This window comes from Pseudoflavonifractor sp. BSD2780061688st1 E11 (assembly GCF_005844125.1).
Classification (GTDB): Bacteria; Bacillota; Clostridia; order Lachnospirales; family Lachnospiraceae; genus Sellimonas; species Sellimonas catena.
The window spans coordinates 1-50,344 of the sequence record NZ_SPHM01000027.1 but is presented as its reverse complement, the minus strand read 5'-3'; the positions used below and the strand labels follow the sequence as shown (position 1 = coordinate 50,344).

The window sequence follows — 50,344 nt, the reverse complement described above, 5'->3', positions numbered from 1 at the left end:
TTGAATCAATCTTCCAAAAACATTGATAAATACGATGTTTTTGGAAGATTTACTTTTTATAAAGTGGCAAAGTCGGGAGAGATGGATCAGATGGTAAATGCAAGCGGGAATACGTTTGTGGGATATACACAATAGCACAAACCATGCTATAATGATACAAAGTCGAAAAGAGACTGGAGGATAATAAAGATGGAATTAGTAACAGTAAAAGAATTATACAGGAAAACAGATTCGTACCTGGACAAGGAGGTATCCATCGGAGGATGGGTAAGAAGCATCCGGGATTCCAAGGCGTTTGGTTTTATTGTAGTAAATGACGGCTCTTTCTTTGAGCCGATTCAGGTGGTATACCACGATACGATGGAGAACTTCAAAGAGATCTCCAGATTAAACGTAGGGGCAGCCATTGTAGTAAAGGGAACTCTCGTTGCGACGCCGCAGGCAAAGCAGCCGTTTGAGATTCAGGCAGAAGAGATTACGGTAGAAGGAGCTTCCGCTCCGGACTACCCGCTTCAGAAGAAGCGCCACACACTGGAATTTTTAAGAACAATGACACATCTGCGCCCAAGAACAAATACGTTCCAGGCAGTGTTCCGCGTACGTTCTCTTGCAGCCTACGCGATTCACCAGTTCTTCCAGGAGAGAGGATTCGTGTATGTGCACACTCCGCTGATCACCGGAAGCGACTGTGAGGGTGCAGGAGAGATGTTCCAGGTAACGACAATGGATCTTCAGAATCCGCCGAAACTGGAAGATGGAAGCATCGATTACAGCAAGGATTTCTTCAACAAACACACAAGCCTGACGGTAAGCGGACAGCTCAACGCAGAGACATTTGCACAGTCCTTCCGTGATGTCTATACATTCGGACCGACATTCCGTGCGGAGAATTCCAACACGACCCGCCATGCGGCAGAGTTCTGGATGATCGAGCCGGAGATCGCATTTGCGAATCTGGAAGACGATATGGATCTTGCAGAAGCAATGTTAAAATATGTGATCCGCTACGTGATGGAAAACGCACCGGAAGAGATGAAGTTTTTCAACTCCTTTATTGACAAAGGACTTCTGGACCGTCTGACAAATGTGGTCGAATCCGAATTCGCAAGAGTGACATATACAGAAGCGATTGAGATTCTGGAGAAAAACAACGACAACTTCGAGTATAAGGTATCATGGGGATGTGATCTTCAGACCGAGCATGAGAGATACCTGACCGAAGAAATTTATAAGAAACCGGTATTTGTAACCGACTATCCGAAGGAAATCAAAGCATTCTATATGAAGCAGAACGACGATGGAAAGACCGTTGCCGCCATGGACTGCCTTGTGCCGGGAATCGGTGAAATCATCGGAGGAAGCCAGAGGGAGGACGACTACGGGAAACTCCGCAGCAGAATGGAGGAACTCGGCATGGATCTGGATGAATACGGATTCTATCTGGATCTGAGAAAATACGGATCCACCCGTCACGCAGGCTACGGACTCGGATTTGAACGGTGCATCATGTACCTGACCGGAATGTCCAATATCCGTGACGTACTGCCGTTCCCAAGAACGGTCAACAACTGTGAACTGTAGATAAAATTCAGAAAAGGGGAGAAATCATGAATCATATTCTGGTTGTGGATGATGAGAGGGAGATAGCGGATGTTATTGAGCTGTATTTGAAAAATGACCAGTATGAGGTGTTGAAATTCTATACGGGCGAGGAGGCCCTTGCCTGTATAGAAACCACGAAGATTGATCTGGCGCTTCTGGACGTCATGCTGCCGGATATCGATGGATTTACGATTCTGAAAAAGATCAGGGAGAAGTACAATTTCCCGGTGATCATGCTGACGGCAAAGACCGAGTATATCGACAAGATTACCGGACTGACACTCGGAGCGGACGATTACATCGCAAAGCCGTTTAACCCGCTGGAGCTGGTTGCCAGAGTAAAGGCACAGATCCGCCGCTACACGAAGTACAATGACGGCGGCAGGGCGGAGAGCGATGTCATTGATTTTGGCGGTCTGTTTCTGGACCGCAATTCCCACGAGTGTGTCTTCAATGAAAAAAATCTGACACTGACTCCGATCGAGTTTGACATTCTGTGGCTGCTCTGTGAGAACAGAGGAAAGGTCATCAGTTCGGAAGAGCTCTTTGAAAACGTGTGGCACGAGAAGTACTATAAGAACAGCAACAATACCGTCATGGTACATATCAGACATCTTCGGGAGAAGATGAGCGGTCCTATGGGAAAATCAGATTTCATCAAGACGGTCTGGGGAGTGGGATACAAGGTTGAAGAGTAGATTGAAAAAATTTAAGAAAAGTAAATACAGGAAACTGAAGATCAGCCTGCTTCTGCAGACAGTATTGATCACCGCGCTTACAGTTCTGGTCGGTGGATTTCTGCTGGAATACATCATCGATGGGGTCTACAACGATGACGTATCCGAGATTTTCATTGGCTTCCTGAAATTCTTTCATGTAGAAGAGCAGCATGCCATCGCATTGTACTGGCAGATTCTTGGAAACAATAAGACGTTCTTCATGATGATCGGGTTTTTGGCACTGTTTGCGCTTTTTTTCTATATTGCGCTGTCAAAAATGATTACGTATCTGGAAGACGTTGAAAAAGAGATCGGGAAACTCGTCTCCCGTTCCCAGGAGCCGATCCATCTGATTCCGGAACTGGAGCCGATCGAGACAAAGCTGAACAATATCAAGTATACGCTGGAGCGGCAGGAGCGTGAGGTGCAGGAAAGTGAACAGAGAAAGAATGATCTGGTCGTCTTTCTGGCGCATGACCTCAAAACGCCGCTGACATCCATTGTGGCGTATTTGAGTATGCTGGAATCCCATCCGGATCTTCCGGAGGAGGAGAGGATCAAGTACACGGGGATTTCCCTTGAGAAGGCAATCCGACTCGGGAAACTGATCGAAGAGTTTTTTGAGATCACGAAATTTAATGCACAGGACATTGTTCTGGAAAAGACAGAACTGAATTTAAGCAGAATGCTGGAGCAGATTGCAGATGAGATGTACGCGGTCCTTCAGGGCAAGAACTTAAAATGTGAGGTGGAGGCGGATGACGATATCGTTGTCCGGGCCGACCCGGACAAGCTTGCCAGAGTATTTGACAATCTCATGCGGAATGCCATTGCCTACTGCAGGAAGGATTCGACGATCCGGATCCATGTTTCACAGGATGAGAGTAACGCGCTGATTGTCTTTGTCAACGAAGGACCGAAAATTTCCAATGACAAGCTGCAGCATATTTTTGAGAAATTCTTCCGGGCGGACGATTCCAGGTCCAGTGAAACCGGAGGAGCGGGGCTCGGTCTTGCCATCGCAAAAGAGATCGTGGAACTTCACGGCGGCAGAATCTCTGCCCAGAGCGATGATCATGAGACCCGGTTTATCGTAGTCCTTCCAAAGAAAGAGAAAGGGGAACTTCAGGATGAAATTCATACATACATCGGACCTGCATCTCGGAGTGAGGCCTGATGCGGGACCGGAATATACGAAGAGACGCCCGGAAGAGATCTGGGAGACCTTCAAAAGCATTCTTGACCGGTGTGAGGACGAGCAGATTGACCTGCTTCTGATTTCGGGGGATGTGTTCCACAGACAGCCGCTTTTACGGGAACTGAAAGAGCTCAACGCCATGTTTGCGGGACTGTCTCATACAAAAGTCGTATTTACGGCCGGAAATCATGATTACTTAAAACCTAATTCCATGTACCGGAATTTCAAGTGGGCGGGCAATGTCGTCCCGCTTCTGGAAGGACGCCTTCTGAAAGTCGAGTTCCCGGAATTTCGGACCGCAGTATCCGGATTCAGTTACCTGGACAGAGAATTGCAGGGCGGAATCAGGGTAGAGTGGAAGTGTGTCCGGAGCATGGAAAACGAGATTCTTCTCCTTCACGGAGGAGACGAGAAACATCTTTCGTTTAAGAGGGCAGAGGTGGATCTGCTCGGTTATGATTATACGGCTCTTGGCCACATTCACAAACCGGATCCGGAAATAACGGGAAAATGCCGGTACAGCGGTTCTCCGGAGCCGACAGACCCGAATGACACCGGAAAACACGGGTATGTGATAGGAACCGCAGAGAATGGCGTAGTCGAGACGGAGTTTGTTCCTGCGGCAAAGCGGGAGTACATCCATCTGGATATTCCGGTGGACGAGGACATGACAGGCCGTCTCCTTCTGGATACCCTCCGGGAGAAGATCGAGGAAAACGGCGTGGAAAATATGTACCGCTTTACACTGAAAGGACTCCGGGACCCGGATATCCGTTTTGATACCGTAAATATGGATGCGGGCGGAGGTGTCGTTGACATCCGGGATATGACAACCCCGGCTTATGACTATGAAAAGCTGTGCGCTTCCAACGGCCAGAACCTCCTTGGAAGATTTATCCAGAGTTTTCTTGAACAGGAAGAGGAAAGCCGCGGCGAAGTAGAGCAGATGGCGCTGTACGAGGGTGTACAGGCGATTCTGGAGACGAGAAAAGAGTAACCGATACACAAAAGAGAGAAAAAGGGGATACAAGAAGAGATGAAGTTAGAGCGACTGGAACTTTGGAGTTTCGGAAAATTCCATAACAGAACGATTGAACTTTCCGACGGGATCAATCTGTTCAGCGCAGAAAATGAGGCGGGGAAATCGACGGTCTATGCGTTTATTAAAAGTATGCTCTTTGATGTGGAAAGAGGACGCGGAAGAGGCGCGGCAAAGGATGAGTTCCACCAGTATGAGCCGTGGAGGAATCCGACTCAGTACTGCGGAATGGTCCGGTTTGAGAGCGGAGGACGGCATTTCCAGCTGGAAAGGGATTTTGCCAGAAAGGGAAAGAAGACAAGGCTTTTCTGTCTGGATGATGGAGAGGAACTTTCCGAAGAGAGCGGGGATCTTCAGGCGCTGCTGCTGGATCTGGATGTTGCCGGGTTTGAAAATACAGTGGCAGTCGGACAGCTGAAGGTCAGGCCTGGAGAAGAGCTTTCCTCTGCTCTGAAAAATTATGCGGCCAACTATTATGCATCGGGTGCGGGAAATATGGACCTGGAGGCGGCCCTTGCAGGACTTCAGAAGCGAAAAAAGGAGATAAGCATTCTTCTGCGCGAGGAAGCCCGGAAACGGCTTCAGAAACGGGAAGAGGCGGAACGTGCGGCCGAATATATCGCAAAAGATCTGGACCGTATTCAACGGGAAGCGGCAGCAGGCGAAGAAGAGATCCGGAGAGGGAAGCGGCTCCTGGATACGTATGAGCAGGCGCGGGGTGAACAGAAAAAGAAGAAGTTCCCGCTGAAAGGAGCGGCGGTCTGGTTTGCAGTGCTGATTCTCCTGATGATACTTCTTCCATCCTCCATCCGTTATTTTACAGCTGTGATCTGGGCAGCGGCAGGGCTTCTGGCCGAACTTTGGGTAATGCGGCCGGAGCCGGAGAGAGAGCAGACAGAGGAAGAACAGGCTGTCAGAAGAAGAATTGACAAGCTGAAATGGAACAGGGAGAAGCTGAGATCGGACCGAAGAGACAGACAGGTGGAATATGAGAACCTGCAGGAAATGATTTCCGAGGCATGTACTGTTTCCGAAGAGGAGAAGAACCTGGAACAGAAAAAAGCGGCACTGGAACTCGCGGCCGAAAGAATGCAGGAGGTATCCGGAGATGTAAGAAAAGAAACAGGAAACCGCCTTGCAAAGCGGGCAGCTGAAATTCTGGGAGAGCTTACGGACGGACGCTATACCAGGATCTTTATCGAAGAAGGGCTGGAAATCAGCATTTTTGACGGCATCCGTAAGATTCCGATTCACATGATGAGCCGGGGAACGATTGAGCAGATCTACTTTGCGGTAAGGATGGCGGCATCTGAAATTCTTTACGAAGAACCACTCCCGATCATTCTCGACGACACCTTTGCGTATTACGATGATAAACGAATGGAAGCGGCACTCCGGTGGCTGGCCGGACAGAAAAAACAAGTGCTCCTCTTCACCTGTCAGAACAGGGAAAAAGAAGCACTTGATCATATGCATCTTGCATACCGTGACGGATGGGATTAAATCTCCTCTCCGTTGCGGTATTTGTTTACTACATGCTGGATACGCTCGCTCGGACTTAAGATACTGCTGATAGAATCGTCATGATTCAGTGTATCGATCAGAAGAGCGATGTACTTGCTCATGTCGCAGTTGATATAGTACGGACGGCTTAAAAGCTCCGGCGTCTGATAAATCAGGTTAGTTGTGAGGATATTGTTGATGATGCCTTCCTCGTATGCCTTGTCGAATTTCTCAAGACCATTTGTGAACAGACCGAATGTTGCAGCGGCAAAGATCCGGTTTGCCTTTCTTTCTTTCAGCTGTTTTGCGACATCGATCATACTGTCTCCGGAGGAGATCATATCGTCAAGAATGATCACATCCTTGCCCTCTACGGAATCACCGAGGAACTCGTGGGCAACGATCGGATTGCGGCCGTCAACGATTCTTGTGTAATCACGGCGTTTATAGAACATACCCATATTCAGGCCAAGGACATTGGCAAGATAGATTGCACGTCCGGTCGCACCTTCGTCCGGGCTGATTGCCATCATGTGATCACTGTCGATCTTCAAATCTTTTACAGTTCTTAAAAGTCCCTTTACAAACTGATAAGTCGGACGGACAGTTTCAAATCCGCTCAGCGGAATCGCGTTCTGTACTCGTGGATCGTGGGCGTCAAAGGTAATGATATTGTCCACACCCATTTTTACAAGCTCCTGAAGAGCCAGGGCACAGTCCAGAGACTCACGGCTGCTGCGCTTGTGCTGGCGGCTCTCGTAGAGGAACGGCATGATGACATTGACACGGCGCGCCTTCCCTCCGATCGCGGCGATGATACGCTTCAGATTCTGAAAGTGGTCGTCCGGGGACATGTGGTTGATCTGACCGTTCAGGGAATAGGTCAGGCTGTAGTTGCAGACATCCACCATCAGATAGATATCCTTTCCACGGATGGATTCGCTGAGTACGCCTTTTGCTTCTCCTGAGCCGAAACGCGGTGTAGCGGCGTGGATCAGATAATTGTCTTTTTCATATCCGGTAAAAACAACGTCGTCTTTGAAGACATGTCCATCTTCTTTTCGCCATTTGACAATATAGTCATTGACTTTCTGGCCCATCTCCTCACAGCCCGTCAGGGCGATAATGCCAAGGGCTCCTACAGGGATATTTTCCAGATTTCGTTCTGTACGGTGCAGCATTGCTTTGCCTCCTATTTCATTAGTTTCTTTTTGATTCTGATATCGTCACCCGCAAGTTTGAGCAGGCGGTAGTTACTGCTGATGCGGGAAAACGTTCTTTCGCTATATATTGATTTTATCTCATTTAATGACAAATTGGTAGAGATAATAGTAGATTTCTTCTGCAAAATCCGGTCATTCAGGCAGATAAACAGCTGGGAGACCGTAAAGGAATTGGTAAGCTCCGTCCCAAGGTCATCGATAATCAGAAGCTCGCACTCGTCCAGCAGGGCGCCGGCCTGGCGCTTCTCCGGGTCTGTGTCAAACTCTCTGCTTCCCAGAATATCAAAGAGCTGCGAGGACGTCACGTAAATCACCGAGTGAATATGATCCATCAGCTCTCTGGCAATACAGTGGGTCAGAAAGGTCTTTCCGACTCCGGTATTTCCATAGATCAGAAGATTCTGGAACTTGCTTCCAAAGCTGTCCACAAAGGATCGGCACACATGAAGCGCCTCTTTTGCCATATCCAGCGAACTTTTGCCGCTCACCGGATCAATAAAATCCGAAGAATAGTAATCCATCCGGAAAGAAGAAAAATTTTCACTCTCTAAAATATCCTGCAGGTTGGACTGGGTGTAGAGCAGGTCAATCTCCGCCTTCTGGAAACAACGGCATTTCCGGCCGTCAAGATATCCTGTGTCCTGACAGTCCGGACATTCATAGGAAGGTTCCAGATAGTCCGAAGGGTAACCGGAACCGGCAAGCAGTGCCTGCTTTTCATCCCTCAGGGCATGAAGCCTTTCCCGGAATCGGGCAGGCGCATCGGCATTGCCATCGATCAGCGCTTTGGCTCCTGCAACACCAAGGTGTGAGATCTCCTCATCAATCTCACGGATCCGGGGAATCTTTTCATATATTTCACTGTAATGGCGGGTCAGCCTGTCGTGCGTCCGAAGATGCTTCTGCTCGTAGATCCGCATGATGGCGTCATACTGTGAATTCGTCAGTGCCATGAAACTTCTCCTTTACTCAGCTCTGTAAAAGCTGTCTCTCCAGGTCGTCCATATTGTAGTCGCGCTCCTCGAAATTGCTGAACTTTGTCTTTTTCCCGGAAGCCGGAGCCGGCTGGGAAGCAGACTTCTCGGAACGCTTCTTGATGTAGGCGGCATCGATAGCCGCAATATCCGCAAGGTGATGCACACCTTTCTGGTGCCAGTTCGTCAGGATCTTGTCCGCGTATTCAAAACTTGGCTGATGGATGGCGGAAATGGTCCGGCTGCATGCCTCCACAATAATATCAATGGTAAAGCCGTACTGCCCGGTCCACTTCTTCACAAGCTCTGTCTCAACCGGAGCGGCCATGCGCCCGGTGATGCCGAATGCTTTCAGAACCGCTGTGCAGTCCTTATTGTAAAAGGAAGCGGATCTTCTTGCCTCTGATACGGTCCGGATACCGGCATCCGCCCAGGCAAGAGCTACGGACTTGATGTAGTGCATGCTCCGGTGTCCGTTCTCTACGCAGTACTCGATCAGATACTCGGTCAGCTCCACGGAGAACTGTAAGGTGTCATAGAAATAAGTAAGTGTCTCCACATCGGAAGGAGACAGGGTACGTCCGATGTACTGTTCGGCGATGAACAGAAGCTGCTTGAACTCCCGGCGGCTCTTGTATTCGCTGATATCACCGATCGGAGGATTCGCAGGGGCGGAATCCACAGGACTGTCCACGGCAGGAACAGGCGTATCCTCCGGAACAGAGGCCGGAGCGGCAACCTGGCTGTCCGGCACAGGTATGTCCACAGATGCAGAAGGAGCGTCCGCCTTTTTCGCGGCATCCGATTTCTGCGGTGCGTCCATCTGAAGTCCGCACATCTCGCCGTCCGGGCCGTACTCGATCGTAAGAAGCCCTTTCTTCGCCCAGTATTTCAAAGCGCGGATAATATCTCCCTCTGTGTTATCCAGAATCTCCGCAAATTCGGAAACCGAAAAAGGAGAACTGCTCTCCATACGGCGCAGCAAAAGGAGGTATACTTTGACGTATTCCCCGTTCGCCTTTGCCATGTAGGAGTCGATAAATGCATTATCAACACACGTAAAATGTTGTCCCGTACAATCTGTGATTTTTAACATACCCATTCCTCGAAACCTCTGTCTTTCTTTCTAAAGTAAAGGTATTATAGCACTTTAAGACCGGGAGAAAAAGCATTATTTTTCCCACACTTTGTGGATAAAACAGTGTGGATTCTGTGGAAAACTACCGTTTGAGAAGACTCTCCCCAATATTTACAACATCTCCGGCCCCCATAGTTATCAACAGGTCGTCTTTTTTACAATTTTCTAAAATAAATGTTTCGATCTCGTCAAAGCCTGGAAAATAGTGCACATCGCACCCTTTTGCCCTCAATTCGTCCGCCAGAAGTCCGGAAGACATACCGAGGGTATCGGTCTCGCGGGCCGCGTAGATATCTGCAAGAATGATATGATCCGCAAGGGAAAGTGCATCCGCGAACTCATGGAAAAAGGCTTTTGTCCGGCTGTAGGTGTGAGGCTGGAAGACGCACCATGTCTCCTTGTGCGGGTAAGACTTTGCCGCCTCCAGAGTAGCCCGGATCTCGGTCGGATGGTGCGCGTAATCGTCCACAATGTGGAAACCGTTCACGTCTCCTTTATACTGGAAACGACGGTCTGTCCCTTCAAAAGAGAGAAGTCCCTCCTGAATCTTCTCCATCGGGACATCCAGAAGAGATGCAGCAGCAATGGCCGCGAGGGCATTGGATACGTTGTGAAGTCCGTTTACGGAAAGATGAATCCGACCGGCCTCCTGTCCTTTTACAAGGAGAAGGAAAGAAACATTGCCTTTCTCATTGTGGGTAATCTCTTTTGCGCTGAAATCCGCATTTTCCCTGTGCACATCGTAGATGATGACATTACAGTCAAGTCCCTCCAGGATCTCTTCCAGATGGCTGATCTCTCCATTGATAATCAGAGTGCCGTCATCAGGAAGAAGCTTCGCAAAGGTATGGAAAGAATTGCGAATGTCGTCAATATCTTTAAAGAAGTCCATATGGTCTTCCTCGATATTCAGGATGATACTGATCTTCGGGAAGAAGTGATGGTAGCTGTTTGTATATTCACAGGCTTCTGTGACAAAGACCTCGGAGCCGCCGACACGGATATTGCCGTGGATGGCCTTTAAAATACCGCCTACGGAGATCGTAGGATCTTTCTCTCCGGCGAGAAGAATATGGGAAAGCATGGAAGTCGTCGTCGTCTTCCCGTGGGTTCCGGCTACTGCGACCGGAATTTTGTAGTTAGTCATCAGCTGGCCAAGCAGCTCGGCCCGGCTGAGCATCGGAAGGCCGCGTCTTACCGCCTCCTGATATTCCTCATTATCTTCGTGGATGGCCGCCGTGTACACGACGACCTGTACAGTATCTTCTATATTGGAAGCCTTCTGACCGATGAAAACTTTCGCGCCCATCGAAACCAGATGATCTGTGAGAGAAGACTCCTTATTATCAGAACCGCTGACGGTAAAATGTTCGTCCAGTAAGATTTCGGCAAGCCCGCTCATGCTGATACCGCCTATGCCGATAAAATGAATATGAACAGGTTCGTTAAAGTTAATTTTGTACATATTTTACACTTCCGTTTCTGGCTTATTTTACATACCGGCGGGGAAAAAATCCCTGCCGGTCTGCTGTTCCCGTTCATTGTAGCATAACAAAATGAAAGATACAACGCTTCAAGGCCAGAACATTTTACCCTGAAAAATGTGAAAAAGCAGTTCTGAAAGAAAGCCTGTCCGCATAGTAATATATAGAGCAGGAGAGAAAAAAATACACAAAATTGCCTTAAAAACAACACAGTGTCTATAAAAAGCGGTTAAGATTATGTAAAATGCATAAAAAATAGAAGAAAAACGGCAAAAATATATAAAATTTACTCGATATTTATAAAAAGTGTGTTATAATAATGACATTAAATTACTGACAAGGGGTGAGGACATGATAAAAAAAGAGATGATAGCAATGCTGCTGGCCGGTGGACAGGGAAGCAGGCTTGGTGTTTTGACTGCCAAAGTGGCGAAGCCTGCAGTAGCGTTCGGCGGCAAGTACAGGATTATCGATTTTCCGCTCAGTAACTGCATTAATTCGGGGATCGATACAGTCGGAGTCCTGACACAGTATCAGCCGCTTCGTCTGAATTCTCATATTGGAATCGGAATCCCATGGGATCTGGACCGCAATGTGGGCGGTGTCACGATTCTGCCGCCATATGAGAAAAGCACGAACAGCGAGTGGTATACTGGAACGGCAAATGCGATCTATCAGAACCTGGATTATATGGAGTCGTTTAATCCGGACTATGTGCTTATTTTATCCGGTGATCATATTTACAAAATGGATTATGAAGTAATGCTGGATTATCATAAAGAGCACAATGCGGATGTCACCATCGCTGCCATGCCGGTGCCGCTTGAGGAGGCAAGCCGGTTTGGAATTGTAGTTGCGGATGAGGAAGGACGCATCAATGATTTCCAGGAAAAACCAAAGGAGCCGAGGAGCAATCTGGCGTCCATGGGAATTTATATTTTCAGCTGGCCGGTGCTCAAAGATGCACTTGTAAAAATGTCAGACGAGCCGTCCTGTGACTTTGGAAAGCACGTGATTCCGTACTGCCATGAAAATGGCAAGCGTCTTTTCGCGTATGAGTACAATGGTTACTGGAAAGATGTAGGAACACTTGGATCCTACTGGGAAGCCAACATGGAACTGATAGATCTGATCCCGGAATTCAACCTTTACGAAGAATTCTGGAAGATTTACACAAACAGTTCGATCCTGCCGCCGCAGTATATTTCCGATCAGGCGGTTGTGGAACGCAGCATTATCAGCAATGGTTCCGAGATTTACGGAGAAGTCCGTAATTCCGTGATCGGTGCCGGGGTTGTGATCGGAAAAGGAACGGTTGTCAGAGATTCTATTATTATGAAAGACACCGTGATCGGTGAAAACGGCGTGATTGACAAGTCGATCATTGCGGAGAATGTCCGGATTGGAGATCATGTGACGCTGGGCATCGGAAGTGATGTGCCGAATAAGGAAAAGCCGGCGATCTACTCCTTCGGGCTTGTGACGATCGGAGAGAATTCCGTGATCCCGTCCAATGTTCAGATTGGCAAGAATACTGCCATCAGCGGCGTGACAGAGGCAGAGGACTATCCGAACGGAGTGCTGGAAAGCGGAGAGACATTGATAAAGGCAGGTGAACGCGTATGAGAGCAGTAGGGATCATTCTGGCAGGCGGCAATAATCATAAAATGCGTGAACTGACATATAAACGGGCTGTGGCAGCCATGCCGGTGGCAGGAAGCTACCGGTGCATTGACTTCGCACTCAGCAATATGACCAATTCCCATATTCAGAAAGTTGCAGTATTGACACAGTACAATGCGAGATCTTTAAATGAGCACCTGAGTTCATCCAAATGGTGGGATTTCGGTAGAAAACAGGGAGGACTTTTTGTTTTTACTCCGACGATTACACTGGAAAACGGCAGCTGGTACCGGGGAACCGCAGACGCGATTTATCAGAATCTCGACTTCCTGAAAAAATGCCATGAGCCGTACGTTATCATTACATCCGGTGATGCTGTGTACAAACTGGATTACAACGAAGTTCTGGAATATCATATTAAGAAAAAAGCAGATATTACAGTAGTATGCAAGGATCTCGCACCGGGCGAAGATGCGACGAGATTCGGAACAATCAAGATGGACGATTCCATGAGAATTCAGGAGTTCGAGGAAAAACCGATGGTGGCAAATTCCAATACCATTTCCACCGGAATCTATGTGATCCGCCGCAGACAGCTGATCGATCTGATTGAACATGCAGCACAGGAGGACCGTTACGATTTCGTCAACGATATCCTGATCCGTTATAAGAATCTTAAAAAGATTTACGGATATAAGATCTCCAGCTACTGGAGCAATATTTCCACAGCAGAAGCATACTATCAGACAAATATGGATTTCCTGAGGCCGGAAGTGCGGAATTACTTTTTCAAAGAGTATCCGCCGGTATACTCCAAAGTCAGTGATCTTCCGCCGGCAAAATACAATCCGGGATCCTACGTAAAGAACAGTCTTGTCTCCAGTGGATGTATTGTGAACGGAACCGTGGAAAATTCGATCCTGTTCAAGAAAGCATTCATCGGAAACAACTGTGTTGTAAGAAATTCAATTATCATGAATGATGTTTATCTTGGAGATAATACATACATTGAAAACTGTATCGTGGAAAGCCGCGATACAATCCGTGCCAACACAAGGCACGTCGGGGAAAACGGCATCAAAATTGTTGTCGAAAAGAATGAGAGATATGCGCTTTAGCGAGCATATATAGTACTTAAGAAAGGGGCAGGTAATATGCAGATTACAGATGTGCGCGTAAGAAAAGTAGCAAAAGAGGGGAAATTAAAGGCAGTTGTGTCAATAACGATGGATGAAGAGTTTGTCGTACACGACATCAAAGTTATCGAAGGGGAAAAAGGACTGTTCATCGCGATGCCTAGCAAAAAGGCTTTGGACGGAGAGTACAGAGATATCGCTCACCCAATCAATTCTGATACAAGAAACCGTATCCAGAGCATCATCCTCGAGAAATATGAGCAGGCTTTGACAGAAGAAGACGGAGAAGACCAGGAATAAAATGTTTTAGGGTTATGTAAAGGACAATTTAAAGGATAAGAAAGCCGGAAAAAGCAGATACCGAAAAGGGATGCTTTTTCCGGCTTTTTGTTGCGGGAAATCCTGTCTGAATTCCCAAGGCCGCCCCCGGAAAAGACTTAGAAAGACTAGTTCAAATCTTCCCCGGAAAAGAAAGGACGGATTTCAAAGTGAAGCGGCTTTTTGGTGGACGGATGCAGAAAATCAAGGCGGCAGGCGCAGAGATGGAGTCTGCGGGAAGGAATGCCGTCCGGATTGTATTTGCGGTCCCCCAGAATCGGACAGCCTGCATGGGCAAGCTGGACACGGATCTGGTGATGCCGTCCCGTGTGCAGATGAATGGACAGACGGGAAATGAGCCGCCCGTCCCGGGTATGCTGATCCAGCATCTGGTAGTCCAGGACGGCCTTTTTGGCATCGGGCGTATCCGGTGAACAGACGGAAGAAAGATTCGTGCGTCCATCCCGGACAAGCCAGTCGGTCAAAGTTCCGGAAGACTCAGTCGGAGCACCTTCCGTGACAGCCTCATAATATTTCCCGAAACCATCCCCGGTAAGCTGGGTGTTTAATGCGGCGGCCGCCTTTTTCGTCTTCCCAAATACGAGAATTCCTTCTACAGGCTGGTCAAGCCGATGGATGACAGCAAGATACGGTGCCCCCTTCAACGGAGTCCCGCTTTTCCTTGCCTCCCGCATGAGATGATTTTTCAGAAGGCTGACCATGTCCTGGGACGAAAAAGATGCAGTCTGGACAGCCGTCCCGGCAGGTTTATGACAGACGAGGATCTCGGAATCCTCGAATAAGATTTCTGGTTTCATAATGTGCTCCTTTCATTTCACACATCATATCATATCCCGGAATGGTTGGCAAAGGAAAATCCATGTGGCCGGACGGCACAAAAAAATGGGGGAAACAATGTTTCGGCCGGGCAAAGGGAATGGTATAATAGAAACGGAAGCAGGGAGACGATTCAATAAGGAGTGGAAGATGAGAAACAGAAAATGTATTCTTGCGGCTGTTCTGGCGCTCGGACTGACTTTCCAGGCTGTTCCGGTTTCAGCGGAAGAGACGGTAGAGACAATCGATGAAACGGTACAGGCGGCCGAAGAAACAACACAGTCGACCGAAGAGACGGCACAGCAGGAGGAAGACACTGCGCAGACAGAGGAAGAGACGACAGAGATTACGATTTATCATACGAATGATACCCATGGATATCTCCAGGGTGACGGGGAATCTGTAATCGGGCTGCCGCTTGTGGCCGGACTGAAAAATGCGGATGAGAATGCGATTCTGGTAGATGCCGGAGACGCTACGTAGGGACTGCCGCTTGCCTCGCTGACGCAGGGAAACGATGTGATCCAACTGATGAATCTGGCGGGCTATGATGTCATGGCGGCAGGAAACCATGAGTTTGATTTTGGAACAGACGCATTTCTTAAAAATGTGTCACTGGCAGAATTCCCGGTGCTGGCGGCGAATATTTACAAAGATAATCAGCTGCTGCTTGCAGGACAGCAGGACGATACAGACGGCTGTCATGTGATCATTGAAAGACAGGGAAAGAAGATCGGATTTTTCGGGCTGACGACAACAGAGACCGCTTCAGCGACAAATCCGGAAGGAATCCAGGGAGTGACTTTTGCTGACGAGATTGAAACAGCAAAAACAGAGATTGCGCATCTGGAAGAAGCAGGAGCGGATGTTGTGATTGCAGTCGCCCACATGGGAGATGAGACCGGTGGAGCGGACTGTACGTCGGAAGATCTGGCAAACGGGATGACAGGCGAGTATCAGGGGAAGATGGATGCGATCATTGACGGACACAGTCATACCGTGGAAAACGAGGAGGTCAACGACGTCCAGATTGTACAGACCGGAACCGGCCTTGGTGCAGTCGGAAAACTGACTGTATCGGTAAGTGAGAACAGTGATCCGGTCGTGACGGAGGAACTGCTTGGAATAGAAGACTTTGCGGAAGTAACGTCGGATGCAGAGGTAGCCGCAGAGCTTGAGAAAATTACCAGTGAGCAGAATGATTCGCTTCAGGAAGTGATCGGATCCACACCGACCACGCTCTGGGCAGGATGGATCGGAAATGTACCGCCGACAAGATTTGTAGAGACCAACTATGGAGATCTGGCGGCAGATGCCATCGCAGGTGCGGCAAAAGCTATGGTACAGCAGAATGGAACTGAAGAGGAAAAACAGATGCCGGTAGTCGGCGTGGAAAACGGCGGAGGAATCCGGGAGATGATTTCCAATGGAGATATCACAAAGGGAGACCTTGTGTCCACATTCCCGTTTTCCAACACGATCTATATGAAGAAAATCACTCCGAAGATTTTGTATGAGGTGATGGAACAGTCCGGCTCCAGTCTGGACGGGCAGGATCCGGAGACAGGTATGTTGCTTCAGCAGTCAGTGTCCGGAGGTTTTTTACAGATTTCCGGATTCCAGGTCGTATTTAATCCGGATGCGGAACCGGGCAGCAGAGTCGTGTCCATCACCCTTGACGGGCAGAGCACTCCGCTTGACCGGACAGATGATACGACCCAGATTATTATGGCGGGAAACAATTACATTATGAGCGGCGGCAACGATTATACCATACTTGCAGATCTTCCGAAATACGCGGAAGCAGGAGGAGAGCTGGAGACAATCGAGGCTTATGTTGAGAACAGTCTGAATAACGGAACGCTGTCCGGATATCAGGGAACAAAAGGAAGGATCGCTTATACAGGAAGCGTTTACCAGCCGAAAGATTATACCGCTTCCGTGAAAATCGTAAATGAAGATGGAAGCGTCTTCGCAAATCAGGAGATCAGTTACCGTGTAGACGGCGGCGAAGGCCAGATGGGCAGGACTGATGAAAACGGAATCCTTCATATCACCGTTACAGACGGCGGACATGGAATCCGTGTTTCCGATTCACAGGATGAGGTCTATGTGGACAACTATGCGGGACTTGGTATTGTAGAAGATACATTAAGAACAATGCCTCAGCTGACGGCACCGGAAGCAGGAAGTGAAATCCCGGTAAACAGCACAGAGGAACCGGAAGAACCGGAGGAGCCGGAAGATCCGTCCAAAGATGACGAAACCACAGACCCGGGAAAAGATACGGGAACAGGTTCCGGCGGAACGGAAAACGATAAGAAGGATCCGGGGGCTTCGGACGGAACGACAAACACAGACAATACAACAAAAACAGATAACGGTGCAGACGGACAGAAAAAAGCAGTAAAGACCGGTGATGAAGCTCCGGTTGAAGCTGCGGGAACTGCGGCGATCGTATCACTGGCTGTTATTGCAGCAGTGCTTGGCACAAAGGTAAGACGGAAATAGTAGGAGCTTCGGTTTCGTGCAGGAACTGTAAGCGAAGCGGATTCTATTTAGAAATGACGATGCCCCTCATCGGGAAGTGGATGAAATCATCCGGGAGCTTCCGATGAGGGGCATTGTTTATGATGTTTTTTCTTTTCCTGTATGGAAACTGTGTTGTACAATCCGCTCAGCGGTTTCGCTGATTGACAGATAGCTGGTATCCATGCAGTTTTCCAGTTTCGAAAAATGCGGTAATGATTTCAGACTGATTTCGAGCCACTGATCTGTCCGCCATTCACAGGTCTTATCCACTCTCCAGCGCTGAATGAGCTGTTCTTCACCGCACAGCAATGTGACGCTGACCAGTTCCAGTTGCAGGGCGCAAATACCGTCAATGATACGCCGATATACCCATTCATCATCTATCAGCCATACGAGTACAATCATCCGGCATACAGAACAGTTTTTATAATTTCCGATCATATGTAGAATATTGTCGACGGCCATTACTTTTGTCTCCTGATTGCCGACAAATGGATGCAGATCCAGACACCAGTCACCGTCGATAAAGGCGGTGCCGGGATGATGGTCTGCAATGTATTTTCCGACTGTGGTTTTCCCAACACCCATCGGGCCATTAATGATGATTACATTCATAATTTCTTTCCCTCATAATAAAAATTGTAAAGATGCGGAACTTTCTGCCAGACAGCATCAGACCGGACGGCGGATCAAAAGCCCTTTCATATTAGACGTCCGGTTATGCATCTTATATATCGTTTCTTTCTCTTCTTCAGTACATCCAATCAAGACTTTTATTTCAGAATCTTTTTTTACGATATCCACGGTACAGATGACAGCGTCAACTTTTTTTTCGCCGGTTCCAACCCAGACATCAATTCCGCCGCCGTCCATGGATGCAGTGCCTTTTAGATATCCATAGTCTGCTTCGTAAATCTGTTCCGGATACCGGGGATGCGCGCTTCCCTTAGGACGATCAATGACAATGTCGCTGCTATGAACCAGTTCATCTAAAAGATTCCAGAATTCAGGATCAAAGGTATTCATAAAGAGACCTCCTTTTTTACCATTCGGATAACTGGGGACAAACATCCAATATATCTTGTCCGGATAACGGAAGGTTGGTTTTGCCTTTCAGTCTTTCGATAATGTCAGGCATGGGAGAAGCGACGATTTTTCTTCGGGTTTTTATTTCTTTCCCACATTTCGGGCAGACGTGCTGCGTAGCAGGAAGACAACTTTGCCTGCCTGTTTCAAACAGATCAGTACCGCAATCAGGGCATTTGACAGAAGCAATTCGATCTTTTAAGTATGGAAGCGTCTTTAGCGCCATATAGAGCTGGACCATGTTTGCATCCAGACAAATCCCGTCAATTTCTACTTCGCTGTAGGTGGCATCAATAACCGGGCGGGAATTATCCTGAGTATATGCATGGACATGGATTCCCTCAGTTTCTGTTTCTGGGCCAGTACAGAAGAAAGCCGGATTGAAACCCCAGATTGAGATGCCCAAAGGGAAATCCTGCTGTTTTATGCTTAATTTGCGAGTAGCCTTTACGAAATTTGCAGGAAAATGAAATTCGCTAAATAAACCATTGGCTTTTATAATAGGATTTCCAATTTCTGCAGTTTTTTCATAAAAATTTCGTCCGCAGCCTGAACAAAGATGTTTTTTGTGGGGATTTGCGGCAAACCAGTCTTTATCAAGATGCGGAAATCCGCAGTGTGGACATTCCAGGTAAGCAGTTTTCTGATTTAAGATATTGGAGGCCAGGTATGAAACCGCAGCAGTATAATCAAAAGAAACTTGCTGGTCTCCATTTGTTATCTGGAGAAGATGGCAGAATTTGTCAGCCCCGTTACCCGTTTGAACACGAATTCCAAAGGCGGAATCCATCTTTGCAGTATCATATACGGCCGGAACATATGCCCATAAAGCGATGTTGCCGGATTCATCCTGGAGATTTACGGTCAAAGAATCCTGCGACGCGTCTGTAGCAGGATTGCTCTGGGCTAAACAAGTATGAAATTTTTTACCTTTTCCGTTACCGGCCGGAGCATGATGTGTCATACACCAGTAGCGGTCAGTACCGTTTCGGTTTTTCCCTGCATAAACAATGTTACATTTTTTCATTGCGGCTCCTTTTAATGTAGAACGCTCAAAATTTCTCCTTAAATATTCATATAGTGTATGATTAGCTTTTCGAAACTTTATCCAGCACCGTATATATGATGAGGTTTAAAATCAAGTAAAAGATAGATAAGACAGCAAGAATTTTGATGTCAATAGAGTGAGTCAGTATCAAAGTCATAGCAGCATACGAAATCAAAAATACGATAAAGCTGATGAGTGTCTGCTTTATTGGTTTCATTTGATCACTCCTTACGAAAATTTATCATAGATTACGAAACTACAGCCAGTTAGCGTCTATTTCATTTTTTAAGTTGCAAAACATTGCATAGAAAGATTCCTTTGCCTGAGACACAATTTCCAGAGCAATGTCTTCATTGTATGAATGTGCAACATTATTGTGTTCCTGTAAGGCGCGTAGCCATAATTCTTCGTCCTTGATCATACCAGCCTGATAAGCAGTTTTTAGAATAATTTTAGGTGATCCTGTTGCACTGGCTTCATAACCATGCATAGAAAGGATTTCTTTAATCATTTTCCATGACTGCTCGAAACAGATTTCATATAACCCGACCAAGCCAGTAAGAATAACCGTATCATCATTCATAAGGTTCAGTATATTTATATATCTGCTTCATGTTTGATAAAGCGGAACAAAAATTATCATATTTTTTCATAGAGTGTTTTCCCCTCCTTTTTTATAGACTCGCGTAATTCGGGCTGCATTGCCCGTTCCAGATCAACAATATCATATTTTAACAGCGTAGAAGTTTCTTCATCCAGATCCAAAGAAAAACGGGCTATATTTCCGCCGCTTACCGCAAGATCAATGTCACTGGTTGGGGAAAAATCTCCTCTTGCACGGGAGCCAAACAGAATAACTTGCCGAATGTTGTACTTCTGGGCCAATGCGGAGATTTCATTGAGGACTCTTTGATTGATTCCGGTGCTGGAGGGTGTGATTTTCATAGAAGTGTGTAGTTTTGTAATTTCACTCATTATACTGCACTCCTTTTTTTCCTAATCATAGCATAGAAGAAAAGAAAAAGAAATTGTAAAAACCATGACATTCCATGTACAAAAACGTTATGAGTTCCACCCGTACTCAACAGAAGGAAGATGCATCTTACATGCAAGCATGACTCTGCATCTTTCTTCTGCTGAGTACGGTGTGAACAGTAACACAAAAACGGGCAAAATAGTGGCAATCAATGCGTTTTACTTGACACTCTTGATTTTTTCGGGTAAAATTTGAATAATTTCATGGCGAAAGCCGAATAAATGAACGATGAAGGGGAATAGTAAGCCTAAGAGAAGTTTCAGAGAAGAGGCGGGTGGTGCGAGCCTTTGACGGATCACGGCTGAACCGGACCTGGAGTTCCTGTATGAAAAGTACAGCGTTTTATCAGCGTTAATGATCAATGAAGTGAGCCGCAGATTTTGTGGTTAATGAGGGTGGTACCGCCGGACATCCGGTCCCTGTTTGGGACGGATGCCCGGTGTTTTTGTTTATTTAACAGAAAACTTCGTTCTAAAAACAGGGGGCAGAAGTCCTTGGAAGCTGTGAAAAATATTGATTGAGAGGAGAATGCGACATGGCAAAGGACAACAAAAAATTTGTAAAGTCTATCACATCCAGAGATGAAGATTTCGCTCAGTGGTACACGGATGTGGTGAGAGAGGCAGAGCTTTGCGACTATTCCAGCGTGAAAGGATGCCTGAACTATCTGCCGAATGGATATGCAATCTGGGAAAATATCAAGGCAGATCTGGACAAGAGATTTAAAGATACAGGAGTAGAGAACGTATACCTTCCGATGCTGATTCCGGAGAATCTGCTTCAGAAAGAAGCGGATCACGTAGAAGGATTCGCTCCGGAAGCTGCATGGGTGACACATGGCGGAACAGAGAGATTACAGGAAAGATATGCGATCCGTCCGACATCAGAGACACTGTTCTGTGATCTGTGGAGCCGTATCGTGCAGTCTTACCGTGACCTTCCGAAAGTATGGAACCAGTGGAATTCCGTACTGAGATGGGAAAAGACGACACGTCCGTTCCTTCGTTCCAGAGAGTTCCTGTGGCAGGAAGGACATACCATCCACGCAACTTACGAGGAAGCAGAAGAGAGAACACTTATGATGTGGAAGGTCTACAAAGACTTCATCAGCGAGTCTCTTGCGATTCCATATGTAGCTGGAAGAAAGACAGAAAGTGAGAAGTTTGCAGGTGCAGAAGACACATACACAGTAGAAGCGCTGATGCATGATGGAAAGGCACTTCAGTCCGCGACAAGCCACTTCTTCGGAAATGGATTCCCGGATGCATACGACATCAAATATCTGGATAAGAACAATGAGCTCCACAGTGTTTATGAAACATCCTGGGGACTTTCTACAAGAATTATTGGTGCGATCATTATGGTACATGGCGATGACAGCGGCCTGGTGCTTCCGCCAAGAATCGCTCCGAAACAGGTACGCGTGATCCCGGTGGCACAGCACAAGGAAGGTGTTCTTGACCGTGCAGAAGAGCTGCTGGCAGCGATCCGCGCAGAAGGATTACGTGCAGACATCGACGAGTCCGAAAAGAGTCCGGGATGGAAATTCAGCGAGCAGGAGATGCTTGGAATTCCGGTACGTGTGGAACTTGGACCGAAAGATATCGAAAACGGCCAGGCAGTCCTTGTAAGACGTGACACAAGAGAGAAGACTGTTGTAGCAATCGACGAGGTACCGGCAGCACTGGCTGAACTTCTCGAGACAATTCAGCAGGATATGTATACAAGAGCAAAAGCATTCCTGGACGGCCACATCGACGAGGCAGAGACCATGGATGAAATGGTTGCAAAATTCAAGGACAACAGAGGATTCATCAAAGCGATGTGGTGTGGAGATGAAAGCTGTGAAGAAGCGATCAAGGCAGAGACAGGCGGAGCCGGATCCAGATGTCTGATCGAAGATGAAGAGCCGATTTCCGACAGATGTATTTACTGCGGAAAACCGGCAAAACACAAAGTTTTCTGGGGTAAAGCATACTAAAATGGAACAGGTCAGGATCAGACTGCCGGAAAAAGTGCAGTGGATCATCCGAAAGCTCAAAGAACAGGGCTTTGACGCATACGCAGTGGGCGGATGTGTCAGAGACTCGATACTGGGAAGGGAGCCGGAGGACTGGGATATCACAACGTCCGCAAAGCCGGAAGAGATCAAGCAGATCTTCCGGCGGACGGTGGATACCGGAATCGAGCACGGCACAGTGACTGTTCTGGCAGAAAAAGAAGGATTTGAAGTAACGACATACCGGATTGATGGCGAGTACGAAGACGGAAGGCACCCAAAAGAAGTCTGGTTTACAGGAAAGCTTGCAGAAGACCTCAAGAGACGGGATTTTACGATCAATGCCATGGCATACAACGATGAAGACGGCCTTTGTGACCTGTTCGGAGGACAGGAGGATCTGCAAAAAGGGATCATCCGGTGCGTGGGAGATGCCCGTGAGCGGTTTACGGAGGATGCACTCCGGATTCTGCGGGCTGTCCGATTTTCAGCACAGCTTGGATTTTCCATGGAAGAGAAGACAAAGGAGGCAGCGGGCGCGCTTGCCGGAACCCTTGTCAAAATCAGCGCGGAGCGGATTCAGAGCGAGCTTGTAAAGCTTCTCGTGTCACCGCACCCGGAAGAGATGCTGACGGCGTGGGAACTTGGCATCACCAAAGTGATTCTTCCGGAATTTGACCGGATGATGGAGACAACACAGGAGACGCCGCACCATATGTATAACGTAGGCGTGCATACAGTGGAGGCATTAAAGCATATCCGCGCAGACCGGATTCTCCGCCTTTCCATGCTGTTCCATGACATGGGCAAGCCGGAATACAAGACGATGGATCCGGACGGAACTGCCCATTTCAAGAAACATGCCATCGGAAGCGAACGGATTTCAAAAGAGATCATGAGACGGCTGAAATTTGACAATGATACGATCCGGAAGGTGTCAAAACTTGTCTACTACCATGACTACCGGATGCCGCCGAACCGGAGACTGGTCCGCAGGGCGGTGAACAAGATCGGAAAAGATCTGTTCCCTTACTATCTGGAAATCCGGATGGCAGATACTCTGGCACAGAGCCTGTATCACAGAGAAGACAAGATTTCAGATATCGAAGGCGTTGCAAAGTGCTTCCAGGAGATTGTGGATGAGGGCGAATGTGTATCGCTGAAAGAACTCGCCGTGACAGGGAAAGATCTGATCGATGCCGGAATCAGTCCGGGACCGCAGATGGGAGAGATTTTGAATGCTCTTCTTGAAGAGGTGCTGGAAGATCCGGAGAAAAATCAAAAAGACTACCTGATTACCCGGGCGGCCAATATGAATCATTTATAGTACAAAGATACAAAACAAAAAGACAGCCGTGATAGCTGGCGTACACCAGCATTATCACGGCTGTCTCTTTGTATAGCTTCTGTCTGCCATACTGATGGAGAATGATTGAACCGGTTCTATTTAATCCCCCGCATTCATAAGCTAGAAAGACGATTGAATCAGAAGGCAGGGGGCAGTTATGGGTGATTATGATTTAGAGGTACTGGAACAATATCCGATACAAGTGGACAATGTCCGAAAAGTGAGGGGTGCCATCCTGTGTGAGACGGATCGGGGTCTGATGCTTTTGAAACAGGCGGCATTATCAAAGCCGCGCATTTTAGTTATGAATGAAATCCATAAAGCGATGAAAAATCAGGAACATCTGAAGTGCGATGAGCTGATTCCGAATAAAGAAGGAGAGTTTCTGACAGTCTCTGAGGACGGGGTATCTTATTATCTGAAAGCGTGGTATCAGGGACGGGAGTGCGACGTCCGGAAACACTCGGAAATTCTGGAGTCGGCAAAGCTGCTGGCCAAAGTTCACAGGCTGATGGAATTTCCCCGGTGCAGGGAAGGATTCCGGGAACCGGATCTTGTGGATGAGTACCGCAGACATAACAGAGAACTGAAGAAAGTATGGAATTTTATCCGGAAAAAGACAATCAAAGGGGAGTTTGAAAGCAGATTCCTGGAATATTTTGAGGCTATGTACTGCGTGGCGACCAGGGTGGAGCAGCGTCTTGAGGATTCGGCCTACCGGCAGCTGATGGAACAGAGCAGAGAAAAAGGAAGTTTTGTCCATGGAGAATACAATTATCACAATATTCTGATTGCTCCGGACGGCATGACGGTGGTGAATTTTGAGCATGTGGGCAGAGACATTCAGCCGTCGGATCTTTATTATTTTCTCCGGAAAGTTATGGAAAAGCATCAGTGGAATGAAAAACTCGGTGCGGAGATTCTGCGGGCATACTGTGCGGTCAATCCCCTCAGAGAAGAAGAAAAAGAATACATTGCGCTCCGGCTTTCCTATCCGGAGAAATTCTGGAAATGCGCCAACACGTACTATAATTCCAACAAAGCATGGATTTCTTCCAAAAGTGTCGAAAAACTGCGGCTTTCCATTGAGCAGAACGAGGTAAAGAAGGCGTTTTTAGAACAGATATTTTCTTTCCATTTAGATAAGAGTGGTGTATAATAGACAGCATAGAAGACCAATCAGGAGGTACAAAGATATGGGATATCGTGAAAAATACGATGAATGGTTGACAAGTACATACTTTGACGCTGAGACAAAAGCAGAGTTAAAAGAGATCGAATCCAATGAAAAAGAAATCGAAGACCGTTTTTATAAGGATCTGGAGTTCGGTACAGCAGGACTCCGAGGAGTCATCGGCGCAGGAACGAACCGTATGAATATCTATACGGTGCGTAAGGCAACCCAGGGACTGGCAAACTACATCGCCGGAAAAGGTGCGCAGGCACAGGGCGTTGCGATTGCATACGATTCCAGACGGATGTCCCCGGAATTTGCGGATGAAGCAGCGCTCTGCCTTGCGGCAAACGGAATCAAGGCTTATGTATTTGAAAGTCTCAGACCGACTCCGGAACTTTCATTCGCGGTGAGAAAGTTAGGATGCATTGCCGGAATCAATATCACAGCAAGCCATAACCCGCCGGAATACAACGGATATAAAGTATACTGGGAGGACGGCGCGCAGATTACACCTCCTCACGACAAAGGTATCATGGACGAGGTAAAGGCAGTGACAGATTTTGCCACTGTTAAGACGATGGACAAAGAGGCTGCCAAAGAAGCAGGCCTTTACGAAGTCATCGGAGCGGCGATTGACGATGCTTATATCGCAGAGCTGAAAAAACAGGTACTGCATCAGGATGCCATTGATCAGGTCGGCAAAGAGCTCAAGATCGTATATTCCCCTCTTCACGGTACAGGAAATATCCCTGCAAGAAGAGTATTAAAAGAGCTCGGATTTGAAAATGTATATGTAGTAAAAGAGCAGGAGCTGCCGGACGGCGAATTCCCGACGGTATCCTACCCGAATCCGGAATCAGAAGAGGCATTTGAACTTGGACTGAAACTGGCAAAGGAAGTGGACGCAGATCTTGTTCTTGCGACAGATCCGGATGCTGACCGTCTTGGTGTTTATGTAAAAGATACGAAGTCCGGCGAGTATAAGGTGCTGACAGGAAATATGTCCGGATGCCTTCTTGCTGAATATGAGATCAGTCAGAGACAGGCGTTAAAAGGACTGCCGGAGGACGGCTGTCTGATCAAGACGATCGTTACGACCAATATGGCAGACGCCATTGCAAAGTCATACGGCCTCAGACTGATCGAAGTTCTGACAGGATTCAAGTACATCGGACAGCAGATTCTCGGATTTGAAACGACAGGAAAGGGCGAGTATGTATTCGGCTTTGAAGAAAGCTACGGATGTCTGATCGGAACCCATGCAAGAGATAAAGACGCGATTGTAGCAACCATGGCACTGTGCGAGGCAGCGGCTTACTATAAGACACAGGGCAAGACACTGTGGGATGCCATGATCGATATGTATAACAAATACGGCTACTACAAGGACAGCATCCAGTCCATCACAATGAAAGGAATCGAAGGACTGGAAAAGATCCAGGCGATTCTTGAGACGCTGAGGAATAATCCTCCGGTCAAAGTGGGAGAATACCAGGTATTAAAAGCCCGTGATTACAACGCAGATACGATCAAAGATCTGGCAACAGGCGAAGTGACAGCAACAGGACTTCCGAAGTCCAATGTTCTCTACTACGATCTGACAGACGACGCATGGCTTTGCGTAAGACCATCCGGAACAGAGCCGAAAGTGAAGTTCTACTATGGCATCAAGGGCACTTCTCTTGAGGACGCAGATGCCAAGTCAGAGGCTCTTGGGAAAGCTGTTCTGGAAATGATCGACAATATGCTTTAAAATATCAGAAAACTTTGTGAAACCTGCGGAAAACAGGGGCGCAGCACTATAATTCACTTGACAAATATACAAGAAACCGTTATAACTTTTAATGAAGATAGCCCACGAAAATCAAGGGTTTGGAAAGTTAGATCATAAGAGATCAGAAAGATACTTTTATAACGGGAAAATAGGAGGATAAGTATTTATGAACAAAACAGAATTAATCGCAGCAGTGGCAGAAAAGGCAGAAATTTCCAAAAAAGATTCTGAAAAAGCATTAAAAGCATTCATCGACGTTGTAACAGACGAGTTAAAAGCTGGCGGAAAGATCCAGTTAGTAGGATTTGGTACTTTTGAAGTAAGCGAAAGAGCAGCAAGAGAAGGAAGAAATCCTCAGACAGGAAAGACTATGAAGATCGAAGCTTGCAAAGCTCCTAAATTCAAAGCTGGAAAAGCATTAAAAGACGCAATCAACGCATAAGATATTTATGAACGGAAATAGAGGGCTGTCAGGCCCTCTATTTTGTTACTATATTAAAGATACAGGAGGCAGTTATGAGACTGGACAAATTTTTAAAAGTTTCACGTCTGATCAAACGGCGCACCGTTGCAAATGAAGCGTGCGACGCGGGCAGAGTTACGGTAAACGGCAAGCCGGCGAAGGCATCTACAAAGGTAAAAAAAGGTGACGTGATCGAGATTCAGTTCGGCACGAAAGCAGTAAAGGCGGAAGTACTGGATATTCAGGATACGACGAAGAAGGAAGAGGCAAAAGAGCTTTTCCGTTATATTTAATTCAGAAAAGGAATAAAGGCGGGCGCGGATTCATAGTATATCTCAGAAGCACGTTGGAAGAAGCAGACAGGCTGACAACGAAAGAGAGGTTGAGAGAAGATGATGATGAGCAGCAGTATGATGAGCGTTACAGAAGAGGCACAGGTCCGGAAAGCACACAAACTGGTTGTCAATAACAGAAAGACAAGTCTTGTGACCGGAGTGCTGGATGTCCTGTCCTTTGATCTGAATGAGATTCTCCTGGAGACAGAACAGGGGATGATGATGGTGAAAGGGAGCGACCTCCATGTCAACCGGCTCAGTCTGGAAAAGGGAGAAGTCGACCTTTCCGGAAATATTGACAGCATTACATATTCAGATATGAAACAGACGACCAAACAGGGCGGAAAACTTCTTGCGCGCCTGTTCCATTAGGAGGCGGGCGATGAGCGGGCTGGGAGTCGAGGCGGATGCATTTTTAAGAGCATTTTTTTCAGGGATGTTCCTCTGTGGGGTATATGAGGTGCTGCGTCTTTTCCGGAGGATTATCCGGCATCATTCTATTGTCGTTTCCGCCGAAGATTTTCTGTACTGGCTGTTTTGCGGATTCTATCTGTTTGGCGAAATCTTTCAGACAAGTTCCGGAGAAATCCGGTGGTACTTTATCGCGGGAACTGTGGCAGGAGCAGTCGCCTTTTTTGCGGTTTTGTCAAAAACCGGCAAGTTCTGCGGAAAGATTTTTGAAAAAAAAACTGGAAAACACGGAAAAAGAGTTGATTAATCGTGGGAAAAAGGATACTATTATATGTATAACCTGGAACAGCCTGAATCTACGGTGAGGTAAAGATGAAGATTTTTAAGAAAAAAACACGCACGTCTCAGAAGGGACCGCGGTTTTCCAGATATAAAGGAAGCGTTGTATTTATATCCTGTATTCTGCTTGTGCTTACGGCGGTGACGACCGTGCACAGCATTTCGCTCGGAGCTGAACTGCAAGACAAAAATGCGCAGATCACAGAGCTGGAAAAAGAGAAGAAGGCAGAGAAGCAGCGCACAGAAGAGATCGAAGAGTACAAAGAATATGTAGGGACGGATGAGTACGTCGAAGATACGGCCAGAGACAAGCTCGGCATGGTAAAGGAGAATGAAATTCTCTTTAAAGCTGAGGAATAATGATATGACATTGCACACAGAAGATAGCTTTGGGAAAGACTGATTTCCCGAAGCTGTTTTTTATTCTATTCAGGCAAAGTCTTTTCACGATACAGATATAAGAAGGGGCAGAAGATGGAAAAGAAGAGTTGTATGATGAATCCTTATGTGGAGCAGATGGAGAAATTCGGGAGATCGCTGGAGCATCTGGCGGATACGTTTTTCAGAATGGAAGAAAGGAAAGGGCAGTTTACCTCCGGCGAGGTGGAAGAAATGTTTTCCAGGGTATCTGAGAACGTGTGCAGAAACTGTGAAAACCGGTCCTGGTGTCTGGGAGAAAACAGGGTGCGGACGCATCAGATGGTATATGAAATTTTAAAAACTGCGGATGAATACGGAGCGGAACTGAATATGGATCTGAAAAAGAGGCTTCAAAGATACTGTATCCTGGCGCCGCGGTTTCTACGTGAGACGATGGAAACATTTCAGGATGCCAAGCAGGCGATGTTCTGGACCAATCGTATTGTACAGAGCAGAGAAGGATGCGCGGTGGAACTGGACGCCTTTGCGCGACTGATCCGGCATGCGACAAGGGAGCTGGACGCGAGCATTTTTTCGGATGAGCGTCTGGAAAAGCGGATCAGGACAAAGCTGAAAAACGAGAATATGCGGATACTGAGCATGGTCTTTTTGATGACACCGCAGGGAAGATATGAAATCCATCTGACTGCAAAGGCGGGGAAAGGACAGTGCGTCAGCACGAAAGAACTGGCACGGGTGCTGTCGGCCTGCACCGGACGGATCATGGAGCCGGCAAAAGACGAGAGAAGATCGCTGGGGCAGGAGTATGCGACCATTGTTTTCCTGGAGATGCAGCACTACTATACGCTTCAGGGAGTGGCAAAGATAGGAAAGGGGTGCGCGGATATTTCCGGGGACAGCTTTTCCATGATGGAGCTTCCGGCAGGAAAACAGGGAGCGGTTCTTTCTGACGGCATGGGTTCCGGAGAGGAGGCATACCGGGAGAGCGCCATGGTAGTGGATATGCTGGAGGAACTTCTGGAGGCGGGATTTCCGGCGCGGACAGCTCTGGAGATGATGAATACGGCGCTGGTGATCGGCCGGGAGGAGATCCGTTTTTCCACCATTGACATCAGTATTTTCGATCTGTATGAGGGGACCGTGGATATTTTAAAAGCAGGGGCGTCCACAACTTTTATCCGCCATCAAAATGGAGTGGAGAGGATCTGCTCTACCAATCTTCCCCTCGGGGTGATTCAGGATCTGGAAATCCAGAGCGTACATAAGCATTTGCAGAGCGGGGATTTCGTCATTATGATTACAGACGGCATCATGGATGCGCTTCCGGTAGGGGAGCAGGAATTTCTTCTGGACACTATCATCCGAGGAACAAGCCTGAACAATCCGAAAGAAATGGCGCACCACATCCTGGAACAGGTGCTGGAGTGGACGGGGGAAGAGCCGATGGACGACATGACCGTGCTGGTTGTGGGAATCTGGAGAATATAACTTGCTTTTTACGGAATTATTATATAAGATGAAGAAAAAGAGATACAGGAGAAAACGACGTGGCTGAAGAGAAAAAACGGGAAGGATTGCAGAAAAAAGTGGAATCCTATCTAAGACGATGGAATATGATAGAGCGAGGGGAACATATAGTTGCAGGTATATCCGGAGGAGCTGATTCGGTATGCCTGCTTTTTGTACTTTTGAGCCTGCAAAAGACAATGGGAATCCGGGTCACAGCGGTTCACGTCAATCACATGCTGCGGGGAGAGGAGGCCGACGCGGACGAACGGTTTGTGGAAGAACTATGCAGGCAGCAGAACGTCCCATGCCGTGTGTTTCGGATTGATGTGGCAAAAGAGGCGGAAAAGAGAAAATGCTCCCAGGAGGAGGCGGGCCGGGAAGTCCGCCGGGAAGCCATGCGCAAGGTGATGGTGGAAGAGCATGCGGACAAAATCGCGTTTGCCCACCATCAGGACGATAATGCGGAGACTGTCATTATGAATCTATGCAGGGGAAGCCGGGTAAAGGGGATGCGGGGGATTCTCCCGGTCTCCGGGGAACTGATTCATCCCCTCCTCTGCGTGGGAAAGGCAGAAATCGAGGCAGCGCTGAAAGAGCAGGGGATTCCGTGGAGAATCGACGCGACCAACCTGGAGGATGCTTACACAAGAAACCGGATCCGCAACAGAGTCATGAAAGAACTAAATGAGATCAATCCGGGAACGGCAGAACATATTTCCAGAATGGCGGAAAAAATGTCTGAGTTGTGGGAATATATGGAAGCCGAAACGGGAACATATATTAAAGAATGTGTGAAGGAAACAGACGGCGGAAAGCTCATCCGGAAAGCGGAACTGGAAAGAGTTCCGAAGGTGTTCCGGGAGGAAGTTATCCGTTCTGTACTCTGCGAGGTGTGCGCAGGTGAAAAAAATCTGCGGGCGGTTCATGTGCAGGATATCCACGGGCTTATGGAAAAACAGCCGGGGAGAAGCATATCACTTCCTTACGGAGTCAGAGCACTTCGGACATACGAAGGAGTATTGATACAGAAAAAAGAGAAGATGGGAGAACAGCGGGAGAAAAAACCGGAAATCGGGTTTAAAATGCAGGTCTTTGACCGCCGGGAGGGCGAAAAGTGGCCAGATACCCCCTACACGAAATGGTTTGATTATGATATAATAAAAGGCAGACTTGTCATGCGGACACGCCGGGAGGGTGACTATATTACGGTCACCGCAGACGGAAAGCGTCAGACTTTAAAGAAATTTTTTATTAATCAGAAGGTTCCGGCCGGCAAACGAGATGAAATTCCGCTGATTGCAGATGGGAATGAGATCGTCTGGATCGTCGGGTACCGGCAGAATAAAGCGTATCAGATTACGGAAAGAACAGTAAAAATAGTACAAATAGAGATTTACGGAGGAGAAAAAAATGGCAGAGACAATTAAAGTATTGGTTCCGGAGGAGCAGGTAAATCAAAGGATCGAGGAGCTTGGAAAGAAGATCAGTGAAGATTATGCCGGAAAGCATGTACATCTGATCTGCGTCCTGAAAGGCGGGGTCTTTTTTATGTGTGAACTTGCAAAGAGAATTACAGTTCCGGTTTCCATGGATTTTATGAGTGTCAGCAGCTATGGATCAGGCACGGAATCAAGCGGCGTGGTAAAGATCGTAAAGGATCTGGATGAACCGCTTGAGGGAAAAGATGTGATTATTGTAGAGGATATCATCGATTCCGGCCGCACGCTTTTTCATTTGATGAAGATTTTGAATGAAAGAGGGCCGAAGAGCATGCATATCTGTACACTTCTGGACAAACCGGAACGCCGTGTGAAAGATGTCCACGTTGACTATGTCGGCTTTAATATTCCGGATGAATTTGTAGTCGGCTACGGTCTTGACTATGACCAGAAGTACCGGAACCTTCCGTATATCGGAGTGGTCGAAGGAGTAGAATAGAAAGGAGAAAAAGGAAGGTTGAATAATAAAAAGAACAGAGGCTTCGGCAGCGTATCAGTACTGATATTCATCGTGCTGATCTTCCTTGCTTTCTGGGTAACCAATCAGTCACAGCAGAGAAGCAGGACGCTGACGCTGGATGAATACCATGAGGCCGTCGAAGGGAACCAGGTGGAAAGCGCTGTCATCTATCAGGATCAGGCAGTTCCGACGGGGCAGGTTGAACTTTTGATGAAAGATTCCGGAGAATACCGGTATGTCAATATTTCCAATGTTCAGAACGAACAGAATTATCTGGAAAGTGAAGGAATCAGCTGTGAGTTAAGTGAAGTACCGGGTGAAAATGTATTTCTGACATCGATTCTTCCAACGATCATTATGGTAGGCGCGATTTTCCTGCTTTTCGCATTTATGCGAAGACAGAGCGGCGCAGCTGACGGAGGAGCGGGTGCCAAAGCAATGAATTTCGGAAAGAGCCGGGCCAGAATGAGTACGGATAAAGACAAAAAAGTCACATTCGATGATGTGGCAGGACTCAAAGAGGAAAAAGAGGAACTTGAGGAAATAGTGGATTTTCTGAAAAATCCTCAAAGATATATTCAGGTAGGGGCGAGAATTCCGAAAGGAGTACTGCTGGAAGGACCTCCGGGAACAGGTAAGACACTGCTTGCGAAGGCTGTAGCCGGAGAGGCGGATGTACCGTTCTTTACGATTTCCGGTTCAGACTTCGTGGAAATGTTTGTCGGAGTCGGAGCATCCCGGGTAAGAGATCTGTTTGAAGATGCCAAGAAACATGCACCGTGTATTATTTTTATCGATGAGATTGACGCTGTTGCAAGACGCAGAGGAACCGGTATGGGAGGCGGACATGACGAAAGAGAGCAGACACTGAACCAGCTCCTTGTGGAGATGGACGGATTCGGAGTCAATGAGGGCATCATTGTCATGGCTGCGACGAACCGGGTAGATATTCTGGATCCAGCAATCCTGCGTCCGGGACGATTTGACAGAAAGGTTCTCGTAGGACGTCCGGATGTACAGGGAAGATTTGAGATTCTTGCCGTACACGCAAGATCCAAGCCGCTCGGAGATGACGTTGATCTGCGGCAGATCGCGCAGACGACAGCCGGATTTACCGGGGCGGATCTGGAAAACCTGCTCAATGAAAGCGCGATTTACGCGGCAAAGCAGGCCCGCATGTACATTACACAGGAGGATATCCGGCGGGCATTTGTCAAAGTCGGAATCGGCGCGGAGAAGAAGAGCCGTGTGATTTCAGACAAGGAAAAGAGGATTACGGCCTACCATGAGTCAGGACACGCGATCCTGTTCCATCTCCTTCCGGATGTTGGGCCGGTCTATACGGTTTCCATCATTCCGACAGGAAACGGTGCGGCAGGATATACGATGCCGCTTCCGGAAAAGGACGAAATGTTCAACACAAAAGGGAAAATGCTTCAGGACATCACGGTTTCCCTTGGAGGCCGGGTGGCTGAAGAAATCATCTTCGATGACATTACGACAGGAGCGTCACAGGATATTAAACAGGCTACAAGCCTCGCAAAAGCGATGGTGACCAAGTTCGGCATGTCAAAGGAGGTCGGCTTGATCAATTATGACAATGACAGCGACGAAGTCTTCATAGGAAGAGACCTTGCCCATACAAGGGGCTACGGTGAAGCGGTTGCAGGGAAGATTGATGAGGAAGTGAAACGAATTATTGACGAATGTTATGAAGAAGCAAAGACAATAATAAATGAGCATATGGACGTATTACACAAGTGTGCATCTCTCCTTCTGGAAAAAGAAAAAATTTCCAGAGAAGAGTTTGAAAGTTTATTTACAGAAAGCTCTCAGGAAGAACAGATGCTGCCGGAGTAGATACGGGAAGAAAGGGAGTATGTTTATGAATAAACAGGCATTATTTTGTGATGGGACGGGAGTATATGTCATCCCGCCGGAACCGGTAGAAAATCAGAAGATAATTTTAAGATTCCGAACGGCGAAAGATGATGTGCAGGAAGTAAAAGTGGTCACAAGTGAGGCCTGTTTTTCTATGGAAAAAGGGCAGTCATCAGAAGTTTTTGATTATTATAATACCCGTATTCAGATAGGAAACGAGCCTTTGAAATATCACTTTGAAATTCGGGGAAATGATGGAGAAGTGGTGTATTTTAACCGCTACGGGGTAGTCGAAGAGCCGATGAAGACCTACGAGTTTGTGTTGATTCCCAACTTCTCCACACCGGAATGGGCCAAAGGGGCGGTAATGTATCAGATCTATACGGACCGTTTTTATAATGGAGATCCGGATAATGATGTTGTGACAGGGGAATACTATTATCTTGGAGCCAGATCCGAGAAAGTAGAAGACTGGAACCAGAAACCGGCCAAGGCGATGGCGATCCGTGAATTTTACGGCGGGGATCTTCAGGGAGTGCTTGATAAGCTTGACTACCTGCAGGAGCTCGGTGTTGAAGTCATATATTTTAACCCGCTGTTCGTTTCGCCGTCTAATCACAAATACGATATTCAGGATTATGATTATATTGATCCGCACTTTGGCAGGATCGTAAAAGACGGCGGAGAGATCCTTCCGGAGGGGTGTGCGGACAACAGTCAGGCGACAAAATATCAGGTACGAAGTGCCGGAAGGGCAAATCTGGAGGCAAGCAATCAGTTTTTTGCCCATGTGGTCGAGGAGATTCACAGACGCGGCATGAAAGTCATTCTTGACGGAGTTTTTAATCACTGCGGATCCTTCAACAAGTGGATGGACAGAGAAAAGATCTACCTGAAAGAAGGAACGTATGAGCCGGGCGCATACATTTCAGCGGACAGCCCGTACCGGGACTTCTTCAAGTTTTATAACGAAGATCCGGGCGCATGGCCGGATAACGGAAACTATGACGGCTGGTGGGGTCATGAAACGTTGCCAAAGCTGAATTATGAAGAGTCCGTAAAACTGGAAAACTATATTCTCAGGATCGGGAAAAAATGGGTTTCGCCGCCGTATAATGTGGACGGATGGAGACTGGACGTAGCGGCTGATCTTGGGATGTCAAAGGAATACAATCACGATTTCTGGAAACGCTTCCGGATGGCTGTCAAAAGTGCGAATCCGCAGGCGATTATTCTTGCGGAGCACTATGGAGATCCGAAAGAATGGCTTCAGGGAGATGAATGGGATACAGTCATGAATTACGATGCGTTTATGGAACCGCTGACCTGGTTTTTAACCGGTATGGAAAAGCACAGCGATTTCAGCCGGCCGGATCTGTGTGACAATGCGGATTATTTTATCAATTCCATTACGCACCATATGGCAGCAATGCCGACTCCGTCACTTATGACGGCAATGAATGAACTGTCAAACCATGACCATTCCCGTTTCCTGACACGGACGAATCATATGGTGGGACGTGTTGACCAGCTGGGACATGAAGCGGCAGAGATCTATACGAATCCGGCTATCATGAGAGAAGCTGTCGTGATGCAGATGACCTGGATAGGAGCGCCGACAATCTATTATGGCGATGAGGCCGGGGTATACGGATTTACAGATCCGGACAACCGGAGAACATACCCGTGGGGAAATGAAGATAAAGAGATGATTGCTTTCCACAAGGAAGTTATCGCTATTCACAAACGTTACCGCGCATTCCGGACAGGATCGCTCAAGATGCTGACCTGGGAAGAAGGGATTCTTGCCTATGCGCGCTTCAATGACAGAAGACAGTTTGTTGTTATCGTGAACAACAGAAGCGAGGCGGCAACAGTCCGCGTACCGGTCTGGCCGGCAGAGATTCCGATGCAGGGATTTATGAGAAGGCTGATCTATACATATGATGAAGGATATACAACAGAGTTTGAAGAGTATATTATAGAAAACGGCGAGATTGTCCTTAATATGGGGAAACATTCCGCAATAATTTTAAAAAAGCGTGAATATTAGCCAAAAACTTGACAAACCGGCGTAGATGTAGTAAAAGTTATAAAATAGTACAAGTGCGAACAGACGCAGGAAAGACCTACGAAAGGATAAAAGAACTATGGTCCAGAAAGAGAGTGGAAACGGAAAGCTTCCAGAGAACAGACCGGTACGCCGGCAAAAAAGGCGTGCGGACGCATCCGGTCAGAAGAAGTCCGATTCAGACTATAATTTGGATGAGGGACAGGAACGTACAACGACAAGAAAGCGAAAGACAGAGGGGACAAGACGGAAGATTCCTGACAGACTTACGGAGGAGGAAAAACGGGCAAGAAGATTGAAGGAGATCGGAAGACGTAAAGAACGAAAAGCCGAGCGCGCCGGTGCAGCCAGAGGTATGGTATTTTTCGCATTTCAGCTTGCGGCATCTCTGGCATTCTTGTGGCTTCTGTGCTGGATGGATATTCTGCTTATGGAATACCTTCTGGGAATCGCGGGAGTACTTCTGGTACTGCTTGGAATCACATTGATTTCACAGTTGGCTGTACGGGGAAAGGGCAAGATTGTCGGCAAGGTATTCAGTTTTTTGATGACGATTGTTCTGGCTGTCGGATCTTTTTATGTTTATAAAACCGGCGGGGCACTCCTGAGCATTGCAGGCGGCGGATCGGAAAGTCATAAGATGGTTGCGGTCGTAAGAGAAAGTGACAAGGCAGAAGAGCTGAGCGACGCAGAAGATTATGTGTTTGGAATCCAGTATGCAACGGATGGAGAAAACACTGATAAAGCGCTTTCTAATATCAATAAGCAGTTGAAAAAGAGCATCGATACCGAAGTGTTTGATAATATGGAAGAGATGGCGCAGGCTCTGATGGATGAAGAGATCGATATCATTGTTTATGATTCCAACTATCAGAATACGATGGAGAAAGCGTCAGAAGGCTTCGGCTCCAATACAAGGGTGATTTACGAATATACAGTAGAAGAGACGCAGGATGTTTCTCTGGATGTTCCGGTTCAGTCAGAGCCGTTTACCGTGTATATCAGCGGTATTGATATCTACGGAAATGTGGAGGATTCCAGCCGAAGTGATGTTAATATCATCGCCACGGTCAACCCGACAACGCATCAGATTCTGCTGGTAACGACTCCGCGAGACTACTATGTGGAGATTCCGGGTATTTCCGGCGGCATGAAGGATAAGCTGACACATGCAGGAAATTACGGGGTGGATGTTTCGATTGATACACTGGAAGAGCTGTATCAGGTATCAATTCCGTTCTATGCGAGACTGAATTTTACCTCCTTTATCAATATTATTGATATTCTGGGCGGTGTAGACGTAGAGTCTGAATATGCCTTCACAACAGGCACCGACGCCGGAGCTGTTGTTGAAATTCAGGAAGGCACGAATCACCTGGACGGTCAGGAGGCACTTGCGTTTGCAAGAGAGCGTCATGCGCTTGTAGACGGCGACAATCAGCGTGGAAAGAATCAGGAGGCACTGATTACCGCAATGATCAAAAAGATGGTATCTCCATCCATGATCGTAAAGGCGGCTGATATCCTTGACGAGGCAGCCGACAGTGTAGAGACAAATATGTCCATGAAACAGATCCGGGCACTGATCAAACAGCAGCTCGGCGATCACTCAGACTGGCAGATCTACTCGATGGCAGCCGACGGTATCGGCGGTCAGGAGATGTGCTATTCGACCGGAAGTCAGTATCTTTATGTGACGATCCCGAATGAAGACACTGTGGCCGAGATTGCGGACATGATTAACAAGGTGGAGGCCGGAGAGATGATCGAAGGCTCTGAGACGGCTGATGGAACCTGATAACCAACGGTTACGATTAAGATTTATGATACAAAAGAAAACGCAAGGGAAATTTTCCTTGCGTTTTTCTTTGGAATGTGGTATAAATAGTTATTGGCAGGGCATGATACCCTGTATCATAAGGATGGATTCCCGAGTGGCCAAAGGGGGCAGACTGTAAATCTGTTAGCAACGCTTTCGGTGGTTCGAATCCACCTCCATCCACTTTGCCGCAGTGGCGGAACTGGCAGACGCACAGGACTTAAAATCCTGCGGGACTTATCCTCCCGTACCGGTTCGATTCCGGTCTGCGGCAGGTCTTGAGAAACGCTTCAAATTCGTTAGACAGCGGATTTGGGGTGTTTTTTCTTTTTATGGAAACATTGTACAATGTTGTAAAGCAGAGCTTGTATCGGAGAATGCGCATGAGTAAACTTATTTGTTGTGACGGTGAAATGGACAGAGATCCATTCAAAGAATATTTGAAAGAAGCCGAGCCGGATAAAATCAGCAGAGGGTATGCCTGGAGTACCGCAATAGGATTGCAGGCGGTAGACGGATTACGTCCGTCTCAATATCTGATCAATACCGCTGTTCAAAATATTGAAGGAAAGATTTCTTTGAAAGAGGCCCAAAATCTTATTGACAGCTATTATGAAGAAAAAGCTGAGGATATAGATGACGGCCGTATAGAAGAGGCTGATAAAGTATCAGCACGAATTGCGGAGCTGCTATCAGAAACAGCGTTTTCTTTCACGCCAAATGAATATATCTCTATTCATCGAAGGCTGTTTCAGGGAATCTATGGGCATGCCGGAAAAATAAGAGATTATAATATCACAAAGAAAGAGTGGGTTCTGGACGGGGAAACGGTTTTATATGGAAGCGCCTCTGAGTTAAGGGCTACACTGGGATATGATTTTTCTCAGGAGAGAGAGTTCAGTTATAAAGGTCTTTCGATGAATGAGATTATCCATCATCTGGCGGTATTTGTCTCAAGATTATGGCAGATTCATATCTTTGGCGAGGGCAATACGAGAACAACAGCGGTATTTTTTATTAAATATTTGAAGACACTTGGATTCTCAGTGACCAACGATATTTTTGCAGAGCATTCCTGGTATTTCAGAAATGCATTAGTCCGTGCGAATTACACAAACCTGCAGAAAGGGATTCATGAAACGACAGAGTATCTGGAATTGTTTTTAAGGAATCTGCTTCTGAATGAAAAAAATGAACTTCATAACCGATATTTGCATATAAGTGGACTTTGGAAGATGCAAAAAGTAGACATTGGAGAAGGGAAAGTAGACATTCAGAGCCGTAAAGTAGACATTGAAGGTCTGATTGCAGTGAAAACGACAGATTTTTCGGAAAAGACAATTTCTCATATTTATAGAATGTATGATAAGTTCGGTTTTGACATGATTTTTGGGCGGACCGCAGTTGGTGAACTGCTCGGACTTCAGAATTCAAGTGCCTCCAAGCTGCTTGCTAAACTGCTGAGGGCAGAAATAATAGAGCCGGTGTCCGGTCACGGGAAAGGGAAATACAGGTTTGCGAGAAGATAGATAAAACTGAATTTGAGGAGTGCATAAAAACAGAAAATGAAAAAATTGTTTATTGTTATCCGTCAAGGAAAGCTTGATGAAGTAAAGCGTATCATTGAACGAAAGCCGGAGCTGGTTAATTGCGTTTCTGGAGCATTGCCGAAAAAAGATCACGGGCAGTCTCCGCTGCAGGTTGCGCTTAAAGCTGGAAAATTTGAAATTGCCGATTATTTGATTGAACATGGAGCGGATGTAAACTTTATGGAAGCCGAAGATGAAGACCCTGGATTACGGGCGCCGGTTTTGTTTGATGCGATTAGCGCTGCGGTGATTTCGCTGTGTTATAAAAGATTTGATGAATCAGAGATTGCATTTGGTTACATTGAGAAGCTTGTGGAAAAAGGCGCAGATGTTAATAAGCTGGCATCAAATGGATACGATGCAATGAACTGGGCCGTAAGCCAGGCCGAATTGTTATTTGAACGACCGAGTGTATACCCGCAATCCCAGAAGGCAGTGCGAAAGCAACTTGCAAAAATTCTTGATTTGCTCATTGAACATGGAGCAGATTATGTGGCCTGGGCTGATAGAGGGCATTATGCCAAACCCTGTCCGGGACCAAGCAACAGAAGCATGTATATTGATGATTTTATACCACAAGATGGGGCGGATGTCGATAAGAACAAAGAATTGAGAGCGTTTATGCAGGAGTATTTCAGAAGCAGAAATTTACATATTTAGTTAATCCTGCCAGTATGGCATGATTATATAAAAAGCAAAGATAAAAACGCAACGTATGTAGTAATACATACCAGAGCCGGTAGGTAGCCCGGCCGTCCTGCATATGCAGGGTAAGTAACCTGCCCCTCCGGGTTGTCCATTCTTTGCTCATTACAATTTACTAAGGAGGGATTGTCATGGGCAAAGTGAGTGGCAAACTAATAGTTTATTTTGAAGATCCATTTTGGGTAGGTGTTTTTGAGCGCATCGAGGATGGAAAATTATCTGCGATGAAAGTTACATTTGGATCTGAACCAAAGGACTACGAAATTTATGAGTTTATACTGAGACGCTATGATTGTTTGCAATTCAGCCCGGCTGTGGAAACTGCTGTCAGGGAGAGAAAAAAGAACCCTAAAAGAATACGGCGTGATGCAGGGAAACAACTGCAAAATACAGGTATTGGGACGAAATCACAGCAGGCTTTAAAATTACAGCAGGAACAGGTCAAACAAGAATACAAAGTGAGAGGCCGGGAGAAAAAACTGACTGAAACGAAGCGTAAGTTTGAACTGAAGCAGCAAAAGAAAAAAGAGAAACACCGGGGCAGATAATGCTCCGGTGTTTCTTGAAAAATACTATTTTCTGAGGAAGCATATAGCTTCCTTATTTTTTTGTGTTATTGGTGACTATAGTGGTTTTTAATATTTCGCAAACAAAACGGAAATGTTTCGCCAATATTCGGGCTGTATTCTTATACCATCAGATGAAGATAAATGAAGGAGGAAAGGATAATGGCAAAATCAAGGCTTGTAAAGGCGAATGAAAAAATAGCAGAAAAAGTAGTCGGCGGCTACAAAAAGATTGAGGAAGGAGTAGTCGGCGGTTACAAAAAAATCGAGGAAGGCGCCGTCGGAGGGGTCAATAAAATATCGGATTCTTTTGTGGACCAGTTCCTGACAAAAGACGGCGAGTCGATTGAAGAGGCGAAAGCAAGACTTGCAGAAGAACAGAGAGCACGTCAGATGAAAGCAATGGTAAAGTAGGAGGAGAGAGAACATGAAAAAAGTAGTTTTGTAGCAATGATTTTGGGAACTATCGGGGGAATCTTTTTTTCCCTTGGAATGTGCATGGCATTGATACCGGAGTGGAATGCGTTTCAGCCGGGAGTTGTAATGGTCACAATTGGAGCCCTTGTGCTTCTGATCATGATGCTGGTATGGAGAAAAATGGAAAATAAAGCGCCGATCCATCTGTCGGGAAAAACAATCGGAACGGTTCTGCTTGGAATTATTGGCGCGCTGACGCTTGGTATAGGCATGTGCCTGACAATGGTATGGAGCAATATGATTGCAGGAATTGCAATTGGTCTGGCAGGAATCATTCTTTTGTTATGTCTGATCCCTCTGACAAAAGGATTCAAAGAACAGTAAGGAAAAATCCTGTACGCTCTGTTTGTGGTGGCGGTCATCACCCTGTTTTTTGTGGGAAACGTGATACTGGGATAAAAAGCAAAGATTGATATTGACATTAGTAACATAGTGAATATAAAATAGTTATATAAATAATTTATATAACTATTTTTTTATGGAGAAAAAGATGCCGAAACAGAGAATTACAAAAGAGATGGTCGTGGAGGCGGCCTTTGAAATTGCAAGAAATGACGGGATGGAGCATGTACTGGTCAAGAATATTGCGGAAAAGATCGGTTGCTCTGTGCAGCCGATCTACAGTTACTGTAGAAATATGGATGGACTGAAGGCAGACGTGACAGGCCGGGCGTTGGAGTTTGTGCGGGAATTTGCAGCGGCGAATATTGACCCGTCAGATCTCTTTGCCAGCACAGGCAGAGCGTATGTACAGCTTGCAAAAGAGGAGCCGAATATATTTAAGCTGTTCATTCTGCACCGGAGAGAAGGAGTTTCCTCTCTGGATGAACTGTATCAGAAAGAAACAGATCCCCAGACCTCCGGATTTATTGCAGACGGGCTGAAAATCAGCAGGGAAGAAGCAAAGAAGCTTCATCTGCATATGTTGATTTATACGATCGGCATCGGGACAATCTTCTGTATGACAACACCGGGCATTTCGACAGAGGAAATTTTTGAGCAGCAGGAAAAGGCGTATCAGATTTTTCTGAAAGAGACACTTGAAAACAAGAGAAACGGAAACCAGCAGGGATAGTGTTCAGTGAGGGATGATTATGGGCAGAGGAATTATCTTGTATCAATCAAAATATGGAGCGGCCAGAAAATATGCCGGATGGATCAAAGAGGCGACAGGCTTTGAGGCGGTGGAAGTGAAACAGGCCGAAATCGGTGAAGTCATCCGGTATGACGTAATTATTTTATGCGGAGGCATTTATGCATCCGGCATAGCGGGCATTTCGTTTCTGCGGAAACACTTTGACAGACTGAAAGAAAAACAGGTTATGGTGTTTGCGGTCGGGGCATCTCCGTACGATGAAAAAGCACTTGAGGAAATAAAAACGGTAAATTTGAAGGGAGAACTCGCATCCATCCCTCTTTATTACGGAAGAGGAATGTGGGATGAAGAGAAAATGACATGGAAAGACCGGACCCTGTGCAGGATGTTGAAAAAAACGGTAGCCAAAAAGGATCCGGACACCTACGAGCCGTGGATGAAAGCGCTGATGAGTGCGGACGGGAAACAATGTGACTGGACAGACAGAAGTTATCTGGAACCGATTTTAAAAGATTTGAAAAAAATTTGAAAAAAATGAATGGAAACACTCCTTTGAATCGTATTAGAGATGAAAGACAAAGGAGGGATTGAGATGAAGAAAATTGTAGCAGGAATTCTGGCGGCAGTAATCGGAGTATCGGTGGCTGCATCCGGGGCTGTAAAGGCCGGAAACAGACAGGAGACTTCAGCCGGCTGGAACAATGGGATCTGTGTAAACAGCTCGGTATGTCCGAACCATCATAACAATACAGGTGACTGTGCAGGAACGGGAACCTGTTATACAGATTCCGATCATGATGGTGTCTGTGACAATTATCAGAATAAAATCTGCAATAATGCAGAAGGACACCATATGCACCACCAGAACAGTGGATGCAGGGGAGGACGAAACAGGTAAACATGTATGCAAAGTGAACGAGAGGTAAACAGGGCGATTGAAAGGTATTCGGATATGGTCAGAAGAATCTGCCTGATCCACCTGCAGAATAGTGCTGATACCGAGGACATATTTCAGACGGTTTTTCTGAAATATGTCCTTCGTTCCATGCCGTTTGAAAATGAAGAACATGAAAAAGCCTGGCTGATCCGGGTGACAGTAAATGCCTGCAAGGATCTGCGCAGAAGCTTTTTCAGGAGCAGGACGGTCTCGCTGGATTCACTCCTGGAGATGCCGGCTCCGAACCGTCAGGACCACAGAGAAGTGCTGGAGGCAGTGCTGTCTCTTCCGGGAAAATATAAAGATGCGGTCTATCTGCATTATTATGAGGGATATACAGCGGAAGAAATCGGGAAAATTCTCGGGAAGAAAACCAATACGGTTTACACGATGCTGACACGTGCGCGGGCACTGTTAAAGGAAAAGCTTGGAGGTGAGGAGTACGGATAAGAGAATAAAAGAAGCGTTTGATCAGATTCACGCAGACGAAGAGCTGAAAGAACGCACAAAACAGTTTCTTAGAGAAAAAACAGATGGATACAAGAAAAAGAGAATTCGTTCCTGCCGTACCTGGATCCCGGTGGCGGCATGTCTGGTGATTTTTCTGATTGCAGGGGGATACTGGAGCTTTTTCCTTCCGACAGCGGCGATTCAGATCGAAGTGAATCCTTCGCTGGAAATGGAAGTCAACCGCTTTGGTAGAGTGCTTTCTCTGGAAGGGAAAAATGAAGACGGGGAAAGACTGGCCGGGGAATTAAACCTCCGATTTATGGATTATGATGAGGCGGTGGATGAAATTCTACAAAATGAGCAGATTGCGGCACTTTTGAATCAGAATGAAATTTTATCTGTGGTTGTTATAGGAGAAAACAAGCAGAGTCAGGATATGATGGCATTTGTGGAAGAACTGGAACAGACACAGCACAATATCGACTGCTGCCATGCGACAGAAAGCGAAGCGCAAGAAGCGGAAGAAGCAGGACTTGGATATGGCAAATACAGAGCATATCTGGAATTGAAGGAGCTGGATCCCGACATAACGACGGAGGAAGCGGCCAATATGACCATGAGAGAACTTTATGAGAGGATCCGGGAACTGGAAGCGGATGGTGACACACAGACAAGTACCGGAACCGGAGGAAGCGGACAGGGAAAACATCACCATCATGGACATAAAAATGAATAGTGAATATAAAAAACAGCAGATTTGGAACAGCAATTTTATTTGGTGCGTCCTATACTAAATGTACCACGTGGAAGAAACAATAGGAGTGAGGTATATGGAAGCAGGAACCATTATTCGGAAAAGCAAGGAGTATATCGAAAAGCATATTGATGAAGTGCTGACAGTGGCAAAGATCGCTGGGACGGTTGGATATTCAGAATATCATTTTTCAAGAATCTTCCGGCAGGAGACTGGAGTTTCAGTGATGGAATATGTAAAAAGTGAAAAACTCCGAAGGGCGTCCGGGGATATACGGAATGGAGCGAAGATTGTGGATACAGCTGTAAAATATGGCTGGGAATCTCACAATGGATTTACGAAAGCATTCAAAAAAGAGTTTGGTTACTGCCCGGCCTTACTGCGAGCCATGGTTATGAGTATGAAACAGTTAGGAGGAAAAAATATGAACGAGGGAATGACTGGAAGACCAGAGGAACATGCTGAAAAACAAATGCTGTTTGAAAAATTAAAAGAGATGGTTCTGACATTGAATCCGGAAGAAGATGTGAGAAATCTGGAGCAGATCTATCTTTATGCATGCCAGATTTATCAAGGAATGAAGCGGTATTCCGGCGATGAATATATTACACACCCGCTCCACACTGCGCTTTTACTTGCGGATATGGAGGCGGAGCCTGAAACCATTCTCGCAGGATTATTTTGCGATGCATTGAAAAAGACAGAAGCCACAATGAAAGAATTAAGGAAATATCTTCCGGAGAAAACAGCTGATCTGATTGAAGCAAAAGCAGCGGAAGAAGCGGATATGGAGACAGATATTTTGGAACAGGTCACCTTGCTCCGGCTCGCCGAGCGTCTTCATAATATGAAGACGATTGAATGGATCGATGAGGAACAAAGAAAAAAACGGGCAGCTGAAACCATGGAAATTTTTCTTCCGTTGGCTGAAAAGACGGGCAATCATGAGATTGCAGAGGAACTAAAAACGCTGGCGGAAGAGAATTTGTAACGATGATGAATGTTTCTTTTAATGGGCATAATACAGCGGCAGGCGCGATTCATATGAACCACGCCTGCCGCTTTGTAATATGGGAATATCTAGAGGTATCATTCTTGCCGGACGGCTGTTTAAAGGTCGGATACGAACTTATTTTTCCTTTTCCGCAAGTGCCTCTTTTCCAAGAGCGTCCGCTGCAACGATAGCTGCGTAGAGCTGATCCGGAGTGACATCCGCTACCATGTTGTGGATGGATTCACCTTCTACACAGGATTTCTCGGCGATAATGCGGATCTCTTCGTCTTTGGTGATACCGATTTCTTCCAGTGTAACAGGAAGGCCGACTTCCATACAGAAATTCTGCACTTCCTTGAATTCTTCTTTAGATGCCCGTTCCAGAACAAGCTGTACGAGGGTGCCAAAAGCAACGCAGTTTCCATGCGGAGCGCTGTGGCCGCCAAGTGCGGTAAGACCGTTATAGAAAGAGTGGGCAACGGCAAGCCCTCCGTTGTCGGCACCGACACCGGAGAGGTAAACATTGGCTTCGATAATGGCTTCCAGTGCCGGAGTTACCACATGGCATTCGCATGCCTTTTTTGCAGAAGCACCGTATTCTTTCAGTGTGTCATAACAGAGCCGGCAGAGAGCCATGGCTGACTGGGTAATTCCGCCGGATTCCAGGCTCGGAGCGTCTGTGCGCTCGCATGCGCGTGCTTCAAAATAAGTTCCGAGGGCATCGCCCATGCCGGCAACCAGGAATCTGACCGGCGCATTAGCGATGATGGCACTGTCTACAATGACGGCTTCCGGGTTCTTTGGATAGAACAGATAACTGTTGAATGTTTCATCATCATTGTAGATAACAGAAAGACCGGTGCATGGAGCGTCTGTCGCTACAACGGTTGGTACAATAACGACAGGAAGCTTTTCGTAGTGTGCTGTCGCTTTTGCTGTGTCAATTGCGGAACCGCCGCCCACACCGACGACGACATTCAGATGGTTTTCTCTGACGATTTCCCGCATTTTTTCGATCTCCCCTGTACTTGAAACTCCGCCGAAGATTTCGTACTGGCGGACGTCGGATGTCCCTTCAAAACTTTTTTCGATCTTGTCGTGAGCCATCTTATATCCGCTTCTGGAGCAGATAAACAGCCACTTATCACCAAGACTGGTCATTTCCTTGTGGAATTGCAGCAGAGAATCCTTTCCCTGTACATATTTTTGAGGTGCACGCATCATTCTAAGTCTAAGCATATGTAAGACCTCCCTTTCGCCTTGCGTTTACTTTGTTATTTCTTTGACTATCAGTATAAAATATCTGATGTGAAAAGCAAGATGAATTATTCTGAAAAAAATATGCATAATTACGAATAATTTGTGCAAAAATGAAAACTTATACACATTAAAACTATTTGCGGGACAGCGTTCCGTCTCCACCCATGAGGAGTGTCAGTTCTTCAATCCTTTCCAGCGGGAAGGGCGGCAGACACAATGGCTTCATGGCGATGGACATGAGTTTCATTGGATTGTCATCGGCGGCAATCCGGTTGGATGAAAGCTTTCCGCATCGGCGGCAGCGGTGGATGATGGCCCATTCGCCGTTCTTGCGGGTCCATGATGCCTCCGCAGTCAGATTCCCTGTCTCCCGGTTCGATGTCCACATGCAGGCTGGACAGGCAGTTCGGGCAGTGGTTGCGGTGGTCCGTTCCTGCGCCTGCTGAAACGACAGGGCGTCCGCACACCTTACAGGTGAAGCTGTCCTTGCATGGGTGAGTTTTGTAGTATCCTTTTTCGTATTTTTTCTTTTTGTTTTCACGGTTCATTGTCAGTTATCTCCCTTACACAAATACATTTTCGTTGATTTCCAATTGTCTGTGCAGGGCAATAAAAAAAGATAACTCCTGAAAGATGAGTTATCTCATGTACCGATATGCGGCCGCCAGGCATCTCCGGTATGCGGACATGCTCTTTCTGACAGCGCAAAAAACACTTTTCTTCTGAGAAGTGCGATCCGATTTCAATCGTAAAAAAGAGTACAATAAAAAACTCATCATCTTTCAGATGAAAACAAAATTTATTGCCCTGTTATTTACGATTCGCCGACATCCACTTCTCTCCCTTCTGCTTTAAGATTTTTTTTATCATATCATATGGAAGTGGAATTGTAAAGAAAAAACGCCGTTTTCAGGCAGTGACAGCCCCTATGAATGGATCAGCTGCCCTGCCTGAAAGCCCATAATGACGAGCTCCAGCATTTTCGGATCATAGTCTCTGTATTTTAGAAAATAGTAAAGGGTATCCAGAAAGTTGAGGAATGCTTTTTTGGATGCTTCATCCAGAATCACGGATTTCTGGTCGCGTGTCAGGAAAGAAGCGATCCGTGTAAACGCGAATTTTTCGTTGAGGAAAGCCCAGAACTCCTCTTCGCCGTCGGTCTTCATTACCTGAAAAGGTTTCCGGCGAAGAAGCCAGTAGGTTTCATAGGCAAGCACCTTCCGCTCACTGATGTGCCTCATATGGTGAAATTCCTTCATGCGTGAAATATCCGTAAAATAATCCATGACTGCATGGGTTAGAATGGTTTCATCGATCCGGACGCTGTCGTGGATGCCAAGGCTTTCCAGAAATACAATACATTCTTTATAAAGCGAAGAGTAACGGTTCTTGATGACCTGTTCGGAAAATTCGGCCACGATATCTTCGTACTGTGTATAGATGGTCTCGATATCATTCATGATGATCTGCTCCTTCCAGTTTTATAATATCAAAAAACAGCTTGGATTTTACAAAATCGCAGTAGGAATTCAACTCGATATCCTCAATGGTGCTGTAACGGACGTGAGAGGTACTTCCAAGCAGGTGTTTGCGGATCTTTCCGCTTTGGATACGCTCCATCATGCGGTCGGCAGACTGGCTGATCGCCTCGGGAATGCCCGGCAGTGGTCTCTGATTCATGGGAATCCCTCCTTTATTCTTTTGCGATGCTGTCAATGGCATCCTGTACTGTCTGTATCGAACTCAGATCAACTTCGTTCAGCTTTTCTTTTGGCTTTTCATAGTCCAGCCTTGGGTTGACAATCGTCTGCTTCGGCTTGAAATTTTCGCTTGAAACATCACAGAGCCTTTTAAAGAAAGAGGCCATTTCATCACCCATTCCGGAGAGCCGGTTTAAAAGCTCGGAAAATTCCGTGAGCATCGGGTCGCTCTTCTTATAAGGATAGAGAATGTGATGGTCGATCTCTCCCCATCCCTCCTCGAAAAGAGTACGGATCTGCACTTCCATGTATACACCCTGATACTTCAAAATATAGTGGACAGAGCGGTAATGCTTCCGGTCGAAGATATTGTCGCTGGAGATCCAGTCGGAATAAATATCACTGAAATCTCCCAGACGCATGTGCACTTTTGGCGGTTCGGCCATATACCGGTCTTTGTCAGCGTGATAATCAGAAATACAGTTGTGGATATAAAGATCCGGATTGTTTTCAAAATGCTGGATCAGATATTTATGGAAGATCACCCAGTCTTCGCGGTACAGGATCAGTCCGCGGAACCCGATCGTGTCAGTGACAAACTTCATGTAATTCTCTTTTGTGAGCGTACGGTATTTCAGATAATTTTCGCAGCGCTTCCGGATAATCTTTTCCACAAGGTGCCACGGCGTCTTGACACGGGTACGGTAAGAATGAAGTCCCGTTCTCTGATCCTTATTTTTAATAAATTCCTGTAGAAATTCGTCCCGGATACGTTGAAGCTCAGGAAGCTTCCTGGCATAGTCTTTTGCAATATAGCACAGATCATCCCAATCAAGTCCCGCCTCGCGAAATTCATCTTCGCTGATCGAAAAACGTTCCAGAAACTCTTTTTTTAACATAAGATCATATCCTTTGATTCCGTTCAATTCCCTGCTGGCAGGGTACCTCCCTATCATAGCATTTTCGAACCGGATTATCAACGTCCGGGGACGGAATGAAGGGATGGATGTTGAAAAAATGTGTGTGAAAAACATGCCTTGTGGAAAAGCAGCCGGAGCACTTGACAATGCGGAAAGGGCATGGCATGATGAGAGAACAAAAGCAAAATGGGCAGGGAGAGAGGAGGAAAAGAGATATGTTAGAACCAAAAGATTTTGAACAAATCAGTGGAATTATAGAAAAAACATTTCATCCAATCGAATATAGGCTCAAATGTGTTGAAGAAGAACTTGGCGGCGTTAGAAAGGAACTGGATGGTGTCAAAGGCGAAGTAAATGGAGTGAAGCAGGAACTGAATGATGTCAGAAGTGAAGTCGGCGGAGTAAACCAAGAGCTGAATGACATCAAAAGAAGTGTAGCCGGTGTAGAGAAAATAGTTAAAGATGTTCAACTGACTTTGGAAAATGAGACGAACAGGAATATCCAGATTATTGCGGAAGGACATCTCGACTTGAGCAGAAAGTTGGATGAGGCGGTTAAAATTGATAATGAAAAAGAAATTCTTAAGCTTCGGGTTAATCGCCTTGAAAGTGAACTTGAAAAAACAAAATCCAGACTTTCTGAAATTGCATAACTTTGGTTGAAAAATAACTGATCTTTGCGGGCCGATAAGCAACAAGGCTTCGGCCTGCACATCATAACTATCATTTGGATACAAGGTAATATCATCTAAGCAACAATTCTATTAAGCATTTTATCTGAAACAACAGAAATTTTACCCAAGATGTAATGAATCTTTAAGAAAAAATTCAGGACTCTCTGACCTGTTTTGTTATAACCCGACTTTGCCACTTTCTCCATTCTAACAACTGAAAAATATATTGAAAATACAGCCTTTGGGTTGTATTTTTTTAC

Annotated in this window: 54 protein-coding genes, 2 tRNA genes, 1 pseudogene and 1 other annotated feature; of the genes and pseudogenes, 40 read left to right on the top strand and 17 right to left on the bottom strand. The window is 46.5% G+C overall.

The annotated features are described in order from the left end of the window. Window positions 1-189 precede the first annotated feature (189 nt). The 5 genes from asnS to FGQ85_RS12415 are packed head-to-tail and all read left to right on the top strand — an operon-like array spanning window position 190 to window position 6,061. The gene (gene asnS, locus FGQ85_RS12435; RefSeq protein WP_138373596.1) at window positions 190-1,581 is read left to right on the top strand and encodes an asparagine--tRNA ligase; all 1,392 of its coding nucleotides are present in this window, start codon (window positions 190-192) and stop codon (window positions 1,579-1,581) included. 23 nt (window positions 1,582-1,604) lie between these two features. Next, complete coding sequence (gene vanR / locus FGQ85_RS12430; RefSeq protein WP_343215511.1) at window positions 1,605-2,300, top strand: VanR-ABDEGLN family response regulator transcription factor; 696 nt, start codon at window positions 1,605-1,607, stop codon at window positions 2,298-2,300. A gap of 1 nt (window position 2,301) precedes the next feature. Continuing rightward, window positions 2,302-3,498, top strand: coding sequence for a HAMP domain-containing sensor histidine kinase (locus FGQ85_RS12425; RefSeq protein ID WP_087168853.1), 1,197 nt, complete (start codon window positions 2,302-2,304; stop codon window positions 3,496-3,498). After that, on the top strand, window positions 3,452-4,516 hold the full coding sequence (locus FGQ85_RS12420; protein WP_087254135.1) for a DNA repair exonuclease: 1,065 nt from the start codon (window positions 3,452-3,454) through the stop codon (window positions 4,514-4,516). The genes FGQ85_RS12425 and FGQ85_RS12420 overlap by 47 nt, the downstream gene beginning before the upstream one ends. Window positions 4,517-4,555: 39 nt before the next feature. Continuing rightward, window positions 4,556-6,061, top strand: a complete 1,506-nt coding sequence (locus FGQ85_RS12415; protein ID WP_138373595.1) for an AAA family ATPase — start codon at window positions 4,556-4,558, stop codon at window positions 6,059-6,061. On the opposite strand, the gene FGQ85_RS12410 is transcribed toward FGQ85_RS12415, so the two are convergent. The 4 genes from FGQ85_RS12410 to murC form a co-directional block, all read right to left on the bottom strand. Continuing rightward, complete coding sequence (locus tag FGQ85_RS12410; RefSeq protein WP_087254141.1) at window positions 6,058-7,242, bottom strand: ribose-phosphate pyrophosphokinase; 1,185 nt, start codon at window positions 7,240-7,242, stop codon at window positions 6,058-6,060. The genes FGQ85_RS12415 and FGQ85_RS12410 overlap by 4 nt on opposite strands. An 11-nt stretch (window positions 7,243-7,253) precedes the next feature. Further along, a complete protein-coding gene (locus FGQ85_RS12405) occupies window positions 7,254-8,237 on the bottom strand; it encodes an ATP-binding protein (RefSeq protein ID WP_087254144.1) in 984 nt (327 codons plus the stop codon). Window positions 8,238-8,253: 16 nt separating this feature from the next. Then, window positions 8,254-9,360, bottom strand: coding sequence for a DnaD domain protein (locus tag FGQ85_RS12400; RefSeq protein WP_138373594.1), 1,107 nt, complete (start codon window positions 9,358-9,360; stop codon window positions 8,254-8,256). A 118-nt stretch (window positions 9,361-9,478) separates the two neighbouring features. Next, window positions 9,479-10,861: a UDP-N-acetylmuramate--L-alanine ligase gene (gene murC, locus FGQ85_RS12395; RefSeq protein ID WP_138373593.1), complete on the bottom strand. Its 1,383-nt coding sequence runs from the start codon at window positions 10,859-10,861 to the stop codon at window positions 9,479-9,481. A 370-nt stretch (window positions 10,862-11,231) separates the two neighbouring features. On the opposite strand from murC, the gene FGQ85_RS12390 reads away from it, so the two are divergent. The 3 genes from FGQ85_RS12390 to spoVG are packed head-to-tail and all read left to right on the top strand — an operon-like array spanning window position 11,232 to window position 13,939. Further along, window positions 11,232-12,506 (top strand): glucose-1-phosphate adenylyltransferase, encoded by a 1,275-nt coding sequence (locus tag FGQ85_RS12390; RefSeq protein ID WP_087168846.1) that lies wholly within the window; start codon window positions 11,232-11,234, stop codon window positions 12,504-12,506. Beyond that, the gene (gene glgD / locus FGQ85_RS12385) at window positions 12,503-13,621 is read left to right on the top strand and encodes a glucose-1-phosphate adenylyltransferase subunit GlgD (RefSeq protein WP_087168845.1); all 1,119 of its coding nucleotides are present in this window, start codon (window positions 12,503-12,505) and stop codon (window positions 13,619-13,621) included. Before FGQ85_RS12390 ends, glgD begins: the two co-directional genes overlap by 4 nt. A gap of 36 nt (window positions 13,622-13,657) precedes the next feature. After that, window positions 13,658-13,939, top strand: a complete 282-nt coding sequence (gene spoVG / locus FGQ85_RS12380; protein ID WP_087168844.1) for a septation regulator SpoVG — start codon at window positions 13,658-13,660, stop codon at window positions 13,937-13,939. Between the two features lie 146 nt (window positions 13,940-14,085). Here the strand turns inward: spoVG and FGQ85_RS12375 are convergent, their stop codons facing one another. Continuing rightward, window positions 14,086-14,775 carry an RNA pseudouridine synthase gene (locus FGQ85_RS12375; RefSeq protein WP_138373592.1) on the bottom strand — a complete coding sequence of 230 codons (690 nt, stop codon included), beginning with the start codon at window positions 14,773-14,775 and terminating at the stop codon, window positions 14,086-14,088. 169 nt (window positions 14,776-14,944) lie between these two features. Here FGQ85_RS12375 and FGQ85_RS18875 point away from each other — a divergent pair, with 169 nt between their 5' ends. Both FGQ85_RS18875 and FGQ85_RS12370 read left to right on the top strand, forming a co-directional pair. After that, complete coding sequence (locus FGQ85_RS18875) at window positions 14,945-15,277, top strand: hypothetical protein (RefSeq protein WP_243128553.1); 333 nt, start codon at window positions 14,945-14,947, stop codon at window positions 15,275-15,277. A gap of 36 nt (window positions 15,278-15,313) precedes the next feature. Continuing rightward, window positions 15,314-17,305 carry a bifunctional UDP-sugar hydrolase/5'-nucleotidase gene (locus FGQ85_RS12370; RefSeq protein WP_243128552.1) on the top strand — a complete coding sequence of 664 codons (1,992 nt, stop codon included), beginning with the start codon at window positions 15,314-15,316 and terminating at the stop codon, window positions 17,303-17,305. A gap of 117 nt (window positions 17,306-17,422) precedes the next feature. Here the strand turns inward: FGQ85_RS12370 and FGQ85_RS12365 are convergent, their stop codons facing one another. The 5 genes from FGQ85_RS12365 to FGQ85_RS12345 all read right to left on the bottom strand — a co-directional run bounded on the left by FGQ85_RS12365 (window position 17,423) and on the right by FGQ85_RS12345 (window position 20,435). After that, window positions 17,423-17,941: an AAA family ATPase gene (locus tag FGQ85_RS12365; RefSeq protein WP_138373591.1), complete on the bottom strand. Its 519-nt coding sequence runs from the start codon at window positions 17,939-17,941 to the stop codon at window positions 17,423-17,425. Window positions 17,942-17,998: 57 nt separating this feature from the next. Beyond that, window positions 17,999-18,352 carry an inorganic pyrophosphatase gene (locus FGQ85_RS12360; protein ID WP_138373590.1) on the bottom strand — a complete coding sequence of 118 codons (354 nt, stop codon included), beginning with the start codon at window positions 18,350-18,352 and terminating at the stop codon, window positions 17,999-18,001. 16 nt (window positions 18,353-18,368) lie between these two features. Next, window positions 18,369-19,439: a hypothetical protein gene (locus tag FGQ85_RS12355; protein ID WP_138373589.1), complete on the bottom strand. Its 1,071-nt coding sequence runs from the start codon at window positions 19,437-19,439 to the stop codon at window positions 18,369-18,371. A 277-nt stretch (window positions 19,440-19,716) separates the two neighbouring features. Further along, complete coding sequence (locus tag FGQ85_RS12350) at window positions 19,717-20,043, bottom strand: HI0074 family nucleotidyltransferase substrate-binding subunit (protein WP_347563096.1); 327 nt, start codon at window positions 20,041-20,043, stop codon at window positions 19,717-19,719. Between the two features lie 56 nt (window positions 20,044-20,099). After that, window positions 20,100-20,435 (bottom strand): nucleotidyltransferase domain-containing protein, encoded by a 336-nt coding sequence (locus FGQ85_RS12345; RefSeq protein ID WP_242960186.1) that lies wholly within the window; start codon window positions 20,433-20,435, stop codon window positions 20,100-20,102. A gap of 280 nt (window positions 20,436-20,715) precedes the next feature. Then, window positions 20,716-20,920: a binding site (T-box leader), on the top strand. A 111-nt stretch (window positions 20,921-21,031) separates the two neighbouring features. On the opposite strand from FGQ85_RS12345, the gene proS reads away from it, so the two are divergent. The 28 genes from proS to FGQ85_RS12205 all read left to right on the top strand — a co-directional run bounded on the left by proS (window position 21,032) and on the right by FGQ85_RS12205 (window position 45,527). Next, window positions 21,032-22,477 (top strand): proline--tRNA ligase, encoded by a 1,446-nt coding sequence (gene proS / locus FGQ85_RS12340; RefSeq protein WP_087168836.1) that lies wholly within the window; start codon window positions 21,032-21,034, stop codon window positions 22,475-22,477. A 1-nt stretch (window position 22,478) separates the two neighbouring features. Beyond that, a complete protein-coding gene (locus tag FGQ85_RS12335) occupies window positions 22,479-23,822 on the top strand; it encodes a CCA tRNA nucleotidyltransferase (protein ID WP_087254167.1) in 1,344 nt (447 codons plus the stop codon). 178 nt (window positions 23,823-24,000) lie between these two features. Then, entirely contained in the window at window positions 24,001-25,002 is a 1,002-nt protein-coding gene (locus tag FGQ85_RS12330) for a CotS family spore coat protein (protein ID WP_138373588.1), read from the top strand. A gap of 37 nt (window positions 25,003-25,039) precedes the next feature. Beyond that, on the top strand, window positions 25,040-26,773 hold the full coding sequence (locus FGQ85_RS12325; protein ID WP_087168833.1) for a phospho-sugar mutase: 1,734 nt from the start codon (window positions 25,040-25,042) through the stop codon (window positions 26,771-26,773). Between the two features lie 187 nt (window positions 26,774-26,960). After that, the gene (locus FGQ85_RS12320) at window positions 26,961-27,236 is read left to right on the top strand and encodes an HU family DNA-binding protein (RefSeq protein ID WP_087168832.1); all 276 of its coding nucleotides are present in this window, start codon (window positions 26,961-26,963) and stop codon (window positions 27,234-27,236) included. A 59-nt stretch (window positions 27,237-27,295) separates the two neighbouring features. After that, window positions 27,296-27,550 carry an RNA-binding S4 domain-containing protein gene (locus tag FGQ85_RS12315; RefSeq protein ID WP_118636889.1) on the top strand — a complete coding sequence of 85 codons (255 nt, stop codon included), beginning with the start codon at window positions 27,296-27,298 and terminating at the stop codon, window positions 27,548-27,550. 99 nt (window positions 27,551-27,649) lie between these two features. Next, complete coding sequence (yabP, locus tag FGQ85_RS12310) at window positions 27,650-27,964, top strand: sporulation protein YabP (RefSeq protein ID WP_330677455.1); 315 nt, start codon at window positions 27,650-27,652, stop codon at window positions 27,962-27,964. A gap of 10 nt (window positions 27,965-27,974) precedes the next feature. After that, a complete protein-coding gene (gene yabQ, locus FGQ85_RS12305; RefSeq protein WP_087168830.1) occupies window positions 27,975-28,310 on the top strand; it encodes a spore cortex biosynthesis protein YabQ in 336 nt (111 codons plus the stop codon). Window positions 28,311-28,375: 65 nt separating this feature from the next. After that, complete coding sequence (locus FGQ85_RS12300; protein WP_087168829.1) at window positions 28,376-28,702, top strand: septum formation initiator family protein; 327 nt, start codon at window positions 28,376-28,378, stop codon at window positions 28,700-28,702. Between the two features lie 114 nt (window positions 28,703-28,816). Next, window positions 28,817-30,211, top strand: coding sequence for a SpoIIE family protein phosphatase (locus FGQ85_RS12295; protein ID WP_087168828.1), 1,395 nt, complete (start codon window positions 28,817-28,819; stop codon window positions 30,209-30,211). Window positions 30,212-30,270: 59 nt separating this feature from the next. Continuing rightward, complete coding sequence (gene tilS, locus FGQ85_RS12290) at window positions 30,271-31,659, top strand: tRNA lysidine(34) synthetase TilS (protein ID WP_138373587.1); 1,389 nt, start codon at window positions 30,271-30,273, stop codon at window positions 31,657-31,659. Then, complete coding sequence (gene hpt / locus FGQ85_RS12285) at window positions 31,643-32,170, top strand: hypoxanthine phosphoribosyltransferase (protein WP_087168827.1); 528 nt, start codon at window positions 31,643-31,645, stop codon at window positions 32,168-32,170. The genes tilS and hpt overlap by 17 nt, the downstream gene beginning before the upstream one ends. Before the next feature lie 18 nt (window positions 32,171-32,188). Then, complete coding sequence (gene ftsH, locus FGQ85_RS12280; protein ID WP_087168826.1) at window positions 32,189-34,051, top strand: ATP-dependent zinc metalloprotease FtsH; 1,863 nt, start codon at window positions 32,189-32,191, stop codon at window positions 34,049-34,051. Window positions 34,052-34,076: 25 nt separating this feature from the next. Next, on the top strand, window positions 34,077-36,125 hold the full coding sequence (locus FGQ85_RS12275) for a glycoside hydrolase family 13 protein (RefSeq protein WP_138373586.1): 2,049 nt from the start codon (window positions 34,077-34,079) through the stop codon (window positions 36,123-36,125). Between the two features lie 97 nt (window positions 36,126-36,222). Continuing rightward, a complete protein-coding gene (locus FGQ85_RS12270; protein ID WP_138373585.1) occupies window positions 36,223-37,941 on the top strand; it encodes an LCP family protein in 1,719 nt (572 codons plus the stop codon). Between the two features lie 122 nt (window positions 37,942-38,063). After that, window positions 38,064-38,145: transfer RNA gene (locus FGQ85_RS12265), tRNA-Tyr, on the top strand. Between the two features lie 4 nt (window positions 38,146-38,149). Next, window positions 38,150-38,236, top strand: a tRNA-Leu gene (locus tag FGQ85_RS12260). A gap of 109 nt (window positions 38,237-38,345) precedes the next feature. Then, window positions 38,346-39,491 carry a Fic family protein gene (locus tag FGQ85_RS12255; RefSeq protein ID WP_343215526.1) on the top strand — a complete coding sequence of 382 codons (1,146 nt, stop codon included), beginning with the start codon at window positions 38,346-38,348 and terminating at the stop codon, window positions 39,489-39,491. A 36-nt stretch (window positions 39,492-39,527) separates the two neighbouring features. After that, on the top strand, window positions 39,528-40,211 hold the full coding sequence (locus FGQ85_RS12250; RefSeq protein ID WP_138373584.1) for an ankyrin repeat domain-containing protein: 684 nt from the start codon (window positions 39,528-39,530) through the stop codon (window positions 40,209-40,211). A 176-nt stretch (window positions 40,212-40,387) separates the two neighbouring features. Then, window positions 40,388-40,804: a YjdF family protein gene (locus FGQ85_RS12245; RefSeq protein ID WP_138373583.1), complete on the top strand. Its 417-nt coding sequence runs from the start codon at window positions 40,388-40,390 to the stop codon at window positions 40,802-40,804. Window positions 40,805-40,984: 180 nt separating this feature from the next. Then, window positions 40,985-41,236 (top strand): hypothetical protein, encoded by a 252-nt coding sequence (locus FGQ85_RS12240; protein ID WP_138373582.1) that lies wholly within the window; start codon window positions 40,985-40,987, stop codon window positions 41,234-41,236. 36 nt (window positions 41,237-41,272) lie between these two features. After that, window positions 41,273-41,623, top strand: a complete 351-nt coding sequence (locus FGQ85_RS12235; protein WP_138373581.1) for a hypothetical protein — start codon at window positions 41,273-41,275, stop codon at window positions 41,621-41,623. 166 nt (window positions 41,624-41,789) lie between these two features. Continuing rightward, window positions 41,790-42,374 carry a TetR/AcrR family transcriptional regulator gene (locus FGQ85_RS12230; protein ID WP_138373580.1) on the top strand — a complete coding sequence of 195 codons (585 nt, stop codon included), beginning with the start codon at window positions 41,790-41,792 and terminating at the stop codon, window positions 42,372-42,374. 19 nt (window positions 42,375-42,393) lie between these two features. Further along, window positions 42,394-42,924, top strand: a complete 531-nt coding sequence (locus tag FGQ85_RS12225; RefSeq protein ID WP_138373579.1) for a flavodoxin domain-containing protein — start codon at window positions 42,394-42,396, stop codon at window positions 42,922-42,924. 63 nt (window positions 42,925-42,987) lie between these two features. Then, on the top strand, window positions 42,988-43,293 hold the full coding sequence (locus tag FGQ85_RS12220) for a hypothetical protein (protein WP_087168818.1): 306 nt from the start codon (window positions 42,988-42,990) through the stop codon (window positions 43,291-43,293). Between the two features lie 6 nt (window positions 43,294-43,299). Continuing rightward, window positions 43,300-43,782 (top strand): RNA polymerase sigma factor, encoded by a 483-nt coding sequence (locus FGQ85_RS12215; RefSeq protein WP_087168817.1) that lies wholly within the window; start codon window positions 43,300-43,302, stop codon window positions 43,780-43,782. After that, the gene (locus FGQ85_RS12210; RefSeq protein ID WP_138373578.1) at window positions 43,766-44,518 is read left to right on the top strand and encodes a hypothetical protein; all 753 of its coding nucleotides are present in this window, start codon (window positions 43,766-43,768) and stop codon (window positions 44,516-44,518) included. Before FGQ85_RS12215 ends, FGQ85_RS12210 begins: the two co-directional genes overlap by 17 nt. A 94-nt stretch (window positions 44,519-44,612) precedes the next feature. Beyond that, the gene (locus tag FGQ85_RS12205) at window positions 44,613-45,527 is read left to right on the top strand and encodes an AraC family transcriptional regulator (protein WP_171027958.1); all 915 of its coding nucleotides are present in this window, start codon (window positions 44,613-44,615) and stop codon (window positions 45,525-45,527) included. Window positions 45,528-45,665: 138 nt separating this feature from the next. Here the strand turns inward: FGQ85_RS12205 and FGQ85_RS12200 are convergent, their stop codons facing one another. From FGQ85_RS12200 to FGQ85_RS12180, 6 genes and pseudogenes are all read right to left on the bottom strand, one after another. Further along, window positions 45,666-46,769, bottom strand: coding sequence for a glycerol dehydrogenase (locus FGQ85_RS12200; RefSeq protein WP_087255434.1), 1,104 nt, complete (start codon window positions 46,767-46,769; stop codon window positions 45,666-45,668). Window positions 46,770-46,923: 154 nt separating this feature from the next. Further along, on the bottom strand, window positions 46,924-47,178 hold the full coding sequence (locus FGQ85_RS18870; RefSeq protein ID WP_243128551.1) for an RNHCP domain-containing protein: 255 nt from the start codon (window positions 47,176-47,178) through the stop codon (window positions 46,924-46,926). After that, window positions 47,177-47,338 (bottom strand): annotated as a pseudogene (locus FGQ85_RS18865) (RNHCP domain-containing protein); the annotation flags it as partial. The gene FGQ85_RS18870 and the pseudogene FGQ85_RS18865, both read right to left, overlap by 2 nt. 378 nt (window positions 47,339-47,716) lie before the next feature. Further along, window positions 47,717-48,250: a hypothetical protein gene (locus FGQ85_RS12190; protein ID WP_087168812.1), complete on the bottom strand. Its 534-nt coding sequence runs from the start codon at window positions 48,248-48,250 to the stop codon at window positions 47,717-47,719. After that, window positions 48,243-48,470, bottom strand: coding sequence for a hypothetical protein (locus FGQ85_RS12185; protein WP_087168811.1), 228 nt, complete (start codon window positions 48,468-48,470; stop codon window positions 48,243-48,245). Before FGQ85_RS12185 ends, FGQ85_RS12190 begins: the two co-directional genes overlap by 8 nt. 13 nt (window positions 48,471-48,483) lie before the next feature. Further along, the gene (locus tag FGQ85_RS12180) at window positions 48,484-49,389 is read right to left on the bottom strand and encodes a GTP pyrophosphokinase (RefSeq protein WP_243128550.1); all 906 of its coding nucleotides are present in this window, start codon (window positions 49,387-49,389) and stop codon (window positions 48,484-48,486) included. A 103-nt stretch (window positions 49,390-49,492) separates the two neighbouring features. On the opposite strand from FGQ85_RS12180, the gene FGQ85_RS18405 reads away from it, so the two are divergent. Both FGQ85_RS18405 and FGQ85_RS12175 read left to right on the top strand, forming a co-directional pair. Next, the gene (locus FGQ85_RS18405) at window positions 49,493-49,648 is read left to right on the top strand and encodes a hypothetical protein (protein WP_171027957.1); all 156 of its coding nucleotides are present in this window, start codon (window positions 49,493-49,495) and stop codon (window positions 49,646-49,648) included. Next, the gene (locus FGQ85_RS12175; RefSeq protein WP_087255440.1) at window positions 49,626-50,063 is read left to right on the top strand and encodes a hypothetical protein; all 438 of its coding nucleotides are present in this window, start codon (window positions 49,626-49,628) and stop codon (window positions 50,061-50,063) included. Before FGQ85_RS18405 ends, FGQ85_RS12175 begins: the two co-directional genes overlap by 23 nt. A 95-nt stretch (window positions 50,064-50,158) precedes the next feature. Here FGQ85_RS12175 and FGQ85_RS18590 read toward each other — a convergent pair. Continuing rightward, window positions 50,159-50,344 (bottom strand): hypothetical protein (locus tag FGQ85_RS18590; RefSeq protein WP_207670232.1); only part of this gene is annotated, 186 nt, incomplete at its 5' end.

Excerpts from the sequence above, each read along its gene's own strand:
- asnS (WP_138373596.1), top strand. The coding sequence starts at position 190 with ATGGAATTAGTAACAGTAAAAGAATTATACAGGAAAACAGATTCGTAC.
- FGQ85_RS12420 (WP_087254135.1), top strand. The coding sequence starts at position 3,452 with ATGAAATTCATACATACATCGGACCTGCATCTCGGAGTGAGGCCTGAT.
- FGQ85_RS12415 (WP_138373595.1), top strand. The coding sequence starts at position 4,556 with ATGAAGTTAGAGCGACTGGAACTTTGGAGTTTCGGAAAATTCCATAAC.
- FGQ85_RS12410 (WP_087254141.1), bottom strand. The coding sequence starts at position 7,242 with ATGCTGCACCGTACAGAACGAAATCTGGAAAATATCCCTGTAGGAGCC.
- FGQ85_RS12405 (WP_087254144.1), bottom strand. The coding sequence starts at position 8,237 with ATGGCACTGACGAATTCACAGTATGACGCCATCATGCGGATCTACGAG.
- FGQ85_RS12400 (WP_138373594.1), bottom strand. The coding sequence starts at position 9,360 with ATGGGTATGTTAAAAATCACAGATTGTACGGGACAACATTTTACGTGT.
- murC (WP_138373593.1), bottom strand. The coding sequence starts at position 10,861 with ATGTACAAAATTAACTTTAACGAACCTGTTCATATTCATTTTATCGGC.
- FGQ85_RS12390 (WP_087168846.1), top strand. The coding sequence starts at position 11,232 with ATGATAAAAAAAGAGATGATAGCAATGCTGCTGGCCGGTGGACAGGGA.
- glgD (WP_087168845.1), top strand. The coding sequence starts at position 12,503 with ATGAGAGCAGTAGGGATCATTCTGGCAGGCGGCAATAATCATAAAATG.
- spoVG (WP_087168844.1), top strand. The coding sequence starts at position 13,658 with ATGCAGATTACAGATGTGCGCGTAAGAAAAGTAGCAAAAGAGGGGAAA.
- FGQ85_RS12375 (WP_138373592.1), bottom strand. The coding sequence starts at position 14,775 with ATGAAACCAGAAATCTTATTCGAGGATTCCGAGATCCTCGTCTGTCAT.
- FGQ85_RS18875 (WP_243128553.1), top strand. The coding sequence starts at position 14,945 with ATGAGAAACAGAAAATGTATTCTTGCGGCTGTTCTGGCGCTCGGACTG.
- FGQ85_RS12365 (WP_138373591.1), bottom strand. The coding sequence starts at position 17,941 with ATGAATGTAATCATCATTAATGGCCCGATGGGTGTTGGGAAAACCACA.
- FGQ85_RS12360 (WP_138373590.1), bottom strand. The coding sequence starts at position 18,352 with ATGAATACCTTTGATCCTGAATTCTGGAATCTTTTAGATGAACTGGTT.
- FGQ85_RS12355 (WP_138373589.1), bottom strand. The coding sequence starts at position 19,439 with ATGAAAAAATGTAACATTGTTTATGCAGGGAAAAACCGAAACGGTACT.
- FGQ85_RS12350 (WP_347563096.1), bottom strand. The coding sequence starts at position 20,043 with ATGAATGATGATACGGTTATTCTTACTGGCTTGGTCGGGTTATATGAA.
- FGQ85_RS12345 (WP_242960186.1), bottom strand. The coding sequence starts at position 20,435 with ATGAGTGAAATTACAAAACTACACACTTCTATGAAAATCACACCCTCC.
- proS (WP_087168836.1), top strand. The coding sequence starts at position 21,032 with ATGGCAAAGGACAACAAAAAATTTGTAAAGTCTATCACATCCAGAGAT.
- FGQ85_RS12335 (WP_087254167.1), top strand. The coding sequence starts at position 22,479 with ATGGAACAGGTCAGGATCAGACTGCCGGAAAAAGTGCAGTGGATCATC.
- FGQ85_RS12330 (WP_138373588.1), top strand. The coding sequence starts at position 24,001 with ATGGGTGATTATGATTTAGAGGTACTGGAACAATATCCGATACAAGTG.
- FGQ85_RS12325 (WP_087168833.1), top strand. The coding sequence starts at position 25,040 with ATGGGATATCGTGAAAAATACGATGAATGGTTGACAAGTACATACTTT.
- FGQ85_RS12320 (WP_087168832.1), top strand. The coding sequence starts at position 26,961 with ATGAACAAAACAGAATTAATCGCAGCAGTGGCAGAAAAGGCAGAAATT.
- yabP (WP_330677455.1), top strand. The coding sequence starts at position 27,650 with ATGATGATGAGCAGCAGTATGATGAGCGTTACAGAAGAGGCACAGGTC.
- yabQ (WP_087168830.1), top strand. The coding sequence starts at position 27,975 with ATGAGCGGGCTGGGAGTCGAGGCGGATGCATTTTTAAGAGCATTTTTT.
- FGQ85_RS12300 (WP_087168829.1), top strand. The coding sequence starts at position 28,376 with ATGAAGATTTTTAAGAAAAAAACACGCACGTCTCAGAAGGGACCGCGG.
- FGQ85_RS12295 (WP_087168828.1), top strand. The coding sequence starts at position 28,817 with ATGGAAAAGAAGAGTTGTATGATGAATCCTTATGTGGAGCAGATGGAG.
- hpt (WP_087168827.1), top strand. The coding sequence starts at position 31,643 with ATGGCAGAGACAATTAAAGTATTGGTTCCGGAGGAGCAGGTAAATCAA.
- FGQ85_RS12275 (WP_138373586.1), top strand. The coding sequence starts at position 34,077 with ATGAATAAACAGGCATTATTTTGTGATGGGACGGGAGTATATGTCATC.
- FGQ85_RS12270 (WP_138373585.1), top strand. The coding sequence starts at position 36,223 with ATGGTCCAGAAAGAGAGTGGAAACGGAAAGCTTCCAGAGAACAGACCG.
- FGQ85_RS12255 (WP_343215526.1), top strand. The coding sequence starts at position 38,346 with ATGAGTAAACTTATTTGTTGTGACGGTGAAATGGACAGAGATCCATTC.
- FGQ85_RS12250 (WP_138373584.1), top strand. The coding sequence starts at position 39,528 with ATGAAAAAATTGTTTATTGTTATCCGTCAAGGAAAGCTTGATGAAGTA.
- FGQ85_RS12245 (WP_138373583.1), top strand. The coding sequence starts at position 40,388 with ATGGGCAAAGTGAGTGGCAAACTAATAGTTTATTTTGAAGATCCATTT.
- FGQ85_RS12240 (WP_138373582.1), top strand. The coding sequence starts at position 40,985 with ATGGCAAAATCAAGGCTTGTAAAGGCGAATGAAAAAATAGCAGAAAAA.
- FGQ85_RS12235 (WP_138373581.1), top strand. The coding sequence starts at position 41,273 with ATGATTTTGGGAACTATCGGGGGAATCTTTTTTTCCCTTGGAATGTGC.
- FGQ85_RS12230 (WP_138373580.1), top strand. The coding sequence starts at position 41,790 with ATGCCGAAACAGAGAATTACAAAAGAGATGGTCGTGGAGGCGGCCTTT.
- FGQ85_RS12225 (WP_138373579.1), top strand. The coding sequence starts at position 42,394 with ATGGGCAGAGGAATTATCTTGTATCAATCAAAATATGGAGCGGCCAGA.
- FGQ85_RS12220 (WP_087168818.1), top strand. The coding sequence starts at position 42,988 with ATGAAGAAAATTGTAGCAGGAATTCTGGCGGCAGTAATCGGAGTATCG.
- FGQ85_RS12215 (WP_087168817.1), top strand. The coding sequence starts at position 43,300 with ATGCAAAGTGAACGAGAGGTAAACAGGGCGATTGAAAGGTATTCGGAT.
- FGQ85_RS12205 (WP_171027958.1), top strand. The coding sequence starts at position 44,613 with ATGGAAGCAGGAACCATTATTCGGAAAAGCAAGGAGTATATCGAAAAG.
- FGQ85_RS12200 (WP_087255434.1), bottom strand. The coding sequence starts at position 46,769 with ATGCTTAGACTTAGAATGATGCGTGCACCTCAAAAATATGTACAGGGA.
- FGQ85_RS18870 (WP_243128551.1), bottom strand. The coding sequence starts at position 47,178 with ATGTGGACATCGAACCGGGAGACAGGGAATCTGACTGCGGAGGCATCA.
- FGQ85_RS12190 (WP_087168812.1), bottom strand. The coding sequence starts at position 48,250 with ATGAATGATATCGAGACCATCTATACACAGTACGAAGATATCGTGGCC.
- FGQ85_RS12185 (WP_087168811.1), bottom strand. The coding sequence starts at position 48,470 with ATGAATCAGAGACCACTGCCGGGCATTCCCGAGGCGATCAGCCAGTCT.
- FGQ85_RS12180 (WP_243128550.1), bottom strand. The coding sequence starts at position 49,389 with ATGTTAAAAAAAGAGTTTCTGGAACGTTTTTCGATCAGCGAAGATGAA.
- FGQ85_RS18405 (WP_171027957.1), top strand. The coding sequence starts at position 49,493 with ATGGATGTTGAAAAAATGTGTGTGAAAAACATGCCTTGTGGAAAAGCA.
- FGQ85_RS12175 (WP_087255440.1), top strand. The coding sequence starts at position 49,626 with ATGTTAGAACCAAAAGATTTTGAACAAATCAGTGGAATTATAGAAAAA.